General features: G+C 66.8%; 43 protein-coding genes. 16 read left to right on the top strand and 27 right to left on the bottom strand.

Annotation, left to right across the window (positions count from 1 at the left end; translation table 11 throughout):
- Positions 1-60: 60 nt before the first annotated feature.
- The 9 genes from SB4_RS02030 to SB4_RS01990 all read right to left on the bottom strand — a co-directional run bounded on the left by SB4_RS02030 (position 61) and on the right by SB4_RS01990 (position 10,018).
- Positions 61-786 (bottom strand): TorF family putative porin, encoded by a 726-nt coding sequence (locus SB4_RS02030; RefSeq protein WP_241488447.1) that lies wholly within the window; start codon positions 784-786, stop codon positions 61-63.
- A gap of 14 nt (positions 787-800) precedes the next feature.
- Entirely contained in the window at positions 801-1,247 is a 447-nt protein-coding gene (locus tag SB4_RS02025) for a hypothetical protein (RefSeq protein WP_058751210.1), read from the bottom strand.
- Positions 1,248-1,443: 196 nt separating this feature from the next.
- On the bottom strand, positions 1,444-2,193 hold the full coding sequence (locus tag SB4_RS02020; RefSeq protein WP_241488445.1) for a class I SAM-dependent methyltransferase: 750 nt from the start codon (positions 2,191-2,193) through the stop codon (positions 1,444-1,446).
- A 7-nt stretch (positions 2,194-2,200) separates the two neighbouring features.
- The gene (prfB, locus tag SB4_RS02015; RefSeq protein WP_058733666.1) at positions 2,201-3,328 is read right to left on the bottom strand and encodes a peptide chain release factor 2; all 1,128 of its coding nucleotides are present in this window, start codon (positions 3,326-3,328) and stop codon (positions 2,201-2,203) included.
- Between the two features lie 67 nt (positions 3,329-3,395).
- Positions 3,396-5,891 carry a penicillin-binding protein 1A gene (locus SB4_RS02010; RefSeq protein WP_058751208.1) on the bottom strand — a complete coding sequence of 832 codons (2,496 nt, stop codon included), beginning with the start codon at positions 5,889-5,891 and terminating at the stop codon, positions 3,396-3,398.
- Positions 5,892-5,957: 66 nt separating this feature from the next.
- Entirely contained in the window at positions 5,958-6,911 is a 954-nt protein-coding gene (gene trhO, locus SB4_RS02005) for an oxygen-dependent tRNA uridine(34) hydroxylase TrhO (RefSeq protein WP_058751207.1), read from the bottom strand.
- Positions 6,912-7,018: 107 nt separating this feature from the next.
- Positions 7,019-7,996 carry a hypothetical protein gene (locus SB4_RS02000; RefSeq protein WP_058751206.1) on the bottom strand — a complete coding sequence of 326 codons (978 nt, stop codon included), beginning with the start codon at positions 7,994-7,996 and terminating at the stop codon, positions 7,019-7,021.
- Positions 7,993-8,613 (bottom strand): DUF805 domain-containing protein, encoded by a 621-nt coding sequence (locus SB4_RS01995; RefSeq protein ID WP_058751205.1) that lies wholly within the window; start codon positions 8,611-8,613, stop codon positions 7,993-7,995. Before SB4_RS01995 ends, SB4_RS02000 begins: the two co-directional genes overlap by 4 nt.
- 169 nt (positions 8,614-8,782) lie before the next feature.
- Positions 8,783-10,018 carry an N-acetylmuramoyl-L-alanine amidase gene (locus SB4_RS01990; RefSeq protein ID WP_058733661.1) on the bottom strand — a complete coding sequence of 412 codons (1,236 nt, stop codon included), beginning with the start codon at positions 10,016-10,018 and terminating at the stop codon, positions 8,783-8,785.
- 489 nt (positions 10,019-10,507) lie between these two features.
- On the opposite strand from SB4_RS01990, the gene SB4_RS01985 reads away from it, so the two are divergent.
- Positions 10,508-13,135: an Rne/Rng family ribonuclease gene (locus tag SB4_RS01985; RefSeq protein ID WP_241488444.1), complete on the top strand. Its 2,628-nt coding sequence runs from the start codon at positions 10,508-10,510 to the stop codon at positions 13,133-13,135.
- A 295-nt stretch (positions 13,136-13,430) separates the two neighbouring features.
- On the opposite strand, the gene SB4_RS01980 is transcribed toward SB4_RS01985, so the two are convergent.
- The gene (locus SB4_RS01980; protein WP_058751203.1) at positions 13,431-13,832 is read right to left on the bottom strand and encodes a hypothetical protein; all 402 of its coding nucleotides are present in this window, start codon (positions 13,830-13,832) and stop codon (positions 13,431-13,433) included.
- Between the two features lie 114 nt (positions 13,833-13,946).
- Between SB4_RS01980 and SB4_RS01975 the strand changes: the two genes are divergently transcribed.
- The 4 genes from SB4_RS01975 to SB4_RS01960 are packed head-to-tail and all read left to right on the top strand — an operon-like array spanning position 13,947 to position 17,737.
- Entirely contained in the window at positions 13,947-15,293 is a 1,347-nt protein-coding gene (locus SB4_RS01975; RefSeq protein WP_058751202.1) for a M48 family metalloprotease, read from the top strand.
- Positions 15,293-16,000: a DsbA family protein gene (locus SB4_RS01970; protein ID WP_058751201.1), complete on the top strand. Its 708-nt coding sequence runs from the start codon at positions 15,293-15,295 to the stop codon at positions 15,998-16,000. Before SB4_RS01975 ends, SB4_RS01970 begins: the two co-directional genes overlap by 1 nt.
- 46 nt (positions 16,001-16,046) lie before the next feature.
- Complete coding sequence (locus tag SB4_RS01965) at positions 16,047-16,979, top strand: ABC transporter ATP-binding protein (RefSeq protein ID WP_058751200.1); 933 nt, start codon at positions 16,047-16,049, stop codon at positions 16,977-16,979.
- Entirely contained in the window at positions 16,976-17,737 is a 762-nt protein-coding gene (locus SB4_RS01960) for an ABC transporter permease (protein WP_058715390.1), read from the top strand. Before SB4_RS01965 ends, SB4_RS01960 begins: the two co-directional genes overlap by 4 nt.
- 151 nt (positions 17,738-17,888) lie before the next feature.
- On the opposite strand, the gene SB4_RS01955 is transcribed toward SB4_RS01960, so the two are convergent.
- On the bottom strand, positions 17,889-18,617 hold the full coding sequence (locus tag SB4_RS01955) for a CPBP family intramembrane glutamic endopeptidase (protein ID WP_058751199.1): 729 nt from the start codon (positions 18,615-18,617) through the stop codon (positions 17,889-17,891).
- Positions 18,614-19,576 (bottom strand): class II fructose-bisphosphatase, encoded by a 963-nt coding sequence (glpX, locus tag SB4_RS01950; protein ID WP_058715388.1) that lies wholly within the window; start codon positions 19,574-19,576, stop codon positions 18,614-18,616. The genes SB4_RS01955 and glpX overlap by 4 nt, the downstream gene beginning before the upstream one ends.
- A 151-nt stretch (positions 19,577-19,727) precedes the next feature.
- Between glpX and SB4_RS01945 the strand changes: the two genes are divergently transcribed.
- Positions 19,728-20,471, top strand: a complete 744-nt coding sequence (locus SB4_RS01945; RefSeq protein WP_058751198.1) for an ATP-binding cassette domain-containing protein — start codon at positions 19,728-19,730, stop codon at positions 20,469-20,471.
- On the top strand, positions 20,468-22,084 hold the full coding sequence (locus SB4_RS01940) for a glycine betaine ABC transporter substrate-binding protein (protein WP_241488443.1): 1,617 nt from the start codon (positions 20,468-20,470) through the stop codon (positions 22,082-22,084). The genes SB4_RS01945 and SB4_RS01940 overlap by 4 nt, the downstream gene beginning before the upstream one ends.
- 115 nt (positions 22,085-22,199) lie before the next feature.
- Here the strand turns inward: SB4_RS01940 and dapD are convergent, their stop codons facing one another.
- Positions 22,200-23,027, bottom strand: coding sequence for a 2,3,4,5-tetrahydropyridine-2,6-dicarboxylate N-succinyltransferase (gene dapD, locus SB4_RS01935; protein ID WP_058751197.1), 828 nt, complete (start codon positions 23,025-23,027; stop codon positions 22,200-22,202).
- Between the two features lie 2 nt (positions 23,028-23,029).
- Positions 23,030-23,692, bottom strand: a complete 663-nt coding sequence (locus SB4_RS01930; protein WP_058715409.1) for a pyrimidine 5'-nucleotidase — start codon at positions 23,690-23,692, stop codon at positions 23,030-23,032.
- A 177-nt stretch (positions 23,693-23,869) separates the two neighbouring features.
- Between SB4_RS01930 and SB4_RS01925 the strand changes: the two genes are divergently transcribed.
- Both SB4_RS01925 and SB4_RS01920 read left to right on the top strand, forming a co-directional pair.
- Positions 23,870-26,158, top strand: coding sequence for a S8 family peptidase (locus SB4_RS01925; RefSeq protein ID WP_241488442.1), 2,289 nt, complete (start codon positions 23,870-23,872; stop codon positions 26,156-26,158).
- Between the two features lie 49 nt (positions 26,159-26,207).
- Positions 26,208-27,209 carry an LLM class flavin-dependent oxidoreductase gene (locus SB4_RS01920; RefSeq protein ID WP_058751195.1) on the top strand — a complete coding sequence of 334 codons (1,002 nt, stop codon included), beginning with the start codon at positions 26,208-26,210 and terminating at the stop codon, positions 27,207-27,209.
- A 240-nt stretch (positions 27,210-27,449) separates the two neighbouring features.
- Here the strand turns inward: SB4_RS01920 and SB4_RS01915 are convergent, their stop codons facing one another.
- From SB4_RS01915 to SB4_RS01905, 3 genes are read right to left on the bottom strand one after another with little or no spacing between them, the layout of a single operon-like run.
- Positions 27,450-28,817 carry a sensor histidine kinase gene (locus tag SB4_RS01915; RefSeq protein WP_058715408.1) on the bottom strand — a complete coding sequence of 456 codons (1,368 nt, stop codon included), beginning with the start codon at positions 28,815-28,817 and terminating at the stop codon, positions 27,450-27,452.
- A gap of 13 nt (positions 28,818-28,830) precedes the next feature.
- Positions 28,831-29,520 carry a response regulator transcription factor gene (locus SB4_RS01910; protein WP_058751194.1) on the bottom strand — a complete coding sequence of 230 codons (690 nt, stop codon included), beginning with the start codon at positions 29,518-29,520 and terminating at the stop codon, positions 28,831-28,833.
- Between the two features lie 60 nt (positions 29,521-29,580).
- Positions 29,581-29,898 carry a PepSY domain-containing protein gene (locus tag SB4_RS01905; RefSeq protein ID WP_153006015.1) on the bottom strand — a complete coding sequence of 106 codons (318 nt, stop codon included), beginning with the start codon at positions 29,896-29,898 and terminating at the stop codon, positions 29,581-29,583.
- A 113-nt stretch (positions 29,899-30,011) separates the two neighbouring features.
- On the opposite strand from SB4_RS01905, the gene SB4_RS01900 reads away from it, so the two are divergent.
- On the top strand, positions 30,012-31,796 hold the full coding sequence (locus tag SB4_RS01900; RefSeq protein WP_058751193.1) for an ABC-F family ATP-binding cassette domain-containing protein: 1,785 nt from the start codon (positions 30,012-30,014) through the stop codon (positions 31,794-31,796).
- 31 nt (positions 31,797-31,827) lie between these two features.
- On the opposite strand, the gene SB4_RS01895 is transcribed toward SB4_RS01900, so the two are convergent.
- The 4 genes from SB4_RS01895 to SB4_RS01880 form a co-directional block, all read right to left on the bottom strand.
- Complete coding sequence (locus SB4_RS01895; protein ID WP_058751192.1) at positions 31,828-33,141, bottom strand: TadE/TadG family type IV pilus assembly protein; 1,314 nt, start codon at positions 33,139-33,141, stop codon at positions 31,828-31,830.
- An 11-nt stretch (positions 33,142-33,152) separates the two neighbouring features.
- Positions 33,153-33,698: a TadE/TadG family type IV pilus assembly protein gene (locus tag SB4_RS01890; RefSeq protein ID WP_058731896.1), complete on the bottom strand. Its 546-nt coding sequence runs from the start codon at positions 33,696-33,698 to the stop codon at positions 33,153-33,155.
- Positions 33,695-34,276 (bottom strand): TadE/TadG family type IV pilus assembly protein, encoded by a 582-nt coding sequence (locus SB4_RS01885; RefSeq protein WP_058715378.1) that lies wholly within the window; start codon positions 34,274-34,276, stop codon positions 33,695-33,697. The genes SB4_RS01890 and SB4_RS01885 overlap by 4 nt, the downstream gene beginning before the upstream one ends.
- 110 nt (positions 34,277-34,386) lie before the next feature.
- Positions 34,387-35,130, bottom strand: a complete 744-nt coding sequence (locus tag SB4_RS01880; protein ID WP_058751212.1) for a dienelactone hydrolase family protein — start codon at positions 35,128-35,130, stop codon at positions 34,387-34,389.
- Between the two features lie 111 nt (positions 35,131-35,241).
- On the opposite strand from SB4_RS01880, the gene SB4_RS01875 reads away from it, so the two are divergent.
- The 3 genes from SB4_RS01875 to SB4_RS01865 all read left to right on the top strand — a co-directional run bounded on the left by SB4_RS01875 (position 35,242) and on the right by SB4_RS01865 (position 38,177).
- Positions 35,242-35,844 carry a DUF2238 domain-containing protein gene (locus tag SB4_RS01875; RefSeq protein WP_241488441.1) on the top strand — a complete coding sequence of 201 codons (603 nt, stop codon included), beginning with the start codon at positions 35,242-35,244 and terminating at the stop codon, positions 35,842-35,844.
- A gap of 289 nt (positions 35,845-36,133) precedes the next feature.
- On the top strand, positions 36,134-36,913 hold the full coding sequence (locus SB4_RS01870; protein ID WP_058751190.1) for an SDR family oxidoreductase: 780 nt from the start codon (positions 36,134-36,136) through the stop codon (positions 36,911-36,913).
- Positions 36,914-36,953: 40 nt separating this feature from the next.
- Positions 36,954-38,177 (top strand): threonine synthase, encoded by a 1,224-nt coding sequence (locus tag SB4_RS01865; protein WP_058751189.1) that lies wholly within the window; start codon positions 36,954-36,956, stop codon positions 38,175-38,177.
- Positions 38,178-38,487: 310 nt separating this feature from the next.
- Here the strand turns inward: SB4_RS01865 and SB4_RS01860 are convergent, their stop codons facing one another.
- The 4 genes from SB4_RS01860 to SB4_RS01845 all read right to left on the bottom strand — a co-directional run bounded on the left by SB4_RS01860 (position 38,488) and on the right by SB4_RS01845 (position 43,580).
- Positions 38,488-39,738, bottom strand: coding sequence for an arsenic transporter (locus tag SB4_RS01860; protein ID WP_206597978.1), 1,251 nt, complete (start codon positions 39,736-39,738; stop codon positions 38,488-38,490).
- Positions 39,735-40,841 (bottom strand): metallophosphoesterase family protein, encoded by a 1,107-nt coding sequence (locus SB4_RS01855; RefSeq protein WP_058751187.1) that lies wholly within the window; start codon positions 40,839-40,841, stop codon positions 39,735-39,737. Before SB4_RS01855 ends, SB4_RS01860 begins: the two co-directional genes overlap by 4 nt.
- Positions 40,838-42,124, bottom strand: a complete 1,287-nt coding sequence (locus SB4_RS01850) for an MFS transporter (protein WP_058751186.1) — start codon at positions 42,122-42,124, stop codon at positions 40,838-40,840. The genes SB4_RS01855 and SB4_RS01850 overlap by 4 nt, the downstream gene beginning before the upstream one ends.
- A gap of 190 nt (positions 42,125-42,314) precedes the next feature.
- Complete coding sequence (locus SB4_RS01845) at positions 42,315-43,580, bottom strand: MFS transporter (RefSeq protein WP_058751185.1); 1,266 nt, start codon at positions 43,578-43,580, stop codon at positions 42,315-42,317.
- Between the two features lie 251 nt (positions 43,581-43,831).
- Here SB4_RS01845 and SB4_RS01840 point away from each other — a divergent pair, with 251 nt between their 5' ends.
- Complete coding sequence (locus SB4_RS01840) at positions 43,832-44,182, top strand: VOC family protein (protein WP_058751184.1); 351 nt, start codon at positions 43,832-43,834, stop codon at positions 44,180-44,182.
- Between the two features lie 133 nt (positions 44,183-44,315).
- Complete coding sequence (locus tag SB4_RS19375; RefSeq protein ID WP_153006014.1) at positions 44,316-44,648, top strand: hypothetical protein; 333 nt, start codon at positions 44,316-44,318, stop codon at positions 44,646-44,648.
- Between the two features lie 63 nt (positions 44,649-44,711).
- Here SB4_RS19375 and SB4_RS01835 read toward each other — a convergent pair whose 3' ends face one another.
- On the bottom strand, positions 44,712-44,891 hold the full coding sequence (locus SB4_RS01835) for a hypothetical protein (protein WP_042490606.1): 180 nt from the start codon (positions 44,889-44,891) through the stop codon (positions 44,712-44,714).
- A 155-nt stretch (positions 44,892-45,046) separates the two neighbouring features.
- Between SB4_RS01835 and SB4_RS01830 the strand changes: the two genes are divergently transcribed.
- Positions 45,047-47,179, top strand: coding sequence for a TonB-dependent receptor (locus SB4_RS01830; RefSeq protein WP_058751183.1), 2,133 nt, complete (start codon positions 45,047-45,049; stop codon positions 47,177-47,179).
- A 141-nt stretch (positions 47,180-47,320) separates the two neighbouring features.
- On the opposite strand, the gene SB4_RS01825 is transcribed toward SB4_RS01830, so the two are convergent.
- Positions 47,321-49,078: an aspartyl protease family protein gene (locus SB4_RS01825; RefSeq protein ID WP_082669899.1), complete on the bottom strand. Its 1,758-nt coding sequence runs from the start codon at positions 49,076-49,078 to the stop codon at positions 47,321-47,323.
- Between the last annotated feature and the right edge of the window lie 208 nt (positions 49,079-49,286).

Here is a 49,286-nt window from a genome sequence, read left to right as displayed (position 1 = left end):
CCTCCCCCATCCCCTCCCGCCTGCGGGAGGGGCAAGCCCGTGGCCAGCGATAAGAGAATTTTAGAACCCGAACCGCACCCGCCCGACGATCCGGTCGCCCGAATGCCGTGCATCGGCGAGCATAAAGGCCGAGGCCGCGCGTTCCGACACATCGGTGCCGACATAGTCCAGGCCCAGCGTCACCGGCCCGGTCACATGCTCCACGCCCAGCCGCCAGTCGGTATAGTCGCCGCCGGGACGCAGCCGTGCGGCGCGGAACGGATCGTCGGTCTTGCCGGTCGATCGGCCGATCCCGGCGAGAACGGTCCAGGGGGTGCCGGGAATGCCGCTCTGCGCGCCTGCGTGAAGATAGAGATTGTCGCCGCCGATCGCGTTTTGCGACGGGGCGTAATCGGCGCCGGCATCCAGCTGTACCGGACCCAGCGTATAAGCGGCCGAACCGCCCAGCTCGACATAATCGGCGTTGAAGCCCGCGCAGCCGAACAAATGGCCGGTCACCCGCCCGCGCACCGTCACCAGGCCGACCATCGTGCTGGCCCCCAGGGTCAAGTCGCCGACCACCCCGGCACCGCCATGCCGCTCCGACTCGCGCAACGCGACGATCCGGCCGCTCGCCTCGAACGGACCGCTCGTCGCGAAGATATCGGCGGAGGGCGATACCCGCCCCCCGCTCCAGCTCAGTCCCCGGCGATTCTCGTCGCTGTTCAGCTCGACCCCGATGGCGGGCCGCTGCTCCTGCGCGAGGACCGGCGTGGCCAGGATGACGCCCAGCAGGGCACCCAACATCAACTTGCTATCAATCATCCGGTACGCGTCTCGCTATGCAGTCTGTCCAGCTCGGAGCGGAGCAGACCATGATCCTCCTGCGCCACCGCCTGGAGATGCTCCTGCACCGCGTCGCGACGGGCGGCTACCTCCTGGGCGATCGCGGCGCGCTGGGTGGTGCACCAGCCCGGACGACTGCCCTCGATCACGCCGTCGCGCGCGGCGCTGCGCATCAGGGTGGTGCCGGTGGCCCCTCGCGCCTCGCGGTGCACGGTGACGTTCGCGCTCCACAGGCAGCGCAGCGTCGAGGGGCGACCACCGGTGGTCACCGCGCCGATCTGCTTGTGGGTCACGCCGACATCGGCGCTGTAGCGGACCGCGACGGGCCCCGAATGGTGATCCAGCTGTACTTGGTGTTCCAGCGCGCCCTCGGACGCGGCCGCCGCGCCGAGTGCCAGCCCGGCCATCCAAAGCATATGCATGGTCTTCTCCTTCTCGCGGTGCCTCGGCCTATTCTGGCCGATGGCCTGCCGGCCCCGTCGTGAGCCGACACAGGATCAATGCATGACAAAGCTGTCATGTTTCAAGTCCGTCACCGTCATGACGACTTTTCATCGATTGCCCGGCCAGGGTTCTCGGGAAGAAGGGACGACGGGCGCTTTGCCCGCCATGGCCTGCCTAATTGTCCTTCATCCGGCACGGCCGGATCGCGCTGGGCTCGGGGCGCGGGCCGGTGGCGCGGAAGGTCGCCAGATAGCCGCCCGCCGAAGGCATGTTCTGAAACGACACCTGGGTGAAGCCGACCGCCGCGAACTCGCATTTCAGGAGCGCGGGCGGCGTGCCGTGCGCGCGGGTGCGGCGATTGGCGTCAACCACCACGACCAGCCCGTCGGGCTTGAGCGCAGGGAACAGCCGCCAGAGGAACTCATAGGGCTGCGCGATCTCATGGTACATGTGCACCATGAGCACCCGGTCGAAGCTGCTGGGCGGCAGCTTGGGATCGGCGGGCAGTCCCAGACGGACGCTGACATTGTCCAGCCGCTCGCGCGAGACACGCTCGGCCAGCTGGTCGCGCCAGGCGGCGACGATATCCTCGGCCAGCACGCGACCGTTCTTGCCGACACGCTGCGCCAGGCGGACGGTGTAATAACCCTCGCCCGCGCCGATATCGGCGACCGTCATGCCGGGCCGGATTTCCGCCCGGTCCATGACCTGGTCCGCCTCGCGCAGGCGATCGCGCTCGTCCTCGTTCGACCAGCGCGCGGACACGACATGGGCGACCGGGCGATCGGCCGCCGGGAAAGGACCGATCTTTTCCTCCTCCTCATCCTTGTGCGGGATGAGCGGCTTCGATCCGTCGCATGCCGATATCGCGCCCCCCAGCGCGATGGCGAGCGTCGCCGCCAGGATGGCCCGTGCCCCCCGCATGCGCATCTTAATCGACATCTTCCACGGCGACCGCTTCACCGGTCACGCGCTGCGACAAGGCCGCGGCCATGAAGGCGTCGAGATCGCCGTCCAGCACATCGCCCGGCGCGGTCGAGGTGACCCCGGTGCGCAGGTCCTTCACCAACTGATAGGGCTGGAGGACATAAGAGCGGATCTGGTGGCCCCAGCCGATATCGGTCTTGGTCGCGTTCTGCGCATTGGCCGCCGCCTCACGCTCGGCCAGTTCGCGCTCGTACAGGCGGGCGCGCAGCTGGTTATAGGCCTCGGCCTTGTTCTTGTGCTGCGAACGCTGGTTCTGGCACTGCACCACGATGCCGGTGGGCAAGTGGGTGATACGCACCGCCGAGTCGGTCGTGTTGATGTGCTGACCACCCGCACCGCTGGCGCGATAGGTGTCGATGCGCAGCTCGCTCTCGTTGATCTCGACCTCGATATTGTCGTCGATCACCGGATAGACCCACACGGACGAAAAACTGGTGTGGCGCCGCGCGGCCGAGTCGTAGGGGCTGATCCGCACCAGCCGGTGCACGCCCGATTCGACCTTGGCATAGCCGTACGCATTCTCGCCCTTGACCAGCAGGGTCGCCGACTTGATGCCCGCCTGTTCGCCCGCATGATAGTCGATCAGTTCGACCTTCATGCCGTGCCGTTCAGCCCAGCGCGTATACATGCGCTGGAGCATCCCGGCCCAGTCCTGGCTCTCGGTGCCGCCCGCGCCCGCGTTGATTTCGAGGTACGTGTCGTTGGCGTCGGCCTCGCCCGCCAGCAGCGCCTTGACCTTGTCGGCCTCGGCCCGCTTGGCCAGCTCGCCCAGGCTGGTGACGGCTTCCTTCTCCAGCTCCTCGTCGCCCTCCATCTCGGCCAGCTCGATCAGCTCGACCGTACCGGACAGCTCGTTCTCGATGGCGCGGGTGGCGGTGATCGCCTCGTCCAGGCGGCGACGCTCGCGCATCACGGCTTGCGCCTGCTTGGGATCGTTCCACAGCGCCTGGTCCTCGACGCGCGCGTTCAGCTCGTCCAGGCGGCGCAGCGCGCGGTCCCAGTCGAGGAAGCGGCGCAGCAGCTCCAGGGCTTCGTTGATCGTATCGACATGAGCCTGCGCTTCAGCGCGCATGGGGATTCTCCAAAAACCGGTCGTGCCTCGCCCCGATGGGAAAGGAAAAATTCATATGGAAAGCGGGCTAGTAGATTCCGCCTTCCCTTTGCAAGAAATCGCTGTCGCGTGGGGGCGCGGGCTTGGCCGGACCGGCGGGCGTCGCAGGCGCCGGGCTCGCCGCCTCGGCACGGCGGGCGCGGCGGCGCGGCTCGCTTTCGGGCTTGAACGCTTCCCAGATCACGGCGGGCTTGGGATCGTCGCCGGTCGGGAAGGTGCCATAGACCGGCCGTCCGCTCGCCCGGTCGATACGGACCATGCGGATGCCGGGCGCGGCGCGGAAGGGCAGCTTGTCCAACCCCTCATAGGCCTTTTGCGCGAACTGGTGGAAGATCGGAACCGCGATCGTCCCACCCTGTGCATAGCCGCCCAGCGAGCGCGGCGTGTCATAGCCGATATAGAGGCCACCGACGAATTGCGGCGTGCCGCCGACGAACCAAACATCGGTGGGGCCGTTATTGGTGCCGGTCTTGCCGAACATCGGCCGGTTCAGGTCGCGCAGGCCGGTCGCGGTGCCGCGCTGGACCACGCCCTCGGTGATGTGGACCATCTGGTACGCGGTCATCGCGTCCATCACCTGACGCTGGCGGCTGATCGGGCGGGGCATCGGCTTGCCGTCATAATCGGCCGCGTTGCACCGGTCGCAGGCGTGCCAGTTCTCCGGCCAGATCACCTTGCCGTGCCGGTCCTGCACGAAGTCGATCAGCGTCGGATCGCCGCCGCGCCCGTTATTGGCCAGGATCGCATAGGCGTTGACCATCTGGCTCACCGTCGTCTCGCCCGCGCCCAGCGCATAGGCGAGATAGGGCGGGAAATCGCCGATCCCCATCTGCTTGATCATCGCCACGACATTCTTCATGCCGACGGTCGATGCCGTACGCACGGTCATCAGGTTGCGCGACTGCTCGATGCCCCAGCGCATGGTGTGCGGCCCCGCGCCGGCGGAATTGCCGAAGTTGCGGAAGCATTTGGTGCCCAGCCCCGCGCCCTGGTCAATACAGAACGGCCCGTCGACGATGATCGAGGCGGGCGTCATGCCATGGTCGAGCGCGGCGGAATAGACGATCGGCTTGATCGTCGAGCCCGGCTGACGCTCGGCCTGGGTCGCGCGGTTGAACGCCTGAAGCCGGGCATCGAAGCCGCCCTGCATCGCCAGCACGCGGCCCGTCGCGGGCTCCTCGACCACGAAGCCGCCCGAGATGCGCGGGACCGAGCGAAGCGCGAACTGGCTTCCCTCCGGCGAGACGGCGATGATGTCGCCGACCTTCAACGCGCTGAACGCGGTGGCCGCCGTGCCCCGGCGCGGCATCTCGGCCAGGCTGCGCGGCAGGGTGCCGGTGCGACCATTGGCGAACCCGATCGTCGCCTCGCTCGAATCCTTGGCGGTGACGATGCCCGCGCGCCAGTCGCGATAGTCGAGCCCGATATTGGTGTTGAGCAGCGCCTGCTGCCAATTATCGCCGTCGATATCCTCGTGCCGGATCGGCCCGGACCAGCCGCGCCCGCCCTCGAACCGGACCAGGCCATCGCGCAAGGCTTCGGCCGCCAGATCCTGCAGCCGCGTGTCGAGCGAACTGCGCACCCACAGGCCGCCATCATAGACGCTGTTTGGCCCGCTCTCCGCCTTTTCGCCATAGCGCTTGATCAGCTGGCGGCGCAGCTCCTCGACGAAATAGCCGCCCACTTGCGCATATTTGGGCGTGCGGCGCAGCACCGTGCCCAGCGGCTCGGCCATCGCCGCGTCATATTGCGCGCGGGTGATGAAATTGTTCGCCAGCATCTCGCGCAGCACATAGGCCCGGCGCTCCAGCGCGCGGTCGGGATGGCGGATGGGGTCGTAATTGGCGGGCCCCTTGGGCAGCAGCGCCAGATAGGCCATCTGGCCGAGCGTCAGCTCGTTGAGTTCCTTGTCGAAATAGGCATGGGCCGCCGCCTCGACGCCGAAGGCATTCCGCCCCAGCGCGATCTGGTTGAGATACAGCTCCAGGATCTGCTGCTTGGTCAGCGTATCCTCGATCTTATAGGCGAGGATCGCCTCCTTGACCTTGCGGGTGGGCGAATAGGCGTCGCCGATCAGCAGGTTCTTGGCGACCTGCTGGGTGATGGTCGACCCGCCGCGCGCGCGCCGCCCGGTGCCCCATTTCTTGGCATAGTCGAGGACCGCGCCCGCCAGCCCCGGATAGTCGACGCCGCCATGCTCGAAGAAGCTCTTGTCCTCGGCCGCCAGGAACGCGCGGACGAGCAGCGGTGGATATTCGTTGAACGACAATTCGACCCGGCGTTCGCGCGCATAGGACTGGATCGGCGTGCCGTCATTGCCGCGCACATGGGTGGGCAGCGGCGGCTCATAGGCCTTCAACGCATCGACCGAGGGCAGGTCGCGCATGAAGACGAACCAGAATACCCCCGCCGCAATCGCCACTAGCAGCGCGAGCCCGGCGAACAGCCGGACCCACCAGCGGCGCCAGAGCGGGCGACGCGGCGTTTCGGGGGTATCGGGCGAGGTGGAGGGTGTGAGGGCCATGACGTTGCGAAGGCTCGTGTAGCAGGTTCGCCCCGGCTTGCCACCCGCCTGGGGATGGTTTGCGCGTCAGGGCGCGCGCGGTTCGTCGCGGCTTTCGTCCTGCACGGGGAAGCGCGCGCCGACATGCGCCTCTCCGCGCGCCGCCGCCAGCCGCTCCTGCCGGTGCCGCTCGGCATAGGCGGCCAGCCGCTCCGCGTCGCGCGTGCCATGGCAGGCGGGGCAGCTCACCCCCTCGACATAGAGCGGCGAGGCGCGGTCCTCCGGACCGACCGGCATCCGGCAGCCATGGCACAGCCCGTGGCTCCCCGGCGACAGCCCATGTCCCACCGCCACGCGCGCATCGAAGACGAAGCATTCGCCGTTCCAGCGACTCCGCTCCTCGGGCATCGTCTCCAGATATTTCAGGATGCCGCCATCGAGGTGGAAGACGTCCGCCACCCCTTCCGCCTTCAGGAACGCCGTCGCCTTCTCGCAGCGGATACCGCCGGTGCAGAACATCGCGACCTTCGACTTGCCCGCCATCAGCTGGTCGCGGTTCTCGCGGAACCAATCGGGGAAGTCGCGGAAACTCTTCGTCCCCGGATCGACCGCGCCGTCGAACGTGCCGATCGCCACCTCATAATCGTTGCGCGTGTCGATCAGCAGCGTGTCGGGATCGGCGATCAGCGCATTCCATGCCTCGCCTGCGACATAGGTGCCGACTTCGCGTGTCGGGTCGATCCCGTCCACGCCCATCGACACGATCTCGCGCTTCAGCCGTACCTTCATCCGGTGGAACGGCATCATCTCGGCGGCCGAGTCCTTATAGTCCAGATCGGCGCAACCGGGCAGCGTGCGGATATGCGCAAGCAACGCCTCGATCGCGTCATGGCTACCCGCCACCGTGCCATTGATCCCCTCGCTGGCGAGTAGGAGCGTGCCACGAATGCCATTCGCCTCGGCGACGGCGAGCAGCGGCTCGCGGAGTAAGGCAGGGTCGGGGAAGGATGCGAAACGGTAAAGGGCACAGACACGGATCATCCGGCTGCCATTACGCCTATCGGGTGCGAGGGGCCAGACGTGCGTATGCGCGCCTATGCCAGCGGAGTTGCTGAGCCGTTGGAGCAGCCCAGCCGAGAAAACATCTGTCAGCGAAAATGTGGAAAGGCATATCCACCATAGAAGCGCGCCGGAATATCACCGAGGCGCGTCATTCTGGTCCGAAAATCCTCCTTGCCCCACGTTACCAGACTCAATTCCATCGGCCAATCGGCCAGATGAGCGCCCTCCATGGCTCGGACCACTTGCTCCTGAGGTACCTTCCAGAAATCAGACATGATGTCGCCCATTGCGATCCAAGGTCCCTTTCCCTCACGGCGAACCCTGGGCTGGAAATTCGGATTGACGACGACCCAATGTCGTTGCTCGAACGTGTTGGGGGTGCCGGTCGTCACCAGGCTGGAATCAATCTGAATGACGAGCCAATGCGAACGCCAGAAGCGCATCAGATTGGCGAACATGAAGAGGCCCGATTTCAACGCGCCCAGTCCCATGCTGTCGACCTGCGGTCGCGATCCGCCAGCTTGAAACCATTGTTTCAAAACCCAGGGATAGGTGATCGACAGGCCCACGTCGTCAGGTCCTGCGCCCCTGCGCAGGGCAGAGAGCGGGCGGGTCGATGCACTCAGTGCAGCCATCGTCATCCAGTCGAGGTGGGAGATTTGCTCCTTGCCCCTTCGCCGCCCCGCGATCGCCGCCAAGCTGGCCTTGGTCCGATCCGCCGACTCTACCTCGACATGCCCCACGCCAGTCCTGAAGGTGTAATGCCCTGTCTCCCACAGCGCGACCGCATAGGACACATAGATGTCCGGTCGATCCTTCAGGATGCAGTACAGAAAGGCTGCCGGGCCACAATAGGACGTCGCCAGTTGTCGCGGCATGCTGGTCCCGCGCAGCCTCGCGTCGATCTGCGTCACGAGATCGTCGCGAGCCACCGGCCAGCCTACGGGACTTTGTTGCAACGCGGAGACCGAGGGCGGTTTTGCGCCAGCGGGGCGACCCGCACTGGCGAACCGTTGAAGGATGGCGCGCGCATGATTCATCCGCTCGAACGCCGCAGCCGTCATCCTTCCATCACCCTTGCGACAGCCAGCGACCCTATCGAGAAGGTATAGCGACTTTCGCGATCGGCACGAATGCTATCGGTCGTCGTCTGGATGGCCAGGCCTATCGCAGCACAGCCCAGGATCGAGACCCCTGCCCAGGCCAAACTGCCACGATCCACTGGCCCGGCGTCCGGCCTGCTGACCTGCAATGGCCCCGGTGGCGGCACGCCATGAGAATTGGCGCCGGACTGCCCCGGACGGAGAAACGTGAACACGAACACAAGCGCGACGACCACGCCAATGCCGATGGCCGTCGCGCCCACGATCAGGAGCGAGAGAATAGAAAGGACTGCGCCCAGCGCGCCGATAAGGACCACCGCGCCAAGCGTCGCCCTGCGCCCCAGATCATGACATCGCCGCCCTGCTTCGGCGAACAGCTTGGCGAGCGCCGCGCCCGCCAATGCGCCAAGTATCGGGTAGGTCGCCGCGTCAAGAGCCACAATGCCCCAGACAACCAAGCTGACGACGACGACCATAGCGAGCGCCACCGCCATGAAACGGATAGGACCGGCCCTGCCTTTGGTGGAAAAAAACCACCCAAAGCCGCCGAGAATTTCGGTTTTCTGCCGGTTCGACATCGTCTCTCCTCGACACCGATCGCGCGACAACTTGGCCGCAGGCGCCAATATTGTCGACGACTACCGAACGGTCAACGGCCAATCCGCCAGCAACATTTTAAGGCAATAACCGACAAAATGCGATGGAAAGACGCGTGCGGAACGTCACCGTCGGGACGGTGTTCACCCCCTACCGCGACGCCATCCGTCGCGCGAAATGCACCTCGACCGCCTGCAATACCGCTTTCGCAATCCGCTCCTGGCCGTCCTTGCTGCTGAGGAACGCCGCGTCCTGCATGTTCGAGATATAGCCCGTCTCGAACAGGATCGACGGCATGTCGGGGGCCTTCAACACCATCAGCGAGGCCATGCGGTGGAAGACCGGCTTCACCGGGATCAGCGGCTGCGCCTCGCGGCCCAGCAGACGCGCGAAGCTGGCCGAGTCGTTCATCGTCTCGCGCTGGGTCAGGTCGATCAGGATCGTCGAGACGTCGCTGTTGCCGCCCAGATCGACACCCGCGATCACGTCCGCCTTGTTCTCGCGCGCCGCGAGGCGCGCGGCTTCCTTGTCGGAGGCGACGTCGGACAGGGTATAGGCGGTGGCCCCCCGTGCCTCGCCCGCGCCCGCACTGTCGCAGTGGATCGAGATGAACAGGTCGGCATGCAGCCGACGCGCGATGCCGTAACGCTCGCGGTGGAGGATATAACGGTCGTCCTCGCGGGTCAGCGCGGCACGCACCCGGCCGCTGGCGACCAGCGTGTCGCGGATCGCCTTGGCGATGGCCAGCGTCACGTCCTTTTCGCGCAGGCCCGTGACCGGGTTGATCGCGCCGGGATCGACCCCGCCATGGCCCGCATCGATCACCACAAGCGGCCGGTTGTCGGCGCCCTTCACGCGCGGCAGCGGCAGAGCGCGCGCGGGGCTCGGCACGGGCACGGTCAGGGTATAGGCGGGCTTGCGCTGGAAATGGAACGGAAAGAAGTCGAGCCCGCCCGCAAAGCTCGCCTGGGTATAGCCCTGGCGCACCGGCTTCAGCGTCAGCGAGAGCTGCCGCGCGTCATCGTCGAATCCGCCGTCGAAGATCGTCGCATCCTGCGCCAGCGAGAAGGTCAGGCGGGTGACGCCGGGCTTGATCAGCGTCTGGGTCAGGCCGCGCACCGTACCCTGGCGGACCGTGCTGGAACCGGGCGACGCGCCGGTCACGTCGATCGCCACGCGACGCGGCTCGTTCAGCATGACGCTGCGCGCGCGCTTCACGGGCGAATCGAACCGGATGATCAGCTGCGCACCGCGCACCACGACCCTCTGCACCGTCGCGGCCAGCGCACTGACCGGCGCGAACAGCCCGAACAGAAAAGCGAACAACATCAGCACGACACGGGGGATATGCCGTGCCGGCCTGCCGCTGGTCCAGCGAAAAGCCATCGTACCCAAACCCTTTTTGGCGATCCTCCGATCGACGGGTCCGGGATAGAAGCCGCTAGCTGACGCAGGGCTTTCAGCCATTGGTTAACACAAAATTCGGCATTTTTTTGCCGACGAAATCGGCAGTTTTCCGCCTGTTGCGCAAACGTTCCGATGATGCTAGCACATCTGCGGACCCCGGCCCCGATCAACCTCTCCCAACCGATCGGGGCGGGGCCATCTCCAAGGAACGGGACTGCGAGAGACTTCGCGCCCGGGCCAACCAGGTTGACGCTCGCATGACGCATATGATCCACCCCGCTGACCGACCGGCCTGTGCCGGTGGGATCGCGGTGTCGTGGGTCCGCCCCGGCCCCGTTGCCGGTGCTGCGGCTGAGAGCGGCACGCTTTCCGTTTTTTCCAGCGGACCGGCGCCCCGCGCCGCCGCCCATCCTATTTACCGCGCGCGACGGCTGCCACCAGGCCCGGCGCGCGCGTGGAGACTTCATAATGACCACGCGTATGCTGATCGACGCACGCCACCGGGAAGAGACCCGGGTGGCCGTCGTCAAGGGTAACCGGATCGAAGAATTCGACTTCGAGTCGGCCGAGCGCAAGCAGCTCAAGGGCAATATCTACCTCGCCAAGGTGACCCGCGTCGAACCGTCACTGCAGGCGGCGTTCGTCGATTACGGCGGCAACCGTCACGGCTTCCTGGCCTTTTCGGAAATCCACCCCGACTATTACCAGATCCCCAAGGAAGATCGCGAAGCCCTGCTCCGCGAAGAGGCCGAACACGCCGCCGAGGAAGCCGCGCTGCGCGCCGAGCTCGACGCCGAGGATGATGACGATCACGCGGATCACGACGGCGACGATCATGACGATCACGCCGACGACCATCATGACGACGAGGACGGCGAGGCCGCGCCGCGCCCGCGCAAGTCGACCGTCAACGACGACCAGGTCGAGGCGCTGCGCCAGCGTCGCCAGAATCTGCGTCGCCGCTACAAGATCCAGGACGTCATCCATCGCCGCCAAGTGCTGCTGGTCCAGATCGTCAAGGAAGAGCGCGGCAACAAGGGCGCGGCGCTGACCACGTACCTGTCGCTGGCGGGCCGCTACTGCGTGCTGATGCCCAACACCAGCCACGGCGGCGGCATCAGCCGGAAGATCTCGAACGCGGCCGACCGCAAGCGGCTGAAGTCGATCATGGCCGACATGGCGCTGCCCTCGACCATGGGCTGCATCGTCCGCACCGCGGGTCTTCAACGGACCAAGACCGAGATCAAGCGCGACTTCGACTATCTGGCGCGCCTGTGGGACGGCATCCGCGAAAAGACGCTGCACTCGTCGGCGCCCGCGCTGATCTATGGCGACAGCGACCTGATCAAGCGCGCGATCCGCGACATCTATAATCGCGAGATCGAGGAAGTCATCGTCGAGGGCGAGGAAGGCTATCGCCAGGCGAAGGACTTCATGCGCCTGCTGATGCCGACGCATGCCCGCCGGGTGAAGCAATATGCCGATGCCGTGCCGCTGTTCCAGCGCGCGCATGTCGAGGATCAGCTGGCCGCGATGTACAATCCGGTCGTCCAGCTGAAGTCGGGCGGCTATCTGGTCATCAACCCGACCGAGGCGCTCGTCTCGATCGACATCAACTCCGGGCGTTCGACCCGCGAGCATAATATCGAGCAGACGGCGACCGCGACCAATCTGGAAGCCGCGCAGGAAATCGCGCGCCAGCTGCGTCTGCGCGACATGGCGGGCCTCGTCGTCATCGACTTCATCGACATGGACAACAACTCCAATGTCCGAAAGATCGAGAAGGCGATGAAGGAGGCGCTGAAGAACGATCGCGCCCGTATTCAGGTCGGCCGCATCTCGTCCTTCGGGCTGATGGAAATGAGCCGCCAGCGCCTGCGCACGGGCGTTCTGGAAGCCTCGACGCGCCCCTGCCCGCATTGCGAGGGCACGGGCCTGGTCCGCACCGCCTCGTCCTCGGGCCTGTCGGCGCTGCGCCTGATCGAGGATGAGGCCGCGCGCGGTCGCGGCTCGATCCTGACGCTGCGTGCCAGCCAGGAAGCCGCCGTCTACGTCCTGAACCGCAAGCGCGCCGACATCGCCGAGATCGAGGATCGCTATGGCGTGACCGTCGAGATCATACCCGACCGCGAGGAAGAGGGTGCGCGCATGACCGTCGAGGCGTCGGGCCCGCCACCCGCCTATGCGCCCAAGATCGACACGCTCCTGCCCGTCGAGGAGGATGAGGACGATCTGATCGACGAGATCGAGGAAGAAGAGGACGAGGAAGAGGCCGAGGAGGCCGCGACCGAAGCCGCTGCTCCCCGCGAGCCGCGCGAAGAGGGCGAAGGCGGTGGCCGCAAGCGCCGTCGCCGCCGCCGTGGCCGCCGCAACCGTGGCGGTGCCGAGGGCGAGGACCATGCCGAGCACACCGAAGAGGCGGAAGCCGAGGACGCCGACGAGCAGGCTGAGGACGAGACCGCCGAGCCGGTCGATGCGACCGAGTCGGAGCCGCGCGAAGGCGGTCGCCGCCGTCGCGGACGTCGCGGTCGCCGTGGCGGTCGCCGGAACGAGGGCGGCACGAACGACGCGATCGAGGCTGCGGCCGAGGACGCTTCGGACGACGCCGCGGATGAGCCGCTGACCATCGCCGAACCGATCGAGGCGGGCGACGCCGCGCCGGTCACCACGCCGCTGGTCATCGCCGAGGTCGAAGCCGAAGCCGAAGCGCCCAAGACCCGCCGCCGTCCGCGCGCTCGCAAGGCCGCGCCGGTCGTGACCGAGACGGTCGAGACGCCGGTGGCCGAGGAAGCGCCCGCTGCCGAGGCTCCTGTGGTTGAGGCCGAGGCTCCGGCCAAGCCGAAGCGCGTCCGCAAGAAGGCCGCACCGAAGGTCGCCGCCGAACCGGCCGCCGAGGAAGCAGCCCCTGCGGCCGAAGCCGAAGCCCCGGCCAAGCCCAAGCGCGTCCGCAAGAAGCCCGCGCCGAAGGCAGCGGCGGAACCGGTCGCCGAGGAAACCCCCGCCGCCGAACCCGCCCCTGCGGAGGAAGCGACCGAGGAAAGCACCTCGACCGAAACCCCGCGTCGCGGCTGGTGGCAGCGCACCTTCGGCGCCTGACACCCGTTACAGCCGACGCGAGAACGCCCTCCTTCCCCAGCGGAAGGAGGGCGTTTTTGTTGGGGAAGAGTCCGGATTGGCGGTCACCCATTCCTCCCCTGGAAGGGGAGGTGGCAGGGCGAAGCCCTGACGGAGGGGTGTCCCGCTACCGAGAGGGCGACACCCCTCCACCATGCTGCGCATGGTCCCCCTCCCCTTACAGGGGAGGAATGGGGATTGCCGATCCGCTTAAACCATCCTCACCCCTCCCTCCCCCAGCCGGAGAGGGAGTGAGACGCGGAAGGGTGAGGGGCGCTTACTTGGCCGCCACCGCCAGCGACACGGTGCAGAGCTTGCCCTTGCCACCCCCCGACACCGTCACCGGCACGTCGGCCCGCTGCGGCGCGTCCCGGAACGCCAGCACGCGAAAGCCATGCCCGATCCCGCCCTGCTCGACCCAGACCAGCCAGCGGTCGCGGACCCGATAGGCGCGCAGGAAGCGAGTCCGGGGCGGCGAGTCCGGACGCACCATGTCGGACACCTGGAACGGCGCCCCCGCCTCGGCCACCGGCCCGCCCACCGCCGCCACGACGGCCAGCCGCACCGGCTCCGGCAAGGCGCCCATTCGCCCGACCACCGGCCCCGCGCCCGGCACCACGCAGCGCGGCAGGTCCGGCATCGGGAACACCGGCGGCCTGTCGAACGTCCCCATCATCATGCGCGCCCCCTCCCGTTCGCCCGGCGTTCAGCCATGTCGTGGCACAGCCTGCCCATCCTGTTCCGAAATGCAAAGCCGGTTGTGTCGCGAAGCCGACCCGACGATAGAGGTATCATGAAGCGTCTGATCGCAGCCTTCGCCGCCACGGCCGTCCTTTGGGCGCAGCCGGCCGCCGCGCAGTCGATCCTGCGCGATGCCGAGACCGAGGCGCTGTTCGCCGACATGTCCGCGCCCATTATCAAGGCAGCCGGGCTGAACCCGCGCGATGTGAAGATCGTCCTGATCAACGACGATTCGATCAATGCCTTCGTCGCGGGCGGGCAGATCGTGTATGTCCATTCGGGCCTGCTCCAGGCGGCCGAGAATGTGAACGAGGTGCAGGGCGTCGTCGCGCACGAACTGGGCCATATCGCCGATGGCCATGTCGTGCTCAGCGAACAGGCGATGAAGCCCGCGATGAAGATGCAGCTGTTGTCGATGGTGCTGGGCCTGGCCACCGTGGCCCTGGGTGGCGGCGCGGCGGGCATGGGCATGATGGCGGCGGGCCAGCAGGCGGCGATGAGCAATGTCCTGGCGTTCAGCCGCAACCAGGAATCGGCCGCCGACGCGGCGGGCGCCCGCTATCTGACCACCGCCGGGGTCACCGGCAAGGGCATGCTGAGCTTCTTCAAAAAGCTGCAGAACCAGGAATATCGCTACGGCTATACGAACATTGATCCGTTCGCGCAGACCCATCCGCTGTCGGCGGTGCGTATCCAGTCGCTGACCGACGATCTCAAGGCCTCGCCTGCCTGGAACAAGCCGGTCGACGCCAAGCTTCAGGAGCGCTTCCTGCGGGTGAAGGCCAAGCTGCTCGGCTATGTCTCGCCGCCCGAGCAGACGCTCAACAAATATCCCGAAAGCGACCAGAGCGTGTATGCGCATTATGCGCGCGCCTATGCCTATCACAAGGGCGGCTATCCGGACAAAGCCGAGGCGGAGGCCGCGGCCCTGATCACGCGCGATCCCAAGGACCCGTATTTCCAGGAGATCGAGGGCCAGATCCTGCTCGAATCGGGCAAGCCGCAGGAGGCGCTGGCGCCTTTACGCGCCGCGACCATGGGGTCGGGCCAGAACGCCCTGATCGCCACCACCTTCGGCCATGCGCTGATCGCCACCGAGGACAAGCGCAACCTGCCTGAGGCGGTGAAGATATTGAAGGTCGCGGTCCAGCGCGACGAGGACAATCCCTTTGCCTGGGTCCAGCTGGGCACCGCCTATGAACAGCTGGGCGACACGCCGCGCGCCGCGCTCGCCACCGCCGAGCGGGCGAGCATGATGGGCGACGACCGTACCGCCATCCAGAGCGCCCGCTATGCGATGGCCAATCTCACCCCCAATACGTCCGAATGGATTCGGGCGCAGGATATCGCCATGACCTCTGCCGACTCCGCCAGTTCCAAGAAGAAGAAGCACCGCTGATGGGCATGAAGACATTGGCCGCCGTCGCGGTCCTGGGCGGCCTGGTCGGCGGCGGCACCGCGCTGGCGCTCGCCCCGATGGTCACGCCCGGCGGCACATCGGGCGACAGCGTGCGCGCCTATCTGCTCGACCACCCGGAGGTGATCCCGGAGGCGATGCAGCGGTTGCAGGACCGCGAACAGGGCAAGGCGGTGGCGGCGATCGGCGGCGACCTGACCAAGCCGTTCGGCAATGCCTATACCGGCAATCCCAAGGGCGACGTCACGCTGGTCGAATTCTACGACTATAATTGCGGCTATTGCCGCGCCAGCCTGCCGCTGCTCAAGCAACTGACCCAGGCCGACCCCAAGCTGCGTATCGTCTATCGCGAGCTGCCGATCCTGGCCCCGTCGAGCAAGGCGGCGGCACGCGCCAGCCTGCTCGCCGCCTCGCAGGGCAAGTTCGCCGCCTTCCACGACGCGCTGTATGCCGGCGGCCCGGTCAGCGATGCGACCATCGCCGCCGCCGCCGCCAAGGCGGGCGTCGACATGAGCAAGATGGCGGCGTTCCAGCCCCAGGCCGATGCCGAAATCCGCCGCAACCTGGAAGCCGCCGGGCGGCTGGGCCTGACCGGTACGCCCAGCTGGATCGTCGGCAACCGCATCCTGTCGGGCGCGTTGCCGCTGGAAGAATTGCAGAAGGCCATCGCCGCCGCCCGAAACGATTGATAAAGCGGCGGTCTTCCTACGGGGGCCAAATACGGGGGACTGCCGCATGACCGACCCGATCCTCTCCGTCGAGGGCGTGACCAAGACCTATAAGGGCGGCGTCACCGCGCTTCAGCCGGTCGACCTGACCATCCGACGCGGCGAAATTTTCGCGTTGCTGGGGCCGAACGGCGCGGGCAAGACGACGCTGATTTCCATCGTCTGCGGCATCGTCACGCCCTCGGCCGGGACCATCCGCGTCGACGGGCATGACGCCCTGCGCGACTATAAGACCGCGCGGCGCAAGGTCGGACTGGTGCCGCAGGAGCTGTCGGTCGACATGTTCGAGCGGGTCATCGACACGGTGAATTTCAGCCGGGGCCTGTTCGGCCGCGCGCCCAACCCCGCCTATGTCGAACAGGTGCTGCGCGACCTGTCGCTGTGGGACAAGCGCCATGCCAAGCTGATGGAGCTGTCGGGCGGCATGAAGCGCCGGGTGCTGATCGCCAAGGCGCTGTCCCACGAACCCGACCTCCTCTTCCTCGACGAGCCGACCGCGGGCGTCGATGTCGAACTGCGCCGCGACATGTGGAAGCTGGTCCACCGCCTACGCGAACGCGGCGTCACCATCATCCTGACCACGCACTATATCGAAGAGGCCGAGGAGATGGCCGACCGGGTGGGTGTGATCGCCAAAGGCAAGCTGCTCCTGGTCGAGGAAAAGGCCGAGATGATGAAGAAGCTCGGCAAGCGCGAAATGGTGCTGACCCTGGCCGAGCCGATGGCGGTGATCCCGGGCGAACTGGCCGAATGGAACCTGTCGCTGGAGGATGAGGGCAAGCGTCTGCGCTACATCTTCGACGCGCGCGCGGAGCGGACCGGCATCCCCTCGCTGCTGCGCAAGCTGGGCGATCTGGATATCGGGTTCAACGATCTGGAAACCTATAAATCCTCGCTGGAGGACATCTTCGTCGATCTGGTCGAGGGGACACGCGCATGAACCTGCATGGCATCTGGTCGATCTATCGTTTCGAGATGGCGCGGTTCCGGCGGACGGTGTGGACCAGCCTGATGGTGCCGGTCATCACCACGACCCTCTATTTCGTGGTGTTCGGCACCGCGATCGGATCGGCGATGAACCAGGTTTCGGGCGTGCCCTATGGCGCGTTCATCGTGCCGGGCCTCATGCTGCTCTCCATCTTCTCGGAGAGCATCCTGAACGCCAGCCTAGGCATCTATATGCCGAAATTCACCGGCACCATGTACGAGATATTGTCCGCGCCGCTGTCGCCGATCGAGACGGTGCTGGGCTATGTGGGGGCGGCGGCGAGCAAATCGATGGTGATCGGCCTCGTCATCCTCGCCACCGCCTATCTGTTCGTCGACCTGTCGATCCTGCACCCGGTCGCGATGGTCTTCTACCTGTTGCTGGTCGCCACCACCTTCTCGCTGTTCGGCTTCGCCATCGGCATCTGGGCGCGGGGGTTCGAGCAGTTGCAGGTCATCCCGCTGCTGATCGTCACCCCCCTCACCTTTCTGGGCGGCGCTTTCTACTCGGTGAAGATCCTGCCCGAGCCGTGGCGGACGGTGACGCTGTTCAACCCGGTCGTGTATCTGATCAACGGCTTCCGCTGGACCTTTTTCGGCACCTCGGACGTGACGCCGGGGGTCAGCCTGGGCGTGACGGCGCTGTTCCTGCTGGCGTGCCTGGCCTGGATCGGCTGGATCTTCCGCACCGGCTGGCGACTGAAGAACTGAGCGCGGCTTAAAGCCTATCTGTTCCCCGGCGAAGGCCGGGGCCCAGTTGCAGTGCGCTATCGAGGATGTCGGGCATTTGCCTCCCCCTCAACGTCTCGGCACACCACGGATTTTGCAGGAACTGGGCCCCGGCCTTCGCCGGGGAACGGGATCACTTCTTGAGCACCCCATTGGTCAACGGCAGGACCACCAGCCCGTTCACATCGACCAGCGTGTGGACCAGCATCACCACCCACAGGCTGCCGGTCATCAGGTAAAGCCCGGTCATCACCGCCCCCAGCGCGGTGGTGCCCAGCACCCCGGCCCAGCCCTGATAACGGTGCATCGCCCCGAACAGGATCAGCGACGCGGCAAAGCCTATCCATGCCTGCCCGGTCAGCATCGCGACCAGCAGCGGCAGATAGAGGCGGAAGAAGGCCTCCTCCGTCACCCCGGCCGTCACGCTCAGCGCCAGCGCATATTTCACCTCGCGCCGCTCGCGCGGCAGCAGCGCGGAGACATTGCCGATCGGCTTGCGCCGCCAAAAGCGGGCGATTAGTGCCCCGGCGACCAGACCACCCGCAGCACCGCCGATCAGCAGCGACGACAGCGCGCCATCATCGTCGAAGATCGACGGCATCACGCCCGCCGCCGCCGCGAACTCGCCCGGCATCACCGCCCAGGTTTCCGCCCGGCCGAGCAGCGCCAGCCCGACCAGCACCGGCAACAGAAACGCCAGCGTCGATCGGGCCAGCCAAAGCCGGAACCGCATCCGCCGCGAATGGCTGTCGTCCAGTGCACAGAAGCGTCGATACTCGCCCAAGTCGCCCTTCTGGAACCACCACACGCCCCCCAGCGCGGCGAGCAACAGAAGCGCGGCGAGGACCGGCGCCGGGATCACAGGCGATGCTGCCCCTTCACCCAGCGGACCGTACCCGACGAGGCGCGCATCACGACGCTCTCGGTCGTCATCACCTTCGCATGGCGCTTCACCCCCGCCAGCAGCGAGCCGTCGGTCACCCCGGTCGCGGCGAAGATGCAGTCGCCCTGCGCCAACTCGGTCAGGTCATATTGCTTGTCGAGGTCGGTCACGCCCCATTTGTGCGCCCGCGCCCGCTCGGCGTCGTTGCGGAACAGCAGCCGCCCCTTGAACTGCCCGCCGACGCAGCGCAGCGCGGCGCAGGCCAGCACGCCCTCCGGCGCGCCGCCCGACCCCATATAGGCGTCGATCGTCGTTTCCGGGTCGGTGGTGGCGATTACGCCCGCCACGTCGCCGTCGCCGATCAGCACCACACCGCAACCCAGTGCCCGCAGCTCGGCGATCAGCGCCTCGTGACGCGGCCGGTCGAGCACGCAGACGGTGATGTCGCCGGGCTTCACACCCTTGGCCTCGGCGATGGCGCGAATATTGTCGCTGGGGCTGCGATCCAGGTCGATCACGCCCGCCGGATAGCCCGGACCGACCGCGATCTTATCCATATAGACATCGGGCGCGTTGAGCAGATGGCCCTTTTCCGCAATCGCCAGCACCGCCAGGCTGTTCGGCCCCGCCTTGGCGCAGATCGTCGTCCCCTCCAGCGGATCGAGCGCGATGTCGATCTCGGGGCCGTTGCCGGTGCCGACCTTCTCGCCGATGAACAGCATCGGAGCTTCGTCGCGCTCGCCCTCGCCGATCACCACGGTGCCGTCCATGTCGAGTTCGTTGAGCGCGGCGCGCATCGCCTCGACCGCCGCCGCGTCCGCCGCCTTCTCGTCACCGCGCCCGACCAGCGTGGAGGCGGCGATCGCCGCCGCCTCGGTCACGCGTACCATTTCGAGGACGAGGACGCGGTCGAGAACCTGGCTGGCGGTCTGGGTCATCTTACTCTCCTGACGGTCATTTCGGCCGCCTTGTTGAACATGTTTTACGCGCCTTATCCGCTGGCGCACGCAAGGCATAGCCCCGAAAGATGACGGGGTGAGGCGGAATGCGATCGTCCGGCGTTGGGGGCGCGTGAATCACGATATTCCCATGATCGCGCTGGAGCAGGTCAGCCGCCGCTATGCCACGGTCGCGGCGGTGGACGATGTTTCGCTGACCATCGCCAAAGGCCACCTCGTCGCGCTGGTCGGCGCATCGGGTTCGGGCAAATCAACCCTGCTGCGCATGATCAATCGGCTGGAGCGGCCCGACCAAGGCCGCGTCCTGATCGACGGGCGGGACGTCACCGCCGAACCCGCCCATGAACTGCGGCGCCGGATCGGCTATGTCTTTCAACAACACGGCCTGTTCCCGCACATGACGGTCGCGGCCAATATCGCGATCGGGCTGCGCATCGCCGGGCGAGAGGTCGGAGGCCGGGTGGCCGAACTGCTCGATCTGGTCGACCTGCCCCGCGACGTCGCCGAGCGGATGCCGGAGGCGCTGTCGGGCGGCCAGCGCCAGCGGGTGGCGATCGCCCGTGCGCTCGCCACCGAGCCGCCCATCCTGCTGCTCGACGAGGCGCTGGGCGCGCTTGATCCGGTCACCCGCGATGCGGTGGCGGGGCGGCTGGTCGAACTGCACGGGCGGCTAGGCCTGACCACGCTGCTGGTCACGCATGACATGGCCGAGGCGCTGCTGGCCGCATCCCGCGTGCTGGTGATGGAGGCTGGGCGGATTGTCGCTGACGCCACCCCCGCCGAACTGGTCGCAGGGCAAGGCGGCGAGACCGCACAGGCGCTGATGGCGGTCCCCCGGCATCAGGCCGAGCGGCTGGCGGCACTGGCCCGGTGAGCGCCTTCCTCGACGCCCTTGCCCGCGTACCGCCGCTGCTCGCCCAGCATGTGCTCGTCAGCATGGCCGCGCTGCTGCTCGGCATTGTCATCGCCGTGCCGCTGGCCTTTGCCTGCGCGCGGCGGCCGGGATTGTCACGGGTGGTGCTGGGATTGGCGAGCCTGGTCCAGACGATTCCGGCGCTGGCGCTGCTGGCGCTCTTCTATCCGGTGCTGCTCAGCCTGTCGGGATGGGTCGGCGGCGGCATACCGGCTTTGGGCTTCCTGCCCTCGCTGCTGGCGCTGACCCTTTACGCCTTGCTGCCGATCCTGCGGAACGGGGTGACCGGGCTCATCGGCCTCGACCCGGCCGTCCTTCAAGCCGCCGATGCGGTGGGCATGACACGGGCCCAAAAGCTGCGGCTGGTCGAGGTACCGCTCGTCGCGCCGGTGCTGGCGGCGGGCATCCGTACGGCGGCGGTCTGGACGATCGGTGCGGCCACGCTGTCGACGACGGTGGGCCAGCCCAGCCTGGGCGACCTGATCTTCGCCGGGCTCCAGACCCAGGCCTGGGCGCTGGTCCTGGCGGGCTGTTTCGCCGCCGCCCTGCTGGCGCTCACGGTCGATGCGCTGATCGGGCTGATCGAGCGCGGGCTGGCGACGCGGCGGAAAGCCCTGTGGATCGGTGGGCTGGTCGCACTGGCGCTGGGTTGTGCGCTGGCGACGCAGCCGCTCTGGCCACGGAGCGGCCCGGCGCGGCAGCGGGTGGTGATCGGCGCGAAGAATTTTTCCGAGCAATATATCCTCGCGCGACTGATCGGCGACCGGCTGACCCGGGCGGGCTACGATGTCAGCTATCGCGACGGGCTGGGCTCGACCGTGGCGTTCGAGGCGACGGCCGGGGGCCGGGTCGATGTCTATGTCGATTATGCGGGCACGCTGTGGACCACCGCGATGCACCGGCATGACTCCCCACCGCGCGCGGCGATGCTGGCCGCGCTCAAGGATTGGGCGGCGACGCGCGACGTGGCGATGCTGGGGCCGCTGGGATTCGAGAATGCCTATGCCTTTGCGATGAAGGCTCCGCTGGCGCGACGGCTGGGCGTGACGTCGCTGGCCGATCTGGCGCGGGTCGCACCGCGATTGAAGCTGGGAAGCGATCTGGAGTTTCTCGACCGGCCCGAATGGGCGGCGGTGCGTGATGCCTATGGCCTGCGGTTCGCCGGCATGACGCCCTATAGCCCGACCTTCATGTACCGGGCGCTGGGCAGCGGGCGGGCGGATGTGATCTCCGCCTTTTCCTCCGACGGACGGATCGCGGCGGACAAGCTGACGGTGCTGAGCGATCCGAAACGGGCGATCCCGGGGTATGACGCGGTGCTGTTGCTGGCGAAGGATCGCGCGGGGGATGCGAAATTCGTGGCGGCGCTACGGCCGATGTTGAATCGCATTCCGGTCGAGGCGATGCGGGAGGCGAACTACCGGGTCGACCGCGACGATGCGGCGAAGGAGAGCCCGGAGGCCGCCGCACGGTGGCTGGCGAAGCGGGTGGGCTGTAAGGGTTCATGCGAAGCCGCGAGGACGCGAAGTAGAGGAGATTTTGTTCGCGACTTACCGGCTTCGCGCGAACCTTAAGCCCCTCCCGTAGACGGGAGGGGTTTGGGGAGGGCTCGAAATCTCGCAGAGCCTATCGCTTGTGGCCCTGCCCTCCCCCATCCCCTCCCGCTTGCGGAGGGGGGCGTGCCAAGGATCAATCCCGCAGCAGGTCGTTGATGCTGGTCTTGGACCGCGTCTGTGCGTCGACGCGCTTGACGATCACCGCGCAGTACAGCCCCGGCTTGCCGTCGACCGACGGCGTCGTGCCGGGCACCACCACCGAATAGGGCGGCACATGGCCCCGGAAGACTTCGCCCGTCTCGCGGTCGATGATCTTGGTCGATGCGCCGAGATAGACGCCCATCGACAGCACCGCGCCCTCGCCGACGCGCACGCCCTCGGCCACTTCGGCACGCGCGCCGATGAACGCGCCGTCCTCGATGATGACCGGATCGGCCTGTAGCGGCTCCAGCACGCCGCCGATACCCGCACCGCCGGACAGGTGGACGTTCTTGCCGATCTGCGCGCAGCTGCCTACGGTCGCCCAGGTGTCGACCATCGTGCCCTCACCGACATAGGCGCCGATGTTCACGAAGCTGGGCATCAGGATCGCGCCCTTGGCGACATGCGCACCGCGCCGCACGACCGAGCCGGGCACCGCGCGGAAACCGGCGGCGCGGAAGTCGGCTTCCGACCAGCCGCTGAACTTCGACGGCACCTTGTCGAACCAGTGGCCCGCGCCCGGACCATTGTCGATCAGCACATTGTCGTTCAGGCGGAACGACAGAAGGACCGCCTTCTTCAGCCACTGGTTGACAGTCCAGCCGCCATGGCCGTCCGGCTCGGCCACGCGCGCCTCGCCCCGGTCGAGCAGCGCCAGCGCGCGGTCGACGGCGATGCGCTCTTCGCCCTGGGTCGCAAAGGTCAGCTCGGCCCGGTTGTCCCAGGCGGCGTCGATGGTGGCGGCGAGGTCCTGGCTCATGGTCATTCCTCCAATATGCTGATCAGCCACGGCGTCAGCGCGTGGACGGTGTAATCGATATGTTCGCGGGCGCCCTCCGGCCCCTGTTCGGAGCCGTTGTCGACCCATACGGTCGTCATCCCGATCGCCTTGGCCGGTGCCAGATTGCGCGCCATGTCCTCGAAGAAGATCGCGCGGGTCGGATCGATGTCGAACGCCGAACAGAGCCCGGCATAGGCGGACGGCTGCGGCTTGGGCACCAGGCCCATCGCATGGATGTCGTGCACCGCCTCGAATTGTCCGCCCAGGCCCAGCCGGTCGAGCACTTTCAACGCATAGGGCTTGTCGCCATTGGTGAAGACCAGCTTGCGCCCCGGAAGCTTCGCGATGGCGGCGGCGAGCGGCGCGTCCTCTTCCAGCACGTCCATCTCGATATCATGGACATAGTCGAGAAAGACGGCGGGATCGACCTGATGCTCGGCCATCAGCCCGGCCAGCGTGGTGCCGTGCGCATGGAAATAGCTCTTCTGGATGCGGAATGCCTCTTCGCGGTCCACGCCCAGCAGGTCGCCGATGAAGGCGGTCATGCGCCGGTCGATATGCGCGAACAGATTGGCGCTCGCCGGATAGAGCGTATTGTCCAGATCGAAGATCCAGGCGTCGATATGGGCAAGAGCGGGCAGCATCGCGGCCAGCGTGTAGGCGCGGGGGCTGCCCGTCGCAAGCCCGCGCAGCAGGCCCACACACCCCGATTCTACCATCGGTCGACCGTCCCGAAGCCGGTCAGAGCCTGATCAAATCGCGCTTTCGCAGCCGCCACACCCCCCTCTATGACAAGGATAGAAGCGGGATAGGGGGACGGGTTGAACGGGCGCAGGACACAGGGGGCAGGACGCATCGTCCGTATCGGACTGATGATGGCCTGTGCAGGTGTCACGCTGAGCGCCTGTGGCGGCGCGGGCGGTGGCATCCAGTCGACCCCGACGCCGCCCTCCACCGGCACCACCCCGACGCCCACGCCCTCCCCGACGAGCAGCGCGACGCCCAGCCAGAATTACGACACCGCCGGATACCGGGCGACCAAGGGCGCGGTGGCGATGAACGCGCTCGCCGCCTATCAGCGTGGGGCGACGGGCGCGGGCGTCACGCTGGGCATCATCGATTCGGGTCTGGACACGCGCACCGGCCTGTTCAACGGCCGGGTGTCCAGCGCCTCGGCCGATGTCGCGGGTTCGCGGGGCACGGGCGACGAGGACGGACACGGCACCGCCGTCGCCTTCACCGCTGCAGGCGGGCGGGGTGGCGACCTGGCGCAGGGCGTCGCCTTCGATTCGACCCTGCTGATCCTGCGCGCCGACCAGCCGGGCAGTTGCAGCGGCACCGCGCCCGGCAACGGGCTGGGCGGCAGTTGCTCCTTTTCCTCCGACGCGATCGCACGCGGACTGGACACCGCCCGGGTGGCGGGCGCGCGGATCGTCAACATCTCGCTGGGCTCCAACGACACGCCGCCCGCCGCGCTGCTGGCCGCGATCGGGCGGGCGACGGCGGCGGGCATGATCATCGTGATCGCCGCTGGAAACGACGGCGAGTCCAACCCCACGCTGATGGCGCAGATCGCCAACAATACGAGCGTCGCGCGCGGACAGGTGATCATCGCCGGATCGGTCGGGCAGACGGGCACCATATCGTCTTTCAGCAACCGGGCGGGACAGTCTGCCACACATTATCTCAGCGCGCTGGGCGAGCGAGTGGAAGCGCCCGATGAGACCGGGGCGCGCTATCTCTGGTCGGGCACGTCCTTCGCCGCGCCGCAGATCAGCGGCGCGGCCGCCCTGCTCGCCCAGGCCTTTCCCAACCTGACCGGCGCGCAGATCGCCGACCTATTGCTGCGCACCGCGCGCGATAGCGGTGCGACCGGCACCGACGATGTATATGGGCGCGGCACGCTGGACCTGACCGCCGCCTTCCAGCCGGTCGGCGCGATGAGCGTGGCGGGGAGCGGCACCGCCATCGCCATGGGCATCAATGCGCGGCTATCCCCGGCCATGGGCGATGCACGGACGGGGCGCGTGGGGCTGATCGCGCTCGATGGCTATGCCCGTGCCTATACGCTCGATCTGTCCGGCACGATCGCCCGCGCGTCCCCGCGCGCGATGCTGTCGCCCGCGCTGCTTGGCCGGGTCGAGGGCGCGGTGGTCAGCGACGGCACCCGTTCGGTCGCGCTGACCAGTGCGATGCAGATGCCCGGCGAGGCACGGCTGCGCTCCATCCTGCCCGCCGACGCCGCTGCCCCCGGCCGCCGGATCGTCGCGGGCAGCGTCACCCAAAGCCTGACCCCCGCCACCGCCATCGGCGTCGGTTTCGCCAGCGGCGGCGATGCGATGGTCGCGGGCTGGACCGGACAGGCGGGCGCGGCCTTTCTGCTGACCGATCCCGGCTTCGGCGTCGACCGCGCCGCCACCGCCTCGATCGCGATGCGGCACATGGTCGGCGGGATCGGCGTGAGCGTGATGGCCGAGAGCGGGCGCTTCGCCGCCCCCATCCCCGGCACCGCGCCGCCGCGTTACGACCAGAGCGCGGTGACGCTCGACCGGCGGATGGGCGATGTCGCCGCGACGCTGGGCATGACCCGGCTGGCGGAGCGATCGACCGTGCTGGGCGGCTGGTTCGGCGGTGCGCTGGGCCAGGCGCGGGGCGTCAGCTGGTTCGCCGATGCCGCCGCGCGCTGGCGGAACTCGAGGGGCTGGACCCTGGGTGCCCGCTGGCGCAGCGGTTGGACGCGGGCGCAGGGCGATCTGGGCGGCGGCCTGTTGCAAAGCCGGTCCTGGTCGGTCGAGGCGGGCAAGAACGGCCTGTTCGGTCGCGACCGGTTCGACCTGCGCGTGTCGCAGCCTTTGCGGGTGGACAGCGGCGGGCTCGACCTGCGTTTCCCGACGCATTGGGATTATGCCCGTTCGTCGGTCGACGGCTGGACCACCGACCGGCTGTCGCTGGCCCCCGGGGGTCGCGAATTGCTGGTCGAGGCGCGCCACGGCGTGATGGTCGGCGCGGGCGAGCTGTCGACGCATCTCTTCTGGCGGCGAGATCCGGGGCATATCGCGGCCCTGCCACCCGAACGCGGCGTGGCGATGAAGTATGGCTTGACCTTCTGATACCCGGATTTGGCTGGCGAGCGGAGATGGGCGTCCCCATCTCCCTCACATGACACGTTATTCCCTGCTCGATCTGGTGCCCGTCATCGAAGGCGGCACCGTGGCCCAGGCGCTGGCGAACGCCGCCGACCTTGCCGCCCATGCCGAGGCGGTCGGCTATCACCGTTACTGGACCGCCGAGCATCACGGCATGGCAGGCATCGCGTCCGCCGCGACCGCCGTCGTGCTGGCGCATGTCGGGCAGGCGACCAAGACTATCCGCATCGGCGCAGGCGGCATCATGCTGCCCAACCATGCACCGCTGACCATCGCCGAGCAGTTCGGGACGCTCGATGCGCTGTTTCCCGGGCGTATCGACCTGGGCCTCGGCCGTGCGCCGGGGTCGGACCAGCGCGTCGCGCGCGCGCTGCGCCGGACGTTGGACAGCGATCCCAACGCCTTCCCGCGCGACGTGATGGAGCTGCAAAGCTATTTCGCCGATGATGGCCAGACGGGCATCGTCGCGACGCCGGGTGCGGGTGCACGTCCGCAAATGTGGATTCTCGGGTCGAGCCTGTACGGCGCGCAGCTCGCCGCGGCGTTGGGCCTGCCCTATGCCTTCGCCTCGCACTTCGCGCCCGATGCGCTGGACGACGCGCTGGCCATCTATCGCCGCGACTTCCGGCCGTCAGCGGTGCTCGACAAGCCTTATGCGATGGCGGGCTTCAACGTCTTTGCCGCCGACACCGATGCGGAAGCCGAACTGCTCGCCAGCTCGCAGCAACAGGCCTTTGTCGCGCTGCGTACCGGCCGTCCGGGCAAGCTGCCCCCGCCCGTCCCCGGCTATCGCGAGAGCCTGGGCGCACAGGGGTCGGCGATCCTGGACCATGTCCTGTCCTGCTCGGCGATCGGCTCGCCCGCGACCGTGGAGCGCCAGCTCGCCGCCTTCGTCGAGCGGACCAAGGTGGATGAGGTGATGGTGGTCAGCTCGATCTTCGACCATGAGGCGCGCAAGCGCTCGATCGGGATCGCGGCGCGGGCGATGGGTACACTGGAAAGGGTCGCGGCCTGATTTTTGTTAGCGCGAAGCCGCGATGACGCGAAGATAAAAATGTGATTCGCGCGGAGGCGCGGAGAACGCGGAGGTGTCGTACCCGGCGGCGCAGCCATTCCTCATTCTCATCGGCTTGTTGGGACGTCCTGCGCGCACCACGGGTTACGTCCTCTCCGCGTTCTCCGCGCCTCCGCGCGAACAAATCTCTTCTTTCTTCGCGTCATCGCGGCTTCGCGTGAACCAGAAAATTGTAACGCCTTACCCCACCGCCGCCGGAAGCCGGAGCCGCACGAGCAACCCACCCAGGTCCTCGCTTTCCTCCAGCGCGACGGTGCCGCCGTAGATTTCCGCCACGTCGCGCACGATGGCGAGACCCAGGCCCGTGCCCGGCTTGCCGGTGTCCAAACGGACGCCGCGATCGAAGATGCGAACGCGCTGGTCTTCGGGGATGCCGGTGCCGTCGTCCTCGACCAGAATCTCGACGAACCCGGCCTGCGCCGCCACCGTCACGAAGACGCTGCCGCCGCCATATTTGGCTGCGTTCTCGACCAGATTGCCGAGCATCTCGTCCAGGTCCTGGCGCTCGACATGGACCACCAGATCCTTCGGCCCGTCCACATCGATTCGGACATGGCGGTAGAGCCGCCCGACCGCGCGCTCGACCGATTGCAGGCTGGGCCAGACTTCCGCGCGGCTGTGCGCCGACCCGCGCCGCCCGACCGCACGGGCGCGCGCCAGATGATGGTCGACCTGCCGCCGCATGGTTCGCGCCTCGCGGATCACGGTTTCCGACAAGTCATCGGCGCGCGCGGTGGCGGCGTTCATGATGACGGTCAGCGGGGTCTTGAGCGCATGGGCCAGATTGCCCGCATGGCGCCGGGCTTCCTCCGCCTGTTTCTCGTTATGCTCGATGAGCGCATTCAGCTCCTCGACCATCGGCGCGACCTCGTTGGGCATGGCGTCCGAAATCCGGTCGGCCTTGCCCGCGCGCATCGCCGCGATCTCCTCGCGCACGCGGCGCAAGGGATAGAGCCCGTAAAAGGTCTGCATCGCCGCCATCAGCAGCAGGCCCACGCCCAGAAGCGCGAAGCTGCGGATCAGGATGCGTCGCAATGCCCCGATCTGCGCGTCGAGTTCGGTCGTTCGCTGCGCCACCTGGAAGCGCCAGCGGACATCCGATCCGGGCAGTTTGACGTCCCGTTCGACGATGCGCAGCTTTTCGTCCGCGAACTGCGTGCTGTTATAGACGTGGATGTCGTCGTCGTTGCGCGCCGGGCCAAAGGCAAGCCGCCGGTCCCAGAGCGACCGCGACGGAAAGGGATCATGCCCCTTGCCCGACACCTGCCAATAAACACCCGAGCCCGGCTCCAGAAATCCCTGGTCCGCAGGCTCGCGATTGAACCAGACCTCACCCTGCGAATCGATCCCCGCCGACACCAGCAGTGACTTCAACACATAGGCTTGGCGATCGTCGAAATTCTGCGTGACCGCCGACACCAGCACCCGATCGAGCGCAAAGCCGCCGCCCGCCAGCAGGACCAGAATCCACGCCGCCGCGATCAGGATCATGCGACGCGACAACGACCCTGTGCGCAGGGTCGGGCGCAGGGTGGCCCCGTCCTTCACGAATCCGCCCGTGTCAGTCGGCCAAGGCCGCAGCACCGCCAGCCGCCGGATCGTCCAGGCTGTAGCCCAGGCCGCGAATGGTGGTGATGACGTCCTGGCCTAGCTTCTTGCGGATGCGCGTCACGAACACCTCGATCGTGTTCGAGTCGCGGTCGAAATCCTGGTCGTAGATATGCTCGATCAGCTCGGTGCGGCTGACCACCTTGCCCTTGTGATGGAGCAGATAGGATAGCAGCTTATATTCCTGCGCGGTCAGCTTCACCGGCTCGCCCGCGCGCGTGACCTTGCCCGAACGCGTGTCGAGGCGGACATCGCCCGCGGTCAGTTCGGACGAGGCGTTGCCGCTCGCGCGGCGGATCAGCGCGCGGAGCCGGGCGATCAGCTCCTCGGTCTGGAAGGGCTTGGCGACATAATCGTCGGCGCCCGCGTCCAGCCCGGCGACCTTGTCCGACCAGCTGTCGCGCGCGGTCAGGACGAGGACGGGCGTCGTCTTGCCCTCTTTGCGCCAACGATCGAGCACGGTCAGCCCATCGATCTCGGGCAGGCCCAGGTCGAGGACGATCGCGTCATAGCTTTCGGTCGAGCCGAGGAAATGCCCTTCCTCGCCGTCCGTGGCGAGGTCGATGGCATAGCCCGCCCCTTCCAGCGTGGACTTCAACTGCTGGCCGAGATTGGGCTCGTCCTCGACGATCAGAACGCGCATCGTAAAACTCCCTGTACCTTCATGGCGTCAATGTCCTGGAATCGCCGACCGATCCGGCCGTCAATCGTCGGTCCGACCGATGACCTTGCCCGTGCGGCCGTCCACCTCCACCCAGATGACCGTGCCATTGCGCAGGAACTTGAGCGTGTAAACCGCCGCCTGCGCGTCATAGTCGAAGCCGATATACTGCGAATCGCGCATGGTCGGCACCACCCGCGCCTCGATCTCGCGCAGCGACAGATTGCCTTCCTTGCGCTGCTGATAGGCGCGCATCTGATCGCCGCGACGCTGATCGCCCCCCATCATCATCGGAGGATCGATCATCGGGGGCGAGCCCATGGGTGCGGCGAGCAGAGCCAGAAGGACGGTCATCGACATGAAACTGGCATAGCGGGCAACCGTTGAACAGCCTCTGAATGGATCGTGCAGCCGCGCGACAGCGCATGGGGTGCTTGCCGGGTTCCGCATCCGCCCCTAACTGCCACATCATCATGGCAGCACCCGTTCTTTCCTATGAAGACCTGGGCCTTGTTCAAGGCTCGGGCTGGCTCTTCCGGCATCTCGACATCCATATCGGTCCGCGCGACCGGCTGGCGCTGATCGGACGCAACGGCGCGGGCAAGTCGACGCTGCTGAAGCTGATCGCCGGAATCATCGATACCGACGAGGGGCGGCGCATGATCGTGCCGGGCACCCATGTCGTGTACCTCGAACAGGACCCCGACCTTTCGGCGTGCGCCACGCTGATGGACTATGTCCTGTCGGGCGAGGGCGCGCCGGAGAGCTACGAGGCCGAGGCGATCGCCGGACAGCTGGGCATCGACCTGACCCGCGATGCCTCGACCGCCAGCGGCGGCGAGAAGCGCCGCGCCGCCATCGTGCGCGCACTCGCCATGAACCCGGACGTGCTGCTGCTCGACGAGCCGACCAACCATCTCGACCTCGCCGCCATCGAATGGCTGGAGGACTGGCTGAAGCGCTTCACCGGCGCATTCGTGGTCATCAGCCATGACCGCACCTTCCTGACCCGCCTCACCAAGTCGACGCTGTGGCTCGATCGCGGGCAGATGCGGCGCAACGAAGTCGGTTTCGGCGGTTTCGACGCCTGGACCGAACAGGTCTATGCCGAGGAACAGCGCGCCGCCGAGAAGCTCGACGCCAAACTCAAGATCGAGGAGCATTGGCTCCACCGCGGCGTCACCGCGCGGCGCAAGCGTAACCAGGGCCGTCTGGAAAAACTGCACCAGATGCGCGCCACCCGCGCCGCGATGATCGGGCCGCAGGGTGCCGCCAAGCTGGGCATCGCGTCGGACGATGTGAAGACCAAGGAGGTCATCAAGGCCGAGCATGTCACCAAGCGTTACGGCGACCGCACGATCATTAAGGACCTGAGCCTGAAGGTCACGCGCGGCGACCGGATCGGGATCGTCGGCTCCAACGGCGCAGGGAAAACGACGCTGCTCCGCCTGCTGACCGGCGAGATTCAGCCCGATGAGGGCAGCGTGTTCCTCGCCAAGACGCTGGACGGCGTGATCATCGACCAGCAGCGCAAGCTGATGGCCCCCGAGAAGCGCGTGCGCGAGGTGCTGGCCGACGGCGGCGACTGGATCGACGTGCGCGGGGTCCGCAAGCATATCCATGGCTATCTCAAGGAGTTCCTGTTCGACCCCTCGCTGGCCGAGGCGAAGATCGGGACGCTGTCGGGCGGCGAGCGTTCGCGCCTGTTGCTCGCCCGCGAGTTCGCGCGTGAATCCAACCTGCTCGTGCTGGACGAGCCGACCAACGATCTCGATCTGGAGACGCTCGACCTGTTGCAGGAAGTGATCGGCGATTATGAAGGCACCGTCCTGATCGTCAGCCACGACCGCGACTTCCTGGACCGCACGGTGACGGTGACGCTGGGCCTCGACGGGTCGGGGACGGTCGACGTGGTCGCGGGCGGCTATGCCGACTGGGTCGCCAAGCGCAAGGCGGCGCCCGAGGCGAAGAAGGCTCCGGCCAAGGCCGCCCCCTCCCCCGCCGCGCCGGTGCAGGCGAAGACCAAGCTGAGCTACAAGGACCAGCGCGACTATGAACTGCTGCCCAAGCGGATCGAGGAGCTGGAGGCAGGGATCGCGCGCGACGAGGCGAAGCTCGCCGATCCCGATCTCTATGCCAAGGACCCCGCCCAGTTCGACCGGCTGATGAAGGCGATCGAAAAGGCGCGCGAGGAAAAGGACGAGGCCGAGATGCGCTGGCTGGAACTCGCCGAAGAGGTCGAGGCGCTGGCGGGCTGAGCCCCCGCCCCTCGCCAGCCTGCGGTACGCCTTATTTGGTGATGCGCGCGGTCGCCACCGCGGTCTGGAACATCACGTCCAGCGCGCCATAGATATCCTGGTCGGTCGAGACCTTCGTATACAGGCCGGGCGACGCGCAACGCTGGAGCGCGGGCTCGATCTTGTAGAGATAGGGTGCGGCATTGCGCTGCGACCAGTCGTCGCCGGTCAGCGCGGACGGCAGATATTCGGTGTAGAGCACCGCGATGCGGACGCCCCGCGCCTTGATCATATCGCATTTCGCCGTATCGACCGCGAATTCAGGCTTGCCGTTGGCGCGAAGCTCGTCCCGCAACCCATCGGTGATCAGGAACATGACCGCCTGCGGCTTATCCGTACCGATGCCGCTGCCCGGATCGGTGATCAACTGGCTGTTGATCTGGTCCATCGCATCGCTGGTGCCGGTATCGGCATCGTTATAGCCGATCTCGGTCGATTTGCAGGCAGAGGTCGGGCAACTGTTCTGGTAGAATAGCGATGGCGTCAGATTTTTCGTCGTGGTCGCCGCCTTCGGCATATCCGACGTCTTGGTCTGCAGGATCGAAAAGCCGCCCTTGCCGCGGAAGGTGGCGATCGCGATCTGATAGCTCGCACCGTTCTTGCTCGACGTATTGGTGGCATTGGTCGTCAGCTTGGACACCGCCGTGCCCTCGTCATCGATACGCAACGTCAGGCCATAGGATTTGGCGACGCCGTACAAGTCGGTAACCTTTCCCTTCGCATCCTTGCCGGTCAAATCATTCGTCGAGTGGCAGGCGAACTGGCAGTTGCTCGCATTGCTGGCCCCCACCTTGGCCAAGCCCGCGCTGGTCGTCGGCAGCGCCATCGATCCGGACACGTCGAGCAGCATGTAGAAATCGATACTGGGCGCCACCGCGTTGGTCGTCGCCGAATTGCCCGTAATGGTCAGATTCTGCACGCCGAGCAGACTGGCGAACATGTTGTTCGACACCGCCGCATAGGAGACGGTCGCATTGCGGCGGCCGCTGGCATCGGTGGGCGTCTGGATGGTCAGGCTGGTCAGCGTCACGCTGCCCGTGCCGATCACATTGGCCGCCATGGCGCGGAACAGCGCCTCGGCATTGGTCTTGGCCGTACTGTCCGAGGTGCCCATCGCGGTCTTGCTGACCGCCGACAGCGCCGCCGCATCGGCGATCGCATTCAGCTTGGTCTGCGCCTGCATCGCGCGGGCATAGTCCACGCCCATGCCGATCGACGCGGTCAGCGCGGGCAGCCCCAACGCAAACATCATCAGGACGTTGCCGCGCCGATGACCGACCAGGTTGCGGATCAAGGGGAATTGCATCCTCGCCATCGTCACGAACAATCCGGGCAATTGATCTGATCGGTATTGCGCGGGACCATGTAGATCGAGTCCCCCAGGGTCATCGGCCCGATCGCCCCAAAGGACGAGGGCGGGGTATAGGCATAAGTGACCTCGGCCAGCAGATAATAGGTGTTGGGCTGCTGCATCGCGGTCGGTACGGCCATCGCGGTGCCGGGCGTATAGCGCGTGGTCTTGAACCCACGGCTCCACTTCACCGTCGCCTTCTTGTTCCCGTCGATCGCGATCTCGGTCACCCGGATCGTGGCCGGAACCGATGAAAAGGGCAGCAGCACCTGGGACGCGGCGTTCAGATTGTCGTCGACCTCGGCCGCCGAGATCGAGCCGGTCGTGTTCTGTGAGATCAGGTCGGCGGCGGCCCGCGCGGTGCTGGTCACCTTGCGATCGCACGCGATGCCATCCTGCAACTGCACCCCGCCCAGATAAAGGACCAGCATCACCGGCAACACCAATGCGAATTCGACCATCGCGACGCCCCGGACGTCGCGCATCGCCGCCCAGGCGCGTGGCCGCATCATGTAAAGGCCTCCGACTTGGAGACGGAGGTCGCCATCAGCACCGTCTGCCCGGTGCCCGCCGCCTTCAGGTCGGCGGTCGGCGCGACCTGCATCGGCCAAAGATAGATGAATCGCACCATGACCAGCGCCCCTTGCCCGCCCAGATTATAGGAGAAGGCGTTGGTCGGCTTGCCGCTGCTATCGAAGGTCAGCGGCAGGCTGTTACCGCCCAGCCCCGCGCTGTTCGCCGCGCTGCGCACATCGACATAGAGCCGCGCGCAGGACATGAAGCCCGGCAGGCCCGCACAGGCCGCCTTGCGGAATCGCTCGGCCAGTTGGGCCTGGGTCAAGCCCTGACCGCTCGATGCGATATCGGCCGCCTGGGCCTGACCGGTGACGATACTGCGCGCCGACACCTCAACCGCGCTTTCCAGCGCTTCCTGCGCGAAATAGGCCAGGCTGGTCTGGAGGATCGCCAGCATCAGCGCGACGAAGGGCGTTGCCACCAGCGCGAACTCGACGATCGCCGCTCCTCGCCGATCGGCCAGGATCGGACGCTTCGTGCCCGGACGGCGACGCGAAAGACGGTAGGATAACATGGGCGGGAGCATCTCTTTTCCCGCCCATAATGGTCAGAATTCGTTAAACTTCGGCAAATGCCGACGTCAGCGTAACCAATTTCAATCGGTGCAAGGGCGGATCGTCACGTCTACCGCAAGGCCCGCGCGTACAGGGCCAGCGTCCAGTTCATCGCCTGCAGAAACAGCGCAGGGTCGTAGCGTGGTCCCTCGTCGCGCAGAAAGGCATGCTGCCCCGCCACCTCATGCCATTCATAGGAGGCCCCGACCGCTTCCAGCCGCGCCCGGATCGCCTCGCGCCCCTCATAGGGAACATGCGGGTCCTGCCGTCCCCAGACGAACATCGCCTCGGCCTTCAATTCGTCCATCCGCGCCAAGCTGTCGTCGCGGCGCCCCTCGCCCAGTGTGCCTGAATGGATGTCGGTGGCATAGAAGCACGCCGCCGCGCCCACGCGCGGGTCAAGCGCGGCGCGGTAAGCCAGATGCCCGCCCAGGCACACGCCGAACGTGCCGAGATGCCCGTTGCATGCCGGATGAGCAGCCAGCGCGGTCAGCGCCGCCGTCGCATCCGCATCATAGGCGGCGACCGGCTTGGTAAACTTCAGGTCGTTGCCCCGTTCGGTGCCCGGCTTGTCATAGGCCAGCACCGTGCCGGCGGGCTCGTATTCATGATAGACCTCGGGCACCGCGACGACATAGCCCTGCCCCGCCAGCATGGCTGCCAGCCGCCGGATCGGCGCCGTCACCTGATAGATTTCGGAGAACAACAGGACGCCGGGAAAGCGTCCCTCGATCGCGGGGCGGAACAGGTGCATCCGCATCGTGCCGTGGCCGGGCACCTCGACATCCTGGGTCTCGTCGCTGCGTATGATCATGGCGGGCCTGTCCTGATTGATGGCCTCGCCCATCGCATCCCGTTCGAGGCAGGGCAATCGGGTTGCGCGGACCATAGCCCTCGCTATCGTCGGGTCATGTCGGGAAGCAGGATGCGACTGGCGCTGTTGAGCGTGGTCTGGGTGATGGGGCTGATCGCCTCGGGGCTGCATCCGTTCGACCGGGCGACCTGGTGGATGGAGGTCGCGCCGGTGCTGGTCGCGCTGCCTTTGCTCTGGGCACTGCGACGGCGCTTTCCGTTGACCGGGTTGGCGCTGGTCCTGATCGGTCTCCACGGCCTGATCCTGATGCTCGGCGGGGCGTATAGCTATGCGCGGGTGCCCGCCGGTTTCTGGGTGCAGGACTGGCTGCATCTGGCGCGCAACCCCTACGACCGGCTGGGCCATTTCGCCCAAGGCTTCGTGCCCGCCATCGTGTTCCGCGAATGGCTGGTCCGGCGGGGCGGGCTGGTGCGCGGCGGGATGCTGACCTTCCTCGTGATCGCCTGCTGCCTGGCAGTCAGCGCGACCTACGAGCTGATCGAGTTCGGCGCGGCGATAGCGCTGGGCCAGGGCGCGGACGAATTTCTGGGGACACAGGGCGATCCGTGGGACACGCAATGGGACATGCTGATGTGCCTCATCGGCGCGGTCGTGGCGGTGGGAACGCTGTCGCGGGTGCATGATGGGCAGATGGCGGAGATGGCGGAGAAGTAATTTGTTCGCGCGGAGACGCGGAGGAGTCTCGCCCAGCCGCAGGCTGCCTCCATTCACAACCAATCGACTTCGTCTTCCGATCGAGAGGGTGTGCGAAAGCGCGGCAGATCCAGTCACCTCCGCGTCTCCGCGCCTCCGCGCGAACAAAAAAGATGAAGCGGACGCCGCTTCGTGGTAAAGCCAAACCAACATCGGGAGTTCTCGACATGGTCCAGCGCCACCGCTGACGCGGCACAGGTTAACACGGCGGCACGCACCGCCCCCCTGCCCCCATCATTTCGAGAGATTTATGCCACGCTTGCAGAACAAGACGTGCGTCGTCACCGGCGCCGCGCGCGGGATCGGCCATGCCATCGCCCGTCGCTTTCACGAGGAAGGCGCGACCGTCATCCTGACCGACCGCAACGCTGACACCGGCATTGCGGCGGCGGAGAGCATCGGCTGTCGTTTCGAGCCGCTCGACGTTTCGGACGAAGCCGACTGGGCGCGCCTCGCCGATATCGTCCCCGCCGCCGATGTCGTCGTCAACAATGCCGGGATCACCGGGTTCGAGGACGGCTATGTCCCGCACGACCCCGAACATGCCTCGCTGGCGGACTGGCGCACGGTGCACCGGGTCAATCTGGACGGCACCTTCCTGGGCTGTCGCTACGCCATCGGCGCGATGAAGGCGGCGGGCACCGGCTCGATCATCAACATCTCGTCGCGCTCGGGGCTGGTCGGGATACCGGGCGCCGCGGCCTATGCCTCGTCCAAGGCGGCGATCCGCAACCACAGCAAGACGGTCGCGCTCTATTGCGCGCAAGCGGGATGGAAAATCCGCTGCAACTCCATCCACCCCGCCGCGATCCTGACGCCGATCTGGGAGCCGATGTTGGGCGACGGTCCCGACCGCGCGGCGAAGATGGCGGCGCTGGTCGCCGACACGCCGCTGAAACGCTTCGGCCAGCCGGACGAAGTGGCGGCGATCGCGGTCATGCTGGCCTCGGACGAGGCGACCTATATCACCGGATCGGAGTTCACTATCGACGGTGGGCTGCTGGCGGGGTCGGCGGCCAGCCCGGGCTAAACCTATGGTGTCGGGCGGTTTCGGTCGATAGGCTGGGGCTATGAACCGCAACCTCACCGAAGACCGCCCGACCTTCGTCACCCATCTGGAATGCTCGCTGACCGGCGAGCGCTATGAGGCGGACCAGCTTCACGGCCTGTCGCGCGCAGGCCGCCCGCTGCTGGTGCGATACGATCTGGAGGCGCTGGGCCGGGCGGTGTCGCGCGACACCATCGCCGCGCGCGAGACGGATTTGTGGCGCTGGCGCGAACTCCTCCCCGTCCGCCGCACCGACAGCATCGTCTCGCTGGGCGAGATCGAGACGCCGCTGATCGCCATTCCCCGTTCGGGCGGCGGCAATGTGCTGGTCAAGGATGAGGGGCGGCTGCCGACCGGCTCGTTCAAGGCGCGCGGGCTGGTCATGGCCGTCGCCATGGCGCGCGAGCTGGGTGTGACCCGGATCGCGATGCCGACCAACGGCAATGCGGGCGCCGCGCTGGCCGCCTATGCCGCGCGCTGCGGGATCGAGACAGTGATCCTCTGCCCGGAGGAAACGCCCGAAGTAAATGTTCGCGAGATCGCTGCCCAGGGTGCGCGCGTCTGGCGGGTCAACGGCCAGATCGACGAGTGCGGCGCGATCGTCGGGCGCGGTGCGGCGGAGGGACGCTGGTTCGACTTCTCGACGCTGAAGGAGCCGTACCGGATCGAGGGCAAGAAGACGATGGGGCTGGAACTGGCCGCGCAGCTGGGCTGGGAGTTGCCCGATGCGATCTTCTACCCGACCGGCGGCGGCACCGGCCTGATCGGTATGTGGAAGGCGTTCGACGAGATGGAACGGCTGGGCTGGATCGGATCGAAGCGCCCACGCATGTACGCGGTGCAGGCCAGCGGCTGCGCCCCCATCGTCCGCGCGTTCGAGGCGGGCGAGGAACATGCCGAACGCTGGGAGGATGCCGCGACGGTGGCGGCGGGTATCCGCGTGCCGAAGGCGGTCGGCGACTTCCTGATCCTGCGTGCGGTCCGCGAATCCGGCGGCGCGGCGCTGGCGGTCGGCGACCCGGCGATCCTGAAAGCGGTGGAGGATTGCGCCAAGAAGGACGGCCTGCTGCTCTGCCCCGAGGGCGGCGCGACGCTGGCGGCGTACCAACAGGCGGTGCGCGACAATCTGGTCGATGAGGATGAACGGGTGGTCCTGTTCAACTGCGCGACGGGGCTGAAATACCCGATGCCCGAGGCGGGGCAGTGGCTGGACAAGAACGGGGCGATCGATCTGGGGGCGCTGTAGGTTACACCCCTATATCCCCGTACTAGAAAATATTCCTATTGTCATCCAAATCGCCACCCCTGAAAAAAGTGCGGCAGCAAAAGCGATATTGAACGCCCGCCGTTTCAACGAGAAAAAGAAAACAGCCAAACCTAGTACGAGGGCAGGTATCGTTATGATTAGAGCGAATACGGCCATGTGCCATTCTCTATACCGGATAAGTGACAGGTCCGAGAACACAGGAATTTGATTTAGGGAATTCCTTAGGGCCGAACAATTCTCGTCCTGCATTTCCTTGGCTTTTCGCCAAGCCAACGGTGCACAAGGCGATTCACCCGATCGCCAACCGAATCCCGAGCGCCGCCAGCAAGGCAAGCGGCATCGCCACCGCGCCCACCTTCAGGAAGGCGAGGAAACTGACATCCTCCCCCTCGCGCCGGATCGCCTGGAGCCACAGGATCGTCGCCAGCGAACCCGTCACCGACAGGTTCGGGCCGAGATCGACACCGATCAGCAGCGCATCGGTGACGATCTGCGGCGGATGCGCCTGCGCGATGGCGCTGCTGGCAACGAGGCCAGCGGGCAGATTGTTCATCGCGTTGCTGACGAACGCCAGCGTCGTGCCCGACACCGCCGCCGCCCGCGTCGGATCGGCCAACATGCCGCGAAGCCCCCGCGCCACCCAGGCGATCACGCCCGTCCGGTCGAGCGCTTCGACCAGCACGAACAGCCCGGCGACCAGCGGCAACACGCCCCAGCTGACCGACTTGGCCAGCGTCAGCGGCGAGCGTCCCGCCAGCAGCGACACGATCACCGCCGTCGCGATCCCCGCCAGCGCGGTGGGCAGGCCCAGCTCGATGTCCAGCGCCGACACGACGAGCAGCAGCAGCGCCGTCAGCCCGATCCCCAGCATCGCCAGCTTGCCGCCGGTCGACAGCGGGTCGCGCGTCACGTCACTTTCGCAGTCCCCCGCGATCCGCGCCCGCTGGGTGAAGCGCAGTACCGCGAAGGTGACGAGGATCGACGCCAGCGAGGGCAGCGCGAACGCCGCCATCCAAGCCCCCAAAGGCGGCATGTGCCCGCCATAGAGGACGAGGTTCGCCGGGTTGGAGATGGGCAGCACGAAGCTGGCCGCATTGGCGATCAGCGCACAGGCGAACAGCAAAGGCAGCGGATCGGCCTTGGCCTTCTTGGCCGCGACGAAAACGGCGGGCGTCAGCACGACGGCGGTCGCATCGTTGGACATGAAGGTCGTCACGATCACGCCCGTCGCATAGACCAGCGCGAACAGCTTCGCGCGCGACCGGCCCGCCATGTTGACGGCGGTCGCGGCGATCCAGTCGAACGCGCCATGCTCCCGCGCCGTCTCGCTCAGCAGCATCATGCCGATCAGGAACAGATAGACGTCGGTGCCCTTAGCCACCGCCTGCCCCGCCTCGCCCAGCGGCATCAGGCCGAGCACGATCAGCAGCACCGCGCCCGCCACCGCCCAGATCCATTCGGGCCAGCGCATCGGCCGTGCGATCACGCCCGCCGTCGACAGCCCCGCAATCGCCCAGGTGGCTCCATAAGCCAGCGTCACCATCCGCACCCATTCTTGTTGGGCCCGAGCCGGGCCCCGTCGATCCCGGCGATAGGCCAGGCGCCGATCGCGTGGCAATCCTCGCCGGGGGCGACGGGCAGGCGGCGCTTCGGGATCGAATGCCCGTCGCGGACCAGACAGTTGATCCGGTCATAGCCGTCACCGCAGCGGACTTCGATCGTGTTCAGCCCCGCCGCCAGCGTCACGGTCGCGCGCCACAGGCCATCCTCGCCCCGCGTCATCGGCGTATCCGTATCGCCCACCCGCGCTACCGGCGGCGTGTCCGCCCCGAACAGTCGCGCCACCACCTCGACCGCACCGGGTTGGGGCACCTGGTGCGGGTCGGTCGGGCGGGTGATGAGCCGGACATCGCCCGGCGACACGATCTGGACATGCGGCCAGGCCGCATCCAGCCGCCGAAAGCGCCAGCTGACCACCCGGTCCTGAACACAGACGATGGTGAAGCCCGGTGCGCCGCCATCCTCCTCGATCTGCGCGGTCGAACGGGTCGCGCCATAGATCACGCGGCCATCGTTCAGCAGCTCGTTATAATGCGTATGACCGGTATCGACGAAGGCGACCTCGCCGTCGATGAACTGGCGCGCGATCGTATCGCCGTCCGCCGCCAGATCGCCGGGATAGGCGTGCATGAAGACCAGCGGCACCTCGCCCGACGCCTTGGCTCGCGCCAACTCCTCGGCCAGCTTATTGCGGTGGTGCATGGTCAACCGGAAGTCGGGACCACCCGCCCCGGCCGACACCACGTCCAGGAACAGGCAGCGATGCCCGGCGATCACTTCCGTCTCGGGCCGGTTGGTCTTGGGGATCGCGGCCTCATAGTTCACCAAGTCGCCCGGCTCGAAATCATGATCGCCGGGGATGATCCGCCACGGCAGCGACAGCGGCGCGAGTGCGTCGATCATCCGGGCATATTGCTCGGGCGTGCCGTGATTGGCGTTGTCGCCGGGCACGAAGACGAAGTCCGCCTCGCCCATCTGCGCATTCACCTGCGCGACGATGGTGTTCAGCCGGTCGAGCCCCTGCCAGTCATCGGCTTCGTCCAGATGCAGGTCGCCGATATGGACCCAAGCGATACCGCTCATGCCTTGGCCTCCTCGGGCTTGGTGCCGCCGGCGCAGGCGGGACGGAGCGTACCCGCAAAGCCGATCCAAAGCCCCAGGCTTGCCACCGCGAAACCGCCGAGAATGTAGAAGGCGATGTGATAGCCCAGTTCCTGCGCCAGCCAGCCGCCGATGGCGGGCGACAGCGAAGCGCCGACGCCCTGGATCGTCATCACCGCGCCCTGCCCGACATTGACCCGGCCCGTGCCGCTGAGCAGGCAGGCGACGAGGCCCGGCACCGCCACGCTCTGAAGCCCCGCGCCGATGCCGTCGAGCGCCTGGACCGGCCACACGCCCCAATGCTCGATGAAACTGCCCGCCAGAAAGCCACGCAAGGGGAGCGCGGCGAACGAGATCAGCAGGACCAGCCAGTAACCGCGCCCTGCGGCGACCTTCATCGCCAGCAGGCTGGCGACGATCATCACCGCCTGCGCCACCATGACGGTGGTCGCGGTGAACATTGCCGCATCGCCCTTACCCGCGCCCACGACCGCCATGCCATAGAGCGGCAACATCGCACCATTGCCCAGGTGGAAGCAGGCCAGCGCCCCCGCCAGGATCAGCATCGGCTTGTTGGCGAGCAGCGCCTTGAAACCCTCGGCCTGACCGCCTTCCTGATCGTCGCCGTCTTCATCCTCCAGCCCGCGCGCGGCGCGGTGGTCGATGGCGCGCTCGGGGATCGACAGGACCGAGATGATCGCCAGCACGCCGAACGCGGCGGCCAGGAAGAAGATGGCGGGCATCCCGAATTTCCAGCCCAGATAGCCCGACAAGCCCGCGCCGACCATGTTGCCCGCATGGTTCCACGCCTGGTTCCGGCCATTCTGCGCGTTGAAGCCCTTCTGCCGCACGACGCCCAACGTCATGCCGGTCACCGCCGGGCCGATCGCCGCACCCGCAATCGCGGTCGCGACCTGGCTGAACCCGACGACCACGCCCGCCTGCGACCAGAGGATAAGGAAGGAGGCCAGCACCGTGCAGATGCCGGTGATGACCACCACCCAGCGCTTCTTGTCGGTATGATCGATGAACGCGCCCGCAGGCACCGTCATCACCATGCCCGCGACGCCGCCCAGCGTCATCACCGAGCCGATCGGCCCGGTCTGCCACCCGCGCTGTTGCAGGAAGACGCCCAGGAACGGGCCGATGCCCGCCTGCATGTCCGCCATGAAGAAATTGAGTGCCTGTAACCAGCGTGTCGCGCGGCGGCGATCCGCGGCGGCGGCCGGTTGCTGTGATCGGTCGGATAATGCTGCCGTGGCCATGAGGGTCTCCGCGCTGTGCGGGGGCCCAACCCGGAAACACTTTGAAATATCCGAGACATTGCTGATTTATATTAGAGCGATGAGGGCCGGATGACACAAACGATTGATGTTACGACAAAACTTGGGCGACCAACCGCAATCCCCCGGTCACTTCATGTCAAGAACGTCATGATCCCCGGGCGAAACTTTGTCAGCCTGGGCGAGGCAGCCTCCGCTCGACCAGCACGACGCCGATCGCCGCCAGCGCCAGACAGGCCGCCAGGAACAGCATCGGCGCGGTGTCGCTGGCGGTGCGGTCGCGGATGGCGGGGACGATCGCCTGCGCGATGAAGCCGCCCAGATTGCCGACCGAGTTGATCGCGGCGAACCCCGCCGCCGCCCGCGCCCCGGACAGAAAGCGCGGCGGCAAGGTCCAGAAGGCGGGCTGGCCCGAAAAGATCGCCGCCGCCCCCAGGCTGAGGCAGGCGAAGCGCAGCGGCACCGGCTCGACCACGACGCTCAGGACCAGCAGCACCGCCCCCGCCAGCGCCGGTCCCGCCGCATGCCAGACCGGGTTGCGGAAACGCGCAGCATGGCGCGGCACCGCCCACAGCGCCAGTGCGACCAGCGTCCAGGGGATGATGCCGAGCAGCCCGTTGACCGTATTCGACACCCCGAACCCGCGAATGATCGTCGGCAACCAATAGCTGAGCCCATAAGCCGCCAGCGGAAAGCCGATATAGACCAGACATAGCAGCAGCACGCGAGGGTCGCGCAGCACCGACAGGATGCTGCCATGCCCGCCCTCCGGCTCCCCCGCCGCCAGTTCGACCGCCAGCCAGTCCTTCTGTTCCTGCGTCAGCCACCGCGCGCTGCCGGGCTCGCGCGGCAGGGCGAACAGCACGACCGGGGCCAGTGCGATGGCGGGCACGCCGGTCGCCAGGAACACCCATTGCCAACCCGCCAGCCCCAGCGTCCCGTCCTGGTCGAGCAGCCACCCGCCGACTGCGCCGCCCACCGCATTGGCGACCGCGCTCGCCAGCATGAACAGCCCCACCGCCCGCGCGCGGTAACGCACCGGGAACCACAGCGTCAGGACATAGAGCACACCGGGAAAGAACCCCGCCTCCGCCGCGCCGAGCAGGAAGCGCAGGACGTAGAAGACCGTGGCGTTGGGCGTGAAGGCCAGCGCCACCGTCACTGCCCCCCAACTGGCGATGATCCGCGCGAACCAGCGATGCGCCCCGACCCGGTGGAGCAGAACGTTGCTGGGCACCTCGAACAGGAAATAGCCGATGAAGAACAGCGACGCGCCCAGTCCGAACGCCGCCTCGCTCAACCCCAGCGCGCCGACCATCTGCAACTTGGCATAAGAAATGTTCTGCCGGTCGATATAGGCGACCAGATAGAGCAGGCCGAGCAACGGCATCAGTCGCCACATGATCCGGCGGACGGTCGCCTGTTCCAGCGCGTTCATGCTCTCTCCTGCGTCTCTTGCCCGCCCTTTCCATCCTGGTTCGGGACGTTGCGGGAGCCGCCCTTGTCGACGGATCGCTTGCCGAAAGCCACCGCTAAAGCCGGAGAATTCCGTCAAAAAAGCATCGGATCAGGTCCCAATGGGCCACACGAAGGTCATACGCCGACGCTTCACCGCAACAGACCGGACGGGACTAGGCAGACGCCATGGCTTGCGGCACGATCGGCCCGCACTCCGAAAGGCACCGTCCGATGAACCACCATGTCGTCGCCATCGTCCCCGCCAACGACATGGACGAAAGCACCGCCTTTTATCGGCTGCTGGGGTTCGAGGTCGCGGCGGATTTCGGCCAGTATCGCATCCTGGAGGACGGGCGCGGCTGGCACCTGCATCTGAACCACATGCCCGGCTGGCCGCCCCGCGTGGAGGACAACCCCTTCGGCCTGTACCTCTATGTCGATAATGTCGATGCGGTGGCGGACAAGGTGCGCGACCGAATCATCGAACCCGGCACGCCGCACCCCAAGCCCTGGGGCACCTATGAATTCGCGGTCAGCGATCCTACCGGGGTGCTGGTGCGGATCGGGCGGGTCTTGGGGTGAGCCGGGCGTAAACGGCCATGCCAGACGGGCCTCATGGCCCCTTGGGTGACCGACTGGCAGGCAGAGACTTCATACAAGGTACAGGGGCCGCGATTATCCTCTGGTCCGAAACGACCGGAAGGACAGGCGCACCTTGAAACTGATTACGTTTATACATGCCGCAGCGGGCGTGCTCGTTTTCTCAACGCCCGCTTGGTCGGCACCTGTCCGTGCATCGGCGCAACCGGCGACGACGCATTCGTCGTTTATCCTGTGGTGCGATTGCGACACGCCGAGCAAGCGTGCGCACATCCAAAGAAAGATTGCGCAGGCCGGTGGCAAGGTCTTCTATGTGTACGAGCAGATGGGCGGTTTTGCGGTCACGGCTCCCGCCTCGATGGAAAAAAGGCTGCGCCGGATATCCGGCGTTTACGGCGTATACCCTGACCGGGTCATCAGGCTCGGCGAGCCGGGCGGACCACAATAGGTTGCCGGTCGAGCGTTCGTTCAGAAACAGGCGGCGATGTCGCGCGCCGACCGGCCCGTCCCCTCAATGCAGCTTGGCGATCGACAGCCCGTCTTCCTTCGCCCGCGCCTTCACCGACTCTTCGCTCCGGGTCAGCGCCTTGGCGATAGCCTTCAGCGCCATGCCCTTCTTGGCAAGGGTGTGAAGCTTCTGGATCTCGTCCTGGCGCCAGGGCTGGCGATGTCGTTCAAAGCGTTCGGCCATGGCCCTATATAGGCCCGTCCCGCCCCGCTGACCATGGCCGTGCGTCGATGATGCCCGGATTACAAATGCGCCATGAAGCCTGAGGTCGCTTGCCATGGCATCGCAGCGCAGCAAGATAGTCCCTTCGGGAGACGTTATATCATTTGGGGTTGTCCATGCGTTTTTATGCCCTTCTCTGCTGTGTCGCCACGTCGGCGCTGGCCGTCCCTGCCCTGGCCCAGACGCGAGGGATTCCCGCCGCCGACTCGGACCAGTCCTCGACCGGCCAGAGCAGCGATATCGTGGTGACCGCCAAGCGGCTGGACGAAGCGCGCGAGCATATCCAGCCCAGCCTGGGCGCCTCCAATTATGAAATCTCGAGCGCGACGATCAAGGCACTGCCCGGCGGCGAGAATCAGCAGTTCAACCAGATCCTGCTCCAGGCCCCCGGCATCGTGCAGGACGGCTTCGGCCAGTTCCACGTCCGCGACGACCATAACGGCCTGCAATATCGCATCAACGGCACCATCCTGCCCGAAGGGCTGGCGGTGTTCGGCCAGACGCTGTCGCCGCGCCTGGTCGACAAGGTCAACATCCTAACCGGCGCACTGCCCGCGCAGTACGGCCTGCGCACGGCGGGCGTGATCGACATCACGACCAAGAGCGGCCTGTTCGACAATGGCGGCACCGCCTCCATTTACGGCGGCAGCCACAACACCATCCAGCCCAGCCTGACCTATGGCGGCTCGTCCGGCAGCACCAATTACTTCGTGTCGGGCGACTACCGCCACAGCGGCTTGGGCATCGAGAGCGTCGATGGTCGCTCCAACCCGGTGCATGACGATACCGACCAGTATCAGGGCTTTGCCTATGTCGACCATATTCTGGACGACCAGAACCGTTTGTCCTTCGTCGGCGGCTATTCCAACCAGTGGTTCCAGATCCCCAACCCGGTCGGCCAGCAGCCGAGCGCCGGGTGGAGCGTCGGCGGCCAGACCGCCTTCCCCAGCGAAAAGCTGAACGAGACGCAGCTGGAAAAGACCGGCTTCGGCCAGATCGCCCTGCTCCACGATGCCGAGCCGCTGACTGTCCAGGCCTCGCTCTTCGCGCGCTATTCGTCGCTGCGCTATCGCCCCGATGTGCTGGGCGAGTTGCTCTATAACGGCCAGGCGCAGCAGGCCTATAAGCAGGACTTCGCGATCGGCGGACAGGTCGATGCGGTCTATCATGTCGGCACCGCCCACACGCTGCGCGGCGGTTTGCTGGTGACGCGGGACCGCTCGACCAGCGATACCAGCACCAGCGTCTTTCCGGTCGACGGCAACGGCGCGCAGACCGGCGAGCCGGTCGTGATCGTCGACAATGGCGGCAAGACCGCGACCAGCTTCAGCGCCTATCTGCAGGACGAGTGGAAGCTCGCCCCCAAGCTGACGCTGAACTACGGCGCGCGCTATGACCTGTATAACGGTTATCGGCGCGAGGGGCAGCTGTCGCCGCGCGTCAACCTGGTCTGGCAGCCGGGTGACACCTACACGCTGCACGCGGGCTATTCGCGCTATTTCGTACCGCCGCCCTTCGAGCTGGTCGGCAATACCAGCATCGCCAAGTTCGTCGGGACCAGCGCCTATCCCGCCAACCCGCTGAACGACGTGCCCTTTGCCGAGCGCCAGGATTATTTCGACGCCGGGTTCCAGGCCAAGCTCAGCCGCTACTTCACCTATGGCATCGACGCCTATTACCGCATCTCGAAGAACCTGATCGACGAGGGGCAGTTCGGCGCGCCGATCATCCTGACCCCGTTCAATTACAAACAGGGGCGGATCGGCGGCATCGAGGCCAATGTCAGCTATCAGCGTGGGCCCCTGCTCGCCTATGCCAACTTCGCCGCCGCCAAGGCGAAGGGGCGCAACATCGTCTCCAGCCAGTTCAGCTTCTCGCCCGACGACCTCGCCTATATCGCCAACCGGTACATCTATCTGGACCACGACCAGACCTTCACCGGATCGGCGGGTATCTCCTATGCGGTGGCGGAAGGAACGAAGCTGGGCGGCAGCATGATCTATGGTTCCGGCCTGCGCCGCGACGACGACGTGAACGACGTTCCCAACGGCGCCAAGCTGTCGCCCTATGCGCAATTCAACCTGACCGCGAGCCACCATCTGGCGGGGCCGAACCTCGACATCCGCTTCGATGTCATCAACGTGCTCGACCACAAATATGAAATCCGTGACGGAACCGGCGTGGGCGTCGGCGCGCCGCAATACGGGCCGCGCCGCGGGTTCTTCGTCGGCGTGTCGAAGGCCTTCTGACGAATCCACTCCTCCCCGGCACGGGGAGGGGGACCATCCGCAGGATGGTGGAGGGGGGCTTCCCCAAGGACAGACCTGTGGGGAAGCCGCCCTCCGTCAGCGCTGTGTGCTGCCACCTCCCCGCGAGCGGGGAGAATCGCTTCACCCGATCCCGTATTTCCTGATCTTGTCCGGCAACCGCTTGTCCAGCGCGGTCGCCAGCGCGCGGTCGTGCGCGGCTTCGGTCGTCTGGCCGAGATGCTCCTCGGCCAGCGAACGGCCGTAGAGCGCCCAGGGCCGCCTGGGATCGATCGCCAGCGCGGCGTTGAAGTCGACGAGCGCGGCGCGGTCGTCCTTCTGGCGCAGATGGAGGAAGGCGCGGCTGTCGAGGAAGCTGGGGTTGGTCGGCACCGCATGGACGGCCGCGTTGCAGTCGCCCATCGCCTTGTCCAGATCCTTGCCCGCCAGCATCCGCGACCAGCATCGCCCGTTCTGCGCGGTGCTGCGCGCCGCGTCGTCGCGGTGCGCGGACATCCACCCGTCATATTGCCCGATCGCCTGGTCGAATGCGTCCGCCCCCGAATAGAGCTGCGCCATCTGGAGCCGCGCGGCGTCCTCGTGCGGCAACTGGCCGTTCAGCAGGTCGAGATCGGCGATCGTCCCCGCCGGATTGCCCGCCCGCAGCCGCAGCTCGGCACGGATCAACCGCGCGCGCGTGTCGACGGGATCGAGGGTCAGCGTGGTGTTGAGATCGTCGATCGCCAGCACCGGCCGCCGCTGCTGCAGATAGGCAAGCGCACGCTCACGGGGATAGCGCGGCTCCTGGGGCGCCATCTGGATCGCCTTGGTGAAGTCGTCGATCGCATGCGGCAGGTCATGCTGGGTCACGTACATCGCACCGCGACGGCTATACCCCTCGGCATCCGTCGGTGCGGCGGCATCCGCGCCGTTCTGCGCGATGACGGCGGCGGTCGCGTCGGCATGGGCGACCGCGTTGAACAGCCGCCCGCCCGTATAGGTGAAATAGATGCGGTGCTGGAGGTTGGAGACATAGAGGCGATGCGACACGAAAAAGTCCGCACCCAGCAACATGTCGGTGTCGAGCATGCCCAGATCGGCGAAGTGGAGGCGCACATTGTGCAGTTCCTCATTGCCGATCTTGAGCAGCTTGAATTTCGCGGTCCAGCCCTGGACGACGCGGCGGCCCATGCCGCTTTCCCATCCCGCCGCCTCGACCCCGGGACCGCCCGGATGCACGCCCGCCCGCGCCGCGCCGCGAAGGCTGAGCACCGTCTGCGGCGCGCCGGTGTCGAAGGTCGCGTTCAGCTTCGCCTCGTCCAGCTCGACCGTGCCGACCGTATGGTTGTGCGCGGCCTCCTTCGTCTCGATGGGAATTTCGAAAAAGGGCTGACCCTTGGTCCAATAGGCCATAGCCGCGCGGCCGCAGCCCATCGGCTTGAACAGGCGAACCATGCCGCCGGGCAGGTCATATTCGACATCAGCCAAGCCCAGCACATTCTGGCCGATCAACCCGCTCTGGCCGATATCGCTGCCCGCGACCGTGAACTGGACATTGGGTATGTCGAGCCCGGCCAGGGAGAAATGTCGGACGGTGGCCACCGTCGCATCGGTGCCGCCGCCGATCCCACCCAGCCGCATGCCGTTCGGCAAAGGCTGTTGCGGCAGGGCGAACTCATGCGCGACGGCGGGCCAGATATTGCTGAAAAAGGCGCCGCTATCGAGGATGAAGGGCGCCGGCCTGCCGTTGATCCGCGTGTCGACGACCGCGCGCATGCCCTGCATCGTGACCGGGATCGCCGCCATCTGGCCAACCTTGCACGATGTCTCGGCCCATACGGGTGTCGCCACCCCGGTCATCAGGCCAGCCCAGAACGCCGCCTTGCCCCACATCCCGATCATCCGCGCCACCATCCCCATGCCAGCTTGCGGACACGAGCCTATCAGCAGCGGGAACCGGCGAAGATGACGGCGGCCTTACATTCGCGAAATCTGCGCATGAAGGCGTTTCCTCCCCTGCAAGGGGAGGTGGCGGGGCGCAGCCCTGACGGAGGGGTGTCACGGCCAGCGGGGACACCCCTCCACCATCCTGCGGATGGTCCCCCTCCCC

Origin of the sequence: Sphingomonas sanguinis (assembly GCF_001476905.1) — a bacterium.
GTDB lineage: Bacteria > Pseudomonadota > Alphaproteobacteria > Sphingomonadales > Sphingomonadaceae > Sphingomonas > Sphingomonas sanguinis_B.
This window is presented reverse-complemented; position numbering and strand designations above follow the sequence as displayed.

What these genes read in the sequence shown, in the direction of transcription:
- SB4_RS02030 (WP_241488447.1), bottom strand. Translation starts at nt 786, where the DNA reads ATGTTGGGTGCCCTGCTGGGCGTCATCCTGGCCACGCCGGTCCTCGCG.
- SB4_RS02025 (WP_058751210.1), bottom strand. Translation starts at nt 1,247, where the DNA reads ATGCATATGCTTTGGATGGCCGGGCTGGCACTCGGCGCGGCGGCCGCG.
- SB4_RS02020 (WP_241488445.1), bottom strand. Translation starts at nt 2,193, where the DNA reads ATGCGGGGGGCACGGGCCATCCTGGCGGCGACGCTCGCCATCGCGCTG.
- prfB (WP_058733666.1), bottom strand. Translation starts at nt 3,328, where the DNA reads ATGCGCGCTGAAGCGCAGGCTCATGTCGATACGATCAACGAAGCCCTG.
- SB4_RS02010 (WP_058751208.1), bottom strand. Translation starts at nt 5,891, where the DNA reads ATGGCCCTCACACCCTCCACCTCGCCCGATACCCCCGAAACGCCGCGT.
- trhO (WP_058751207.1), bottom strand. Translation starts at nt 6,911, where the DNA reads ATGATCCGTGTCTGTGCCCTTTACCGTTTCGCATCCTTCCCCGACCCT.
- SB4_RS02000 (WP_058751206.1), bottom strand. Translation starts at nt 7,996, where the DNA reads ATGACGGCTGCGGCGTTCGAGCGGATGAATCATGCGCGCGCCATCCTT.
- SB4_RS01995 (WP_058751205.1), bottom strand. Translation starts at nt 8,613, where the DNA reads ATGTCGAACCGGCAGAAAACCGAAATTCTCGGCGGCTTTGGGTGGTTT.
- SB4_RS01990 (WP_058733661.1), bottom strand. Translation starts at nt 10,018, where the DNA reads ATGGCTTTTCGCTGGACCAGCGGCAGGCCGGCACGGCATATCCCCCGT.
- SB4_RS01985 (WP_241488444.1), top strand. Translation starts at nt 10,508, where the DNA reads ATGACCACGCGTATGCTGATCGACGCACGCCACCGGGAAGAGACCCGG.
- SB4_RS01980 (WP_058751203.1), bottom strand. Translation starts at nt 13,832, where the DNA reads ATGATGATGGGGACGTTCGACAGGCCGCCGGTGTTCCCGATGCCGGAC.
- SB4_RS01975 (WP_058751202.1), top strand. Translation starts at nt 13,947, where the DNA reads ATGAAGCGTCTGATCGCAGCCTTCGCCGCCACGGCCGTCCTTTGGGCG.
- SB4_RS01970 (WP_058751201.1), top strand. Translation starts at nt 15,293, where the DNA reads ATGGGCATGAAGACATTGGCCGCCGTCGCGGTCCTGGGCGGCCTGGTC.
- SB4_RS01965 (WP_058751200.1), top strand. Translation starts at nt 16,047, where the DNA reads ATGACCGACCCGATCCTCTCCGTCGAGGGCGTGACCAAGACCTATAAG.
- SB4_RS01960 (WP_058715390.1), top strand. Translation starts at nt 16,976, where the DNA reads ATGAACCTGCATGGCATCTGGTCGATCTATCGTTTCGAGATGGCGCGG.
- glpX (WP_058715388.1), bottom strand. Translation starts at nt 19,576, where the DNA reads ATGACCCAGACCGCCAGCCAGGTTCTCGACCGCGTCCTCGTCCTCGAA.
- SB4_RS01945 (WP_058751198.1), top strand. Translation starts at nt 19,728, where the DNA reads ATGATCGCGCTGGAGCAGGTCAGCCGCCGCTATGCCACGGTCGCGGCG.
- dapD (WP_058751197.1), bottom strand. Translation starts at nt 23,027, where the DNA reads ATGAGCCAGGACCTCGCCGCCACCATCGACGCCGCCTGGGACAACCGG.
- SB4_RS01930 (WP_058715409.1), bottom strand. Translation starts at nt 23,692, where the DNA reads ATGCTGCCCGCTCTTGCCCATATCGACGCCTGGATCTTCGATCTGGAC.
- SB4_RS01920 (WP_058751195.1), top strand. Translation starts at nt 26,208, where the DNA reads ATGACACGTTATTCCCTGCTCGATCTGGTGCCCGTCATCGAAGGCGGC.
- SB4_RS01910 (WP_058751194.1), bottom strand. Translation starts at nt 29,520, where the DNA reads ATGCGCGTTCTGATCGTCGAGGACGAGCCCAATCTCGGCCAGCAGTTG.
- SB4_RS01905 (WP_153006015.1), bottom strand. Translation starts at nt 29,898, where the DNA reads ATGTCGATGACCGTCCTTCTGGCTCTGCTCGCCGCACCCATGGGCTCG.
- SB4_RS01900 (WP_058751193.1), top strand. Translation starts at nt 30,012, where the DNA reads ATGGCAGCACCCGTTCTTTCCTATGAAGACCTGGGCCTTGTTCAAGGC.
- SB4_RS01895 (WP_058751192.1), bottom strand. Translation starts at nt 33,141, where the DNA reads ATGCAATTCCCCTTGATCCGCAACCTGGTCGGTCATCGGCGCGGCAAC.
- SB4_RS01890 (WP_058731896.1), bottom strand. Translation starts at nt 33,698, where the DNA reads ATGATGCGGCCACGCGCCTGGGCGGCGATGCGCGACGTCCGGGGCGTC.
- SB4_RS01885 (WP_058715378.1), bottom strand. Translation starts at nt 34,276, where the DNA reads ATGTTATCCTACCGTCTTTCGCGTCGCCGTCCGGGCACGAAGCGTCCG.
- SB4_RS01880 (WP_058751212.1), bottom strand. Translation starts at nt 35,130, where the DNA reads ATGATCATACGCAGCGACGAGACCCAGGATGTCGAGGTGCCCGGCCAC.
- SB4_RS01875 (WP_241488441.1), top strand. Translation starts at nt 35,242, where the DNA reads ATGCGACTGGCGCTGTTGAGCGTGGTCTGGGTGATGGGGCTGATCGCC.
- SB4_RS01870 (WP_058751190.1), top strand. Translation starts at nt 36,134, where the DNA reads ATGCCACGCTTGCAGAACAAGACGTGCGTCGTCACCGGCGCCGCGCGC.
- SB4_RS01865 (WP_058751189.1), top strand. Translation starts at nt 36,954, where the DNA reads ATGAACCGCAACCTCACCGAAGACCGCCCGACCTTCGTCACCCATCTG.
- SB4_RS01855 (WP_058751187.1), bottom strand. Translation starts at nt 40,841, where the DNA reads ATGAGCGGTATCGCTTGGGTCCATATCGGCGACCTGCATCTGGACGAA.
- SB4_RS01850 (WP_058751186.1), bottom strand. Translation starts at nt 42,124, where the DNA reads ATGGCCACGGCAGCATTATCCGACCGATCACAGCAACCGGCCGCCGCC.
- SB4_RS01845 (WP_058751185.1), bottom strand. Translation starts at nt 43,580, where the DNA reads ATGAACGCGCTGGAACAGGCGACCGTCCGCCGGATCATGTGGCGACTG.
- SB4_RS01840 (WP_058751184.1), top strand. Translation starts at nt 43,832, where the DNA reads ATGAACCACCATGTCGTCGCCATCGTCCCCGCCAACGACATGGACGAA.
- SB4_RS01835 (WP_042490606.1), bottom strand. Translation starts at nt 44,891, where the DNA reads ATGGCCGAACGCTTTGAACGACATCGCCAGCCCTGGCGCCAGGACGAG.
- SB4_RS01830 (WP_058751183.1), top strand. Translation starts at nt 45,047, where the DNA reads ATGCGTTTTTATGCCCTTCTCTGCTGTGTCGCCACGTCGGCGCTGGCC.
- SB4_RS01825 (WP_082669899.1), bottom strand. Translation starts at nt 49,078, where the DNA reads ATGATCGGGATGTGGGGCAAGGCGGCGTTCTGGGCTGGCCTGATGACC.